54 protein-coding genes and 2 pseudogenes (2 of these 56 only partly in view) are annotated in these 55,133 nt (G+C 63.0%); 26 read left to right on the top strand and 30 right to left on the bottom strand.

Features of this window, described 5'->3' with window-relative positions:
* Positions 1 to 473, bottom strand: partial view of a trehalose-phosphatase gene (gene otsB / locus CO664_RS14405; protein ID WP_097539137.1) — the 5' portion only. It extends 316 nt beyond the left edge of the window; 473 of the gene's 789 nt are visible here — the first part of the coding sequence; the start codon lies at positions 471 to 473; the stop codon falls past the left edge of the window.
* Positions 474 to 725: 252 nt separating this feature from the next.
* Here otsB and CO664_RS31700 point away from each other — a divergent pair.
* Positions 726 to 848: pseudogene (locus CO664_RS31700) on the top strand (LysE family translocator); the annotation flags it as partial.
* Here CO664_RS31700 and CO664_RS31695 read toward each other — a convergent pair.
* On the bottom strand, positions 849 to 1,265 hold the full coding sequence (locus CO664_RS31695) for a hypothetical protein (protein WP_348627794.1): 417 nt from the start codon (positions 1,263 to 1,265) through the stop codon (positions 849 to 851). It abuts the pseudogene before it with no gap.
* A 74-nt stretch (positions 1,266 to 1,339) separates the two neighbouring features.
* Between CO664_RS31695 and CO664_RS31205 the strand changes: the two genes are divergently transcribed.
* Complete coding sequence (locus CO664_RS31205) at positions 1,340 to 1,633, top strand: hypothetical protein (RefSeq protein ID WP_234820256.1); 294 nt, start codon at positions 1,340 to 1,342, stop codon at positions 1,631 to 1,633.
* Between the two features lie 75 nt (positions 1,634 to 1,708).
* Here the strand turns inward: CO664_RS31205 and kdgD are convergent, their stop codons facing one another.
* Positions 1,709 to 2,614, bottom strand: coding sequence for a 5-dehydro-4-deoxyglucarate dehydratase (kdgD, locus tag CO664_RS14390; RefSeq protein ID WP_097539136.1), 906 nt, complete (start codon positions 2,612 to 2,614; stop codon positions 1,709 to 1,711).
* A 324-nt stretch (positions 2,615 to 2,938) separates the two neighbouring features.
* On the opposite strand from kdgD, the gene CO664_RS14385 reads away from it, so the two are divergent.
* Complete coding sequence (locus CO664_RS14385; RefSeq protein ID WP_176536580.1) at positions 2,939 to 5,059, top strand: hypothetical protein; 2,121 nt, start codon at positions 2,939 to 2,941, stop codon at positions 5,057 to 5,059.
* Between the two features lie 233 nt (positions 5,060 to 5,292).
* Entirely contained in the window at positions 5,293 to 5,649 is a 357-nt protein-coding gene (locus CO664_RS14380) for a hypothetical protein (RefSeq protein WP_083854014.1), read from the top strand.
* Between the two features lie 99 nt (positions 5,650 to 5,748).
* On the opposite strand, the gene CO664_RS30700 is transcribed toward CO664_RS14380, so the two are convergent.
* A complete protein-coding gene (locus tag CO664_RS30700; RefSeq protein WP_162109105.1) occupies positions 5,749 to 6,036 on the bottom strand; it encodes a hypothetical protein in 288 nt (95 codons plus the stop codon).
* Positions 6,037 to 6,265: 229 nt separating this feature from the next.
* Here CO664_RS30700 and CO664_RS14370 point away from each other — a divergent pair, with 229 nt between their 5' ends.
* On the top strand, positions 6,266 to 7,339 hold the full coding sequence (locus CO664_RS14370; RefSeq protein ID WP_097539135.1) for a diguanylate cyclase: 1,074 nt from the start codon (positions 6,266 to 6,268) through the stop codon (positions 7,337 to 7,339).
* Positions 7,340 to 7,571: 232 nt separating this feature from the next.
* Entirely contained in the window at positions 7,572 to 7,880 is a 309-nt protein-coding gene (locus tag CO664_RS14365; protein ID WP_037418722.1) for a PilZ domain-containing protein, read from the top strand.
* 134 nt (positions 7,881 to 8,014) lie between these two features.
* On the opposite strand, the gene CO664_RS14360 is transcribed toward CO664_RS14365, so the two are convergent.
* Positions 8,015 to 8,641 (bottom strand): TetR/AcrR family transcriptional regulator, encoded by a 627-nt coding sequence (locus tag CO664_RS14360; RefSeq protein WP_103451142.1) that lies wholly within the window; start codon positions 8,639 to 8,641, stop codon positions 8,015 to 8,017.
* 117 nt (positions 8,642 to 8,758) lie between these two features.
* Here CO664_RS14360 and CO664_RS14355 point away from each other — a divergent pair, with 117 nt between their 5' ends.
* The 3 genes from CO664_RS14355 (at position 8,759) to CO664_RS14345 (ending at position 12,383) form a co-directional block, all read left to right on the top strand.
* Positions 8,759 to 9,982, top strand: coding sequence for an MFS transporter (locus tag CO664_RS14355; RefSeq protein WP_097539134.1), 1,224 nt, complete (start codon positions 8,759 to 8,761; stop codon positions 9,980 to 9,982).
* Between the two features lie 151 nt (positions 9,983 to 10,133).
* Positions 10,134 to 10,568 (top strand): OsmC family protein, encoded by a 435-nt coding sequence (locus CO664_RS14350; RefSeq protein WP_097525731.1) that lies wholly within the window; start codon positions 10,134 to 10,136, stop codon positions 10,566 to 10,568.
* Positions 10,569 to 10,901: 333 nt separating this feature from the next.
* Positions 10,902 to 12,383: a trypsin-like peptidase domain-containing protein gene (locus CO664_RS14345; protein ID WP_097539133.1), complete on the top strand. Its 1,482-nt coding sequence runs from the start codon at positions 10,902 to 10,904 to the stop codon at positions 12,381 to 12,383.
* An 82-nt stretch (positions 12,384 to 12,465) separates the two neighbouring features.
* Here the strand turns inward: CO664_RS14345 and CO664_RS14340 are convergent, their stop codons facing one another.
* The 10 genes and pseudogenes from CO664_RS14340 to CO664_RS14295 all read right to left on the bottom strand — a co-directional run bounded on the left by CO664_RS14340 (position 12,466) and on the right by CO664_RS14295 (position 21,528).
* Complete coding sequence (locus CO664_RS14340; protein ID WP_037418747.1) at positions 12,466 to 12,726, bottom strand: hypothetical protein; 261 nt, start codon at positions 12,724 to 12,726, stop codon at positions 12,466 to 12,468.
* 59 nt (positions 12,727 to 12,785) lie between these two features.
* Positions 12,786 to 12,968, bottom strand: coding sequence for a hypothetical protein (locus CO664_RS14335; protein ID WP_097539132.1), 183 nt, complete (start codon positions 12,966 to 12,968; stop codon positions 12,786 to 12,788).
* Positions 12,969 to 13,069: 101 nt separating this feature from the next.
* Positions 13,070 to 13,326, bottom strand: a pseudogene (locus tag CO664_RS14330) (type II toxin-antitoxin system ParD family antitoxin).
* 79 nt (positions 13,327 to 13,405) lie between these two features.
* Positions 13,406 to 14,197 (bottom strand): ATP-dependent Clp protease proteolytic subunit, encoded by a 792-nt coding sequence (locus CO664_RS14325; protein ID WP_097539130.1) that lies wholly within the window; start codon positions 14,195 to 14,197, stop codon positions 13,406 to 13,408.
* The gene (locus tag CO664_RS14320; RefSeq protein ID WP_097539129.1) at positions 14,184 to 15,491 is read right to left on the bottom strand and encodes a hypothetical protein; all 1,308 of its coding nucleotides are present in this window, start codon (positions 15,489 to 15,491) and stop codon (positions 14,184 to 14,186) included. The genes CO664_RS14325 and CO664_RS14320 overlap by 14 nt, the downstream gene beginning before the upstream one ends.
* 102 nt (positions 15,492 to 15,593) lie before the next feature.
* Positions 15,594 to 15,857, bottom strand: a complete 264-nt coding sequence (locus CO664_RS14315) for a hypothetical protein (RefSeq protein WP_037418762.1) — start codon at positions 15,855 to 15,857, stop codon at positions 15,594 to 15,596.
* Positions 15,854 to 17,413, bottom strand: coding sequence for a S8 family serine peptidase (locus CO664_RS14310; RefSeq protein ID WP_097539128.1), 1,560 nt, complete (start codon positions 17,411 to 17,413; stop codon positions 15,854 to 15,856). The genes CO664_RS14315 and CO664_RS14310 overlap by 4 nt, the downstream gene beginning before the upstream one ends.
* A gap of 132 nt (positions 17,414 to 17,545) precedes the next feature.
* Complete coding sequence (locus CO664_RS14305; RefSeq protein ID WP_097539127.1) at positions 17,546 to 18,619, bottom strand: alcohol dehydrogenase family protein; 1,074 nt, start codon at positions 18,617 to 18,619, stop codon at positions 17,546 to 17,548.
* A gap of 12 nt (positions 18,620 to 18,631) precedes the next feature.
* Entirely contained in the window at positions 18,632 to 20,008 is a 1,377-nt protein-coding gene (locus CO664_RS14300) for an aspartate aminotransferase family protein (protein WP_097539126.1), read from the bottom strand.
* Positions 20,009 to 20,031: 23 nt separating this feature from the next.
* Positions 20,032 to 21,528, bottom strand: coding sequence for an NAD-dependent succinate-semialdehyde dehydrogenase (locus CO664_RS14295; protein WP_097539125.1), 1,497 nt, complete (start codon positions 21,526 to 21,528; stop codon positions 20,032 to 20,034).
* A gap of 511 nt (positions 21,529 to 22,039) precedes the next feature.
* Between CO664_RS14295 and CO664_RS14290 the strand changes: the two genes are divergently transcribed.
* The 5 genes from CO664_RS14290 to CO664_RS14270 all read left to right on the top strand — a co-directional run bounded on the left by CO664_RS14290 (position 22,040) and on the right by CO664_RS14270 (position 25,680).
* Positions 22,040 to 22,795 (top strand): GntR family transcriptional regulator, encoded by a 756-nt coding sequence (locus CO664_RS14290; protein WP_037418773.1) that lies wholly within the window; start codon positions 22,040 to 22,042, stop codon positions 22,793 to 22,795.
* 4 nt (positions 22,796 to 22,799) lie between these two features.
* Positions 22,800 to 23,585 carry a transporter substrate-binding domain-containing protein gene (locus CO664_RS14285; protein ID WP_097539124.1) on the top strand — a complete coding sequence of 262 codons (786 nt, stop codon included), beginning with the start codon at positions 22,800 to 22,802 and terminating at the stop codon, positions 23,583 to 23,585.
* Positions 23,586 to 23,649: 64 nt separating this feature from the next.
* On the top strand, positions 23,650 to 24,321 hold the full coding sequence (locus CO664_RS14280; protein ID WP_037418780.1) for an amino acid ABC transporter permease: 672 nt from the start codon (positions 23,650 to 23,652) through the stop codon (positions 24,319 to 24,321).
* Entirely contained in the window at positions 24,318 to 24,977 is a 660-nt protein-coding gene (locus CO664_RS14275; RefSeq protein WP_037418782.1) for an amino acid ABC transporter permease, read from the top strand. Before CO664_RS14280 ends, CO664_RS14275 begins: the two co-directional genes overlap by 4 nt.
* Entirely contained in the window at positions 24,955 to 25,680 is a 726-nt protein-coding gene (locus CO664_RS14270) for an amino acid ABC transporter ATP-binding protein (RefSeq protein WP_037418785.1), read from the top strand. The genes CO664_RS14275 and CO664_RS14270 overlap by 23 nt, the downstream gene beginning before the upstream one ends.
* 14 nt (positions 25,681 to 25,694) lie before the next feature.
* On the opposite strand, the gene CO664_RS14265 is transcribed toward CO664_RS14270, so the two are convergent.
* The 3 genes from CO664_RS14265 to CO664_RS14255 all read right to left on the bottom strand — a co-directional run bounded on the left by CO664_RS14265 (position 25,695) and on the right by CO664_RS14255 (position 27,293).
* Positions 25,695 to 26,012 (bottom strand): cupredoxin family copper-binding protein, encoded by a 318-nt coding sequence (locus CO664_RS14265; RefSeq protein ID WP_037418789.1) that lies wholly within the window; start codon positions 26,010 to 26,012, stop codon positions 25,695 to 25,697.
* Positions 26,009 to 26,533 carry a DUF4142 domain-containing protein gene (locus CO664_RS14260; RefSeq protein WP_097525746.1) on the bottom strand — a complete coding sequence of 175 codons (525 nt, stop codon included), beginning with the start codon at positions 26,531 to 26,533 and terminating at the stop codon, positions 26,009 to 26,011. Before CO664_RS14260 ends, CO664_RS14265 begins: the two co-directional genes overlap by 4 nt.
* A gap of 79 nt (positions 26,534 to 26,612) precedes the next feature.
* On the bottom strand, positions 26,613 to 27,293 hold the full coding sequence (locus tag CO664_RS14255; protein WP_097539214.1) for an RNA polymerase sigma factor: 681 nt from the start codon (positions 27,291 to 27,293) through the stop codon (positions 26,613 to 26,615).
* Positions 27,294 to 27,753: 460 nt separating this feature from the next.
* On the opposite strand from CO664_RS14255, the gene CO664_RS14245 reads away from it, so the two are divergent.
* Positions 27,754 to 28,038, top strand: coding sequence for an acylphosphatase (locus CO664_RS14245; protein ID WP_037418795.1), 285 nt, complete (start codon positions 27,754 to 27,756; stop codon positions 28,036 to 28,038).
* A 236-nt stretch (positions 28,039 to 28,274) separates the two neighbouring features.
* Here CO664_RS14245 and pcaF read toward each other — a convergent pair whose 3' ends face one another.
* From pcaF to CO664_RS14230, 3 genes are read right to left on the bottom strand one after another with little or no spacing between them, the layout of a single operon-like run.
* The gene (pcaF, locus tag CO664_RS14240; protein WP_097539123.1) at positions 28,275 to 29,477 is read right to left on the bottom strand and encodes a 3-oxoadipyl-CoA thiolase; all 1,203 of its coding nucleotides are present in this window, start codon (positions 29,475 to 29,477) and stop codon (positions 28,275 to 28,277) included.
* Positions 29,477 to 30,268 carry a CoA-transferase subunit beta gene (locus tag CO664_RS14235; protein ID WP_097539122.1) on the bottom strand — a complete coding sequence of 264 codons (792 nt, stop codon included), beginning with the start codon at positions 30,266 to 30,268 and terminating at the stop codon, positions 29,477 to 29,479. The genes pcaF and CO664_RS14235 overlap by 1 nt, the downstream gene beginning before the upstream one ends.
* 10 nt (positions 30,269 to 30,278) lie before the next feature.
* Positions 30,279 to 31,139, bottom strand: a complete 861-nt coding sequence (locus tag CO664_RS14230) for a CoA transferase subunit A (RefSeq protein ID WP_097539121.1) — start codon at positions 31,137 to 31,139, stop codon at positions 30,279 to 30,281.
* Positions 31,140 to 31,319: 180 nt separating this feature from the next.
* Between CO664_RS14230 and CO664_RS14225 the strand changes: the two genes are divergently transcribed.
* Positions 31,320 to 32,075 carry an IclR family transcriptional regulator gene (locus tag CO664_RS14225; protein ID WP_097539120.1) on the top strand — a complete coding sequence of 252 codons (756 nt, stop codon included), beginning with the start codon at positions 31,320 to 31,322 and terminating at the stop codon, positions 32,073 to 32,075.
* A gap of 67 nt (positions 32,076 to 32,142) precedes the next feature.
* On the opposite strand, the gene CO664_RS14220 is transcribed toward CO664_RS14225, so the two are convergent.
* Positions 32,143 to 32,376 (bottom strand): hypothetical protein, encoded by a 234-nt coding sequence (locus tag CO664_RS14220; RefSeq protein WP_141471713.1) that lies wholly within the window; start codon positions 32,374 to 32,376, stop codon positions 32,143 to 32,145.
* Between the two features lie 346 nt (positions 32,377 to 32,722).
* Between CO664_RS14220 and CO664_RS14215 the strand changes: the two genes are divergently transcribed.
* Complete coding sequence (locus CO664_RS14215) at positions 32,723 to 34,066, top strand: polysaccharide pyruvyl transferase family protein (protein WP_097539118.1); 1,344 nt, start codon at positions 32,723 to 32,725, stop codon at positions 34,064 to 34,066.
* Here CO664_RS14215 and CO664_RS14210 read toward each other — a convergent pair.
* Genes CO664_RS14210 through CO664_RS14200 form a run of 3 tightly spaced genes read right to left on the bottom strand, consistent with a single transcriptional unit; the run spans position 34,001 to position 37,739 of the window.
* Complete coding sequence (locus CO664_RS14210) at positions 34,001 to 35,464, bottom strand: lipopolysaccharide biosynthesis protein (RefSeq protein ID WP_097525752.1); 1,464 nt, start codon at positions 35,462 to 35,464, stop codon at positions 34,001 to 34,003. The genes CO664_RS14215 and CO664_RS14210 overlap by 66 nt on opposite strands.
* On the bottom strand, positions 35,461 to 36,642 hold the full coding sequence (locus CO664_RS14205; protein ID WP_097539117.1) for a glycosyltransferase: 1,182 nt from the start codon (positions 36,640 to 36,642) through the stop codon (positions 35,461 to 35,463). The genes CO664_RS14210 and CO664_RS14205 overlap by 4 nt, the downstream gene beginning before the upstream one ends.
* A gap of 11 nt (positions 36,643 to 36,653) precedes the next feature.
* The gene (locus CO664_RS14200) at positions 36,654 to 37,739 is read right to left on the bottom strand and encodes a glycosyltransferase (RefSeq protein ID WP_097539116.1); all 1,086 of its coding nucleotides are present in this window, start codon (positions 37,737 to 37,739) and stop codon (positions 36,654 to 36,656) included.
* A gap of 432 nt (positions 37,740 to 38,171) precedes the next feature.
* Here CO664_RS14200 and CO664_RS14195 point away from each other — a divergent pair, with 432 nt between their 5' ends.
* Together CO664_RS14195 and ggt are read left to right on the top strand one after the other, a co-directional pair.
* Entirely contained in the window at positions 38,172 to 38,834 is a 663-nt protein-coding gene (locus CO664_RS14195) for a sulfite oxidase-like oxidoreductase (protein ID WP_037418822.1), read from the top strand.
* Between the two features lie 82 nt (positions 38,835 to 38,916).
* The gene (gene ggt, locus CO664_RS14190; protein WP_097539115.1) at positions 38,917 to 40,659 is read left to right on the top strand and encodes a gamma-glutamyltransferase; all 1,743 of its coding nucleotides are present in this window, start codon (positions 38,917 to 38,919) and stop codon (positions 40,657 to 40,659) included.
* Between the two features lie 441 nt (positions 40,660 to 41,100).
* Here the strand turns inward: ggt and pcaQ are convergent, their stop codons facing one another.
* Complete coding sequence (gene pcaQ, locus CO664_RS14185; protein ID WP_037418829.1) at positions 41,101 to 42,027, bottom strand: pca operon transcription factor PcaQ; 927 nt, start codon at positions 42,025 to 42,027, stop codon at positions 41,101 to 41,103.
* A gap of 91 nt (positions 42,028 to 42,118) precedes the next feature.
* Between pcaQ and pcaD the strand changes: the two genes are divergently transcribed.
* From pcaD to CO664_RS14160, 5 genes are all read left to right on the top strand, one after another.
* On the top strand, positions 42,119 to 42,910 hold the full coding sequence (pcaD, locus tag CO664_RS14180) for a 3-oxoadipate enol-lactonase (protein ID WP_097539114.1): 792 nt from the start codon (positions 42,119 to 42,121) through the stop codon (positions 42,908 to 42,910).
* A gap of 23 nt (positions 42,911 to 42,933) precedes the next feature.
* Positions 42,934 to 43,341: a 4-carboxymuconolactone decarboxylase gene (pcaC, locus tag CO664_RS14175; protein ID WP_097539113.1), complete on the top strand. Its 408-nt coding sequence runs from the start codon at positions 42,934 to 42,936 to the stop codon at positions 43,339 to 43,341.
* Between the two features lie 2 nt (positions 43,342 to 43,343).
* Positions 43,344 to 44,093: a protocatechuate 3,4-dioxygenase subunit beta gene (pcaH, locus tag CO664_RS14170; RefSeq protein WP_097525758.1), complete on the top strand. Its 750-nt coding sequence runs from the start codon at positions 43,344 to 43,346 to the stop codon at positions 44,091 to 44,093.
* Between the two features lie 11 nt (positions 44,094 to 44,104).
* The gene (pcaG, locus tag CO664_RS14165) at positions 44,105 to 44,719 is read left to right on the top strand and encodes a protocatechuate 3,4-dioxygenase subunit alpha (RefSeq protein ID WP_037418840.1); all 615 of its coding nucleotides are present in this window, start codon (positions 44,105 to 44,107) and stop codon (positions 44,717 to 44,719) included.
* A gap of 79 nt (positions 44,720 to 44,798) precedes the next feature.
* The gene (locus tag CO664_RS14160; protein WP_037418843.1) at positions 44,799 to 45,854 is read left to right on the top strand and encodes a 3-carboxy-cis,cis-muconate cycloisomerase; all 1,056 of its coding nucleotides are present in this window, start codon (positions 44,799 to 44,801) and stop codon (positions 45,852 to 45,854) included.
* A 74-nt stretch (positions 45,855 to 45,928) separates the two neighbouring features.
* Here CO664_RS14160 and CO664_RS14155 read toward each other — a convergent pair whose 3' ends face one another.
* The 3 genes from CO664_RS14155 to CO664_RS14145 all read right to left on the bottom strand — a co-directional run bounded on the left by CO664_RS14155 (position 45,929) and on the right by CO664_RS14145 (position 52,708).
* Positions 45,929 to 46,375 (bottom strand): hypothetical protein, encoded by a 447-nt coding sequence (locus CO664_RS14155; RefSeq protein ID WP_097539112.1) that lies wholly within the window; start codon positions 46,373 to 46,375, stop codon positions 45,929 to 45,931.
* 724 nt (positions 46,376 to 47,099) lie between these two features.
* Positions 47,100 to 49,091, bottom strand: a complete 1,992-nt coding sequence (locus CO664_RS14150; protein ID WP_097539111.1) for a CHASE2 domain-containing protein — start codon at positions 49,089 to 49,091, stop codon at positions 47,100 to 47,102.
* Positions 49,091 to 52,708, bottom strand: a complete 3,618-nt coding sequence (locus CO664_RS14145; RefSeq protein ID WP_097539110.1) for a FecR domain-containing protein — start codon at positions 52,706 to 52,708, stop codon at positions 49,091 to 49,093. Before CO664_RS14145 ends, CO664_RS14150 begins: the two co-directional genes overlap by 1 nt.
* Before the next feature lie 130 nt (positions 52,709 to 52,838).
* Between CO664_RS14145 and CO664_RS14140 the strand changes: the two genes are divergently transcribed.
* Complete coding sequence (locus CO664_RS14140) at positions 52,839 to 53,384, top strand: Pycsar system effector family protein (protein ID WP_097525764.1); 546 nt, start codon at positions 52,839 to 52,841, stop codon at positions 53,382 to 53,384.
* A 62-nt stretch (positions 53,385 to 53,446) separates the two neighbouring features.
* Here the strand turns inward: CO664_RS14140 and CO664_RS14135 are convergent, their stop codons facing one another.
* On the bottom strand, positions 53,447 to 54,133 hold the full coding sequence (locus CO664_RS14135; protein ID WP_097525765.1) for a GntR family transcriptional regulator: 687 nt from the start codon (positions 54,131 to 54,133) through the stop codon (positions 53,447 to 53,449).
* Positions 54,134 to 54,335: 202 nt separating this feature from the next.
* Between CO664_RS14135 and CO664_RS14130 the strand changes: the two genes are divergently transcribed.
* Positions 54,336 to 55,133, top strand: partial view of a 4-hydroxythreonine-4-phosphate dehydrogenase PdxA gene (locus CO664_RS14130; protein ID WP_097539213.1) — the 5' portion only. Its footprint extends 249 nt past the window's final position; only the first 798 of its 1,047 coding nucleotides appear in the window; it begins with the start codon at positions 54,336 to 54,338; its stop codon lies beyond the right edge, outside the window.

The following is a 55,133-nucleotide window of genomic DNA, read 5'->3' as shown; positions in this document are numbered from 1 at the left end:
TCAACTTCGAGTTTTCTGGCCGGCGCCAGCCGGTAATGGGCCGCGACTGCCGCTCCCTTGTCCTCGATTAGAACTCCCGCCCAGTTGGCAGTCCCGGCGACAAGATCGGCCTTCAGCCGCTCGAACTCCGCCGTCGCTGCGGCCTTATGTACGAAGCCGTCCGGATCGCGACGCTCGGCACCGTGAAGCCCGGCGACGGGAAAATGGGACAGTGAGAAAAGCTGGTCGACATAATCAAGAGCGCGACCGGTCACGAGCGCCAAGGCACCGCCGAGTTTTCTTGACAAGGCATCCAGATTCGCTGGCAGCGAAGGCGGAACGATCACGGCATCCGGCGTTGCGGCGAGGTCCAGCAAAGTGCCATCGATATCGAGGAACAGAGCCCAGTTGTCCAGATCCGTCGAGAGAGCGGAGAGAAAGTCCTCCCCTAAGGCGGCCTCCGAGGCGCTGAGAAGCTGCGTCTGGCATGACATGACGCTATGTCTACCTCAGATCGCTATTGCCGGCCAACCCCAACTTTCATCAATGACCGGCGATACTTGCGACTGCCGGCGAGCTCGTTTTCCTTGTCTTTGGCGCAATCGCCCAATTTGACCGACGACTGACCTCGAAGGACGGCATTGTCGCTGCAAGCGCACAAGGGCTCTGCCGTCAGCCTCTAGACCTGAAGAAGGTCGAGGCTGTGTTAGCAGTCATTGCGCTCCGGATATCGCCTGGCCGGCTGGATGACGGCCCGCATGGTGATAGGCGACATCATCTATCTGGCAGCGGCGCTCGCTGGCCTTGCTTGCATCGCTGAAACGTTTACGACCCTATTGATCGTTATCAAGTGGGCCGGGGTTGCCTACCTAAGCTGGCTTGCCGTGCAGTTCTGGCGCGCCAATCCCACGACAAAGCGGCCGGAGCGCGTTCATGTCCGGCATTCTCATTACGCTGGGCAATCCAAAGTCCGTCCTATTTATGTGTCCATTTTGCCCACGGTGATCGATGTTTTCGACGGTGAACATGGCGGACGCCTTGCTGCTTTTAGCTGTCACCTGAATAATCTTGTCGGTGCGCAATACCCCTTCGCGATGGCCGGTGCGCGGGCCCGGCACGCGCTGAGCTCTCCGCGCGGTGAAGTTGATGAACCGCGTATTCGATATAGCCGCTCTTGCCTCTCCGCCGCTGGTCGTCGCCTTCGCGCGCGCCGGTACGGTGAAGCTCGATATTCTGTCCGATCCGATCGGAACGACCGCCGACGGCCGGAAGATCACCCTCTCCATGCTTTGGCCGACCGGCGCCGAGATCGACGAGCCCTGGCGCAGGCTTCAAGTCCGCGCGACTCAACCTGATCGGCATGGGCATCCTGCCGTTGCGATTGCCCGCGGAGTTCTGTCCCGACCGGCTGAAGCTTCAGCTGGGAGACGTTGTCGAAGTTGCGGCGGATCCGGCGACGATTTCTCCGCGCTGCCCGGTGCCGGTGACGATCTTGAGGAAAGACGGCAGCAGTTTCTCGTTCGGGGCAGACGCGGCGGTAGAAACCAATGTCGAACTCCGGACGCTCAAGGCCGGCGGTCTCCTGCCTTTCATCCTCGATGAAGTGCTGAGATCGTCCGGTAACGCAAAGTCTGCGAAAACTTCGCTTCAGTGACGGTTGCCCACCCGAACGAAGTCGGGCGGGACACGCCGGCGGTGCATGTCGCCGGCTACGGAGGACCCGTGGCTTCTACGCTGTAGCCCTTTCGATCAGCGTCCAGAGCAGTTCCTTTTCCTTCGGCTTCAGATCGGTCAGCGGCGGACGCACCGGGCCCGGTGTCCGGCCGATGAGTTCGACGCCCGCCTTGATGATCGATACCGGATAGCCCTGCTCGCGGTCGCGCAAGGCCGCGAAGGGGAAGAAGAAGCTGTGCAGGATCTCTTCCATCGTCGCGCGATCGCCGGCACGCATGGCCTTGCAGAAGCGCTGTGCCAGTTTGGGCACGAAGTTGAAAACGGCCGAGGAATAGGTCGTCACCCCGACGCCGTTGAAGCCTTCGGCAAAGAGCTCGTGCGTCGGCATGCCGCCGATATAGCAGAGCCGATTGCCGAGCTTGGCGGTAACGTGGCGGACGAGATCGACCTTGCCGGTGCCGTCCTTAAAGCCGATGAGATTGGGGCATGCCTCGGCGAGACGGGCGACGGTTTCGGCATTGGCCACCGAGTTCGCCCGGTTGTAGATGATCACCCCCAGCCCGGTCGATTCGCAGACCGCCTTCACATGCCGGTAGATACCCTCCTGCGGCGCTTCCATGAGATAGTGGGGCAGCAGCAGAAGGCCGTCGGCTCCCGCCGCTTCGGCACGGCGGGCCGTCTCCCTGGCAAGCGCCGTGCCGTAGCCGCAGCCGGTAATGATCGGCACGTTTCCCGAGGCCTCCTTCGCCGCGCGTGTGACATCGCCGACCTCTTCCGGCGAGAGGGAAAAGAACTCGCCGGTGCCGCCGGCGGCGAAGAGGGCCGCCGCGCCGAAGCCGGCAAGCCACTCGACGTGGCCGCGATAGCTTTCGAGATTGAGGCTGAAGTCTTCTCGGAAGTGGGTGACTGGAAACGACAATAGCCCCGAAGCGATGCGAGACTTGATCTCATCTGGCGACAAAGGACCTTCTCCATGAATTGATATTATGTCATTTGCAGTCATATGATGACATCGAGAGGGAGTCAACCGCCCAACCCTAACCGTCGATCGGCGCCCCGCCCGTACCCGACGGCGCAGGATAGCGTCGAATCCAGAGCGGCGGTCTTTCATATCGGTCGCTGAAGGGACTTTTTGCGAAAGTCATAATATGTATTTCCGGGGGCGCGAAATGCTGCAGCCGATAGAAGAAACTGGTGAATATAACTACCGCAAAACTTGCGAAGCCATCGCCGGCTGTCTACTCAGCGGAGTCGATCAGATTGCGTCGGGAAAGGACGAAGAACCGTGGAGCAGGCAGGGAAGGAAGCCGGCCGCCGGAGGGCGCTTTGGGCGGCGGTTGCGATTGTCGCAATCGTTGCGGCGGGTGCAATCGGCGGCAAGATCGCGCTCGAGAGGAAGGTCAACGAACTGGTCGCAGCGCGCGGCGGCACGGCGGCCTCCGTCGATGTGGATCTCCTGGGACGCATTCATCTGCGCGACGTGACGCTGCCGCTCACCAACGGCGTGAATGTCCGTGTCACGGCGATCGACGGACGACCCAAGATCCTCTTCCTGAACGGGATGCTCGAGGTAAGCGACCTCAGCGTCCAGTCGTCAACGGGCAAGATCTCCGTGCCGCATGCAAGCGTCGAGGACGCCAATCTCGATCCTGGATTGCTGGCCGAACTCGTCAGCGGGAAAAGCACTGCCCCGCTGTCGAGGCGCATCGAAGGCCTTGCGGTGAGACGCGTTTCGGCGCCCGAGGTCACCGTCAGCCAGGCGATTGCCGGCAGCGAGCAGAAGACGGTCTACAGGAACGTGGCCCTCGCCGACATCGCAAATGGCCGGGTCGCGCGCTACTTAGCCGACGGCGCCAGCTTTGAATTTGCCATGGAAATCCCCGACGGGCTTGGAGGTACGAAGCAGGAGCGCATGACCGGTTCGATCGGTGCAATGGCGGGACAGGACTTCGACGCGGCCTATATGGCGCGCCTCTATACGGAAAAGGCGGGGCCAGAGGACAAGGAGGCAAAGCCGCTCTACGGTCCCCTTTCGGTCAAGGCCATCGCCTTCTCGAACAGCCAGACGCGTTTCGCCTATGACGAAATGCGCAGCAACGGGTTCAGCATGCGCATGCCGGCCGAGCCGCTTCTTGAATTGCTGGAGAAGTTGTCATCGGTCTCAAAGCCCGATGAGGTTGCTCCGGAGGAGCGGCGAGCCTTCTTTGCCCGGCTCCTGTCGCTGGCCGACGTGGTCGGCAAGGGCGACATGGAGATGCTTGGACTCAAGATCGACGCGCCGGAAGAGAACGCCGAAACCAAGGGCGAGAGAATCAAGCTTGCAATCGATCGCCTGGCAGTCCGGCTCGACGGCCGGACGTTCGATGCGGCGCTTAACGGCCTGTCGATGGGCGAGGGCGGCGACTACGTCAAGTTCTCCGAAGCGAGCATTACCGGCTTTTCGTGGGATTCGACGCTCAAAGCGCTGCAGAAGATGGCTGCGCTGGACGAGCAACAGCTCAGTACCTTCCCCTTCACCACGCTCTTGCCGGAGTTCGGCACGTTCCGCGTCGCAGGAATTGACGTCGACCTGCCCAACCCCGAGACGAGCACGGACAACGCCGATGCGGAAGGCTACGCCGAAACCGATGACCCGGACGCGCTTGCCGAAGAGGGGCTCGTGCCTGATACGGAGCAGGCCGACGTGGCGGATCAGCAGACGAATAAGCCTGCCGCCGCCGTTCTCGAACGCATCCGCTTCACGCTGAAGAATTATGAGCTAGCGCTCACCAAGCCCTATAACGGCATTCCGACCAATGTCCGCGTCAGCTACGAGGATCTGAGCGTGCCGCTCTCGGAGGCCGCGAAGGACGAGACCTTAGCGGAACTCCGCAAATTGGGTTTCGAAGAACTGGTCCTCTCCTCGAACATACAAGCGGCCTGGGATGAGCCCAATCAGGCGCTGGTGATCGAAGACATTTCGGTCAGCGGCAAGGATGTGGGCAGCCTCTCCCTTTCCGGCCTGATGGGGGGCTTCACCAAGGACTTCTTCTCTGGCAATCCGGCCATGGCCCAGGTGGCGCTCTTCGGCCTCACGGCGCGGGAAGTGAAGCTCAAGCTCGAGGACAAGGGCGGCATGGCCAAAGGCATCAAATTTTATGCCGGGCAAAACGGCATGACAGAGGACCAGGCGCGCGGCATGTTCACGATGATGGCAGCGGCGGTGTTGCAGCAGTTCGCTGCCGACCAGCCGAAGCTCAAGGGCACCGTCGACGCGCTGTCGCGCTTCATCGCCAAGCCCGGGATCTTCAGCCTGACGGTCAGGTCCAAGGCCGAAAACGGCGTTGGCGCGTTCGATCTCGTCGCGGCTTCCGAGAACCCGCTGCTTCTTCTCGACAAGGTCGAGCTCGAGGCGGCCGCGCAATAGGCCGCCTCTCCGGGCCCCGCCGCCGCGCAGGGCCCGCAGGTCAAGGCGCATAGTTCCCGATAAGAAGCGCCGCTCCTCGGGCCGCAGTGCCCTGGAGCCCCACTTGGAGAGCGTGCTCGGAAATGCATGGCTGCCTAAAGGCTGAAAGAGTGGTAAATTAGGCATTGCTTATGGAAATTCCTGCCCATGCTCGCCGCTGTAGGCCGAGCAGCTTCGTGGAAGGGGCGGCGTCGATGCCTTTCACGTCAGTATCAGTGCCGGTCATCGCCATTGCTCTTTTATCGGTGGTTCTTGTCTTGCCGAGCGACGCCCATCAGGCGGGCGGCGGCTGGGCCTATCCTCCGGCCTGTTGCAAGGCCAACGATCTCGGAGGAGACTGCGCCGCCATACCGGCTTCCGATGTAAGCAAGGGCAGACGCGGATTCTCCGTCACGCTCCGTCCTGGAGACCACCCCCTCGCCACCAGAAGCCACTGGTTCTTCATCCCCTATGGAGATGAAATCCCGTCAGGAGACGGCGACTATCACATCTGTCTTCATCCGACCGAAGACGACTTAAACTGCTTCTTCGCGCCACCGGACACCGTTTGACGAGGTCCTGCATCAGCTGCACCAGAGCCAAGAACTGGACTGGCTGAAATTAAATCAGCGTTCAACTTTCGGAGTTATTCGTGCGGGTATTGTCGATTTCTACCCGAGTTGATTTTGATGAGCGAATTTCAAAACAAAGCTGTTCGGCTGATGGCTGCCTTTGGAGAAGACTCGCTGAGTGATCTCGAAGAGCGCCAGAGAATACTCCTGCTTACGTCCCTGGAACTCTACCGCGCCCTCGGCGGGTCCTTTGATCAGCTCGAGGCGCTCATCATGGGCGATGAGCAGGAAACGCCTCGGCGCGTCGATTTGGTCATAGGCGATCTGATGGGCGAACTCGCGGCCATCGGTCACCTGTATGACCTGGACATCATGCAAGCCGCCCATAACACGCTCGACAGGAGACTCCGAGAGGGGCTGTCTTTCACTGATTCTTAATCGGCTAATATTACTCTGAGTTGTCCGACCGGGTGCACTGGCGCCAAATACAACCGCATGCATGCGAGGTCGGACACGACAATTCTGCCGCCGCAAATTCTAAGGTCCTGACCTCACGCCTCACTATTCGACGTCGTCACGGGCGCATCGCCTGCGACGTTTCTTTGAAAGGCGCTGCATGATGGCAATTGTGAGTTCGTCCAAACAGCTTGCACTACAAAATCGCAAGGAACTTTTCTACAATGTATTTGCGACCCTGAACCGCCTGGGGATCGACGCATCTCCGGTGAACTACGAGCTCATGTACGAGATCGTCAGCGGCAACAACCCGGAACTTCGCGAAAAATTTGCGCGGCTTGCAAAGCCGATCTCAGAAGAGGAGCTCGATGCGCTGGCACGGACCTACCTGCCGCATCACTTCGGCACGTCGATCCATGACCAGTCCGCAAATCGCCTGCAGGGCGAATTGACGACGCTGAAGGAGTCGCTGCTGTCTGGTCAGAACTCGCTGTCCAACTACACCAGCATGCTTGGCCAGGCGACCGGCAAGATATCCTCGGCCGATCCGCGCGACATGAACACGATCCGGTCGCAGCTTCGGGCGATCCGCCAGATGACGGAAGTGCAGCACTCGGCGAGCACGCAGATTCTCGAGCGCGTATCGGACCAGTTATCGTCCGTCGCGGCGATTACCGGCGACGTGGAGGCGTTCGAGCGGACAAAGTTCACGCACCTCGTCACCAATCTCGCCAACCGGCGCGGCTTCAACAAGAGGCTGGCTGAACTCTATGGCGTCGAAACCTGTCCTGATGGCGTGTCGCTTCTTCTCTGTAACCTACTGGTCCTCGACCCGTTCGAAGCCAAGGAACTCATCAAGATCAAGGAAGCCATTCTGGAGCGCCTCGGCCTTGCCGTAACGCGGGCCGTCCAGGCGACCGACTTTGCCGCCTGGCTGGAGCGGCCGCAGATCGGCATGCTCGTTTGGACGACGGCGGAGGCGGAGATCCAGAAGATGGCTGACCAGCTTCGAAAGAGCTGCCTTGCGACCTTCGACAGCCGCCAGGCGAAGATGCCTGCCGTCGTCGCCCGGTTCGGCTGCAGCAACACCTATGATGCAAGCACGGCCGCGGAACTTGTGGGGCAGGCGGAAAAAGCGCTGCAGGCTGCCACAGACACGACAGGCGAGAAGGTCGTTTTCTTTTCAACGGGCGGCACCAGCGCCCGCAAGGATTGGATGCTCTATCGCCGCTGACCAGCAGGCTATGTTGCCGCTATATTGAAAAAGCGCCGAGGGCGAGAGGATTGGCGAGGGTAGAGGGACGTCTCCGAGCCAGGAGTGGACGTAGACGGAAGTATATACTGACAAATTCCTGGTGTTGTATAGAATGATGCTATCCAACGTATACAGTACCTTGCTGTAATTATAAGTTGATTCATATTTTTCAGGTACAGATAAACAGTAAAGACAACGTCGCGAGGAAGCTATGCCGTACAAGGACAGTGTTCAGCGTGTTTCTGCGAGAACGCAGACCCAGATAACCGGAAACGTCAGCTGCAAGACAGGATCGAGCAACGGGGTCGTCAAGGATCTTTCCGAAGAGGGGATATGCTTTCAGCTCTTTTTCGACATCGGCGCGCGCACCGGACAGGAGGTTACGATCCGCAGCCAAGAGCTTGGTCTCCTGACCGGCATTGTCCGGTGGAGCCGGGGAGACCGCATCGGCATCAAGCTCAAGCTCTCATCCAACACGGCCGCCCAGATCGCCTCATACTACAAGTTCTTCCAGGGCTGAGCGCCTGCCAGTGCCGCCGGCTTACGGACCCGCAAAAAGCGGCGTAGCACTGCCGCATGGTCCGCTCATTGCCTGCTGCATGTTTCCTCAACCGTAGTCGATTTGCGGGCAAAAACATGCAGCGGTTCAATGTGCTACAGCGTCCTTTGTGCGTCTGATAAGACGCACGGCGCTGCAGTCACCCGTAGCCCCTCGAGCAGCGCCCGGAAGCCGTCCACCGCTCTTTGAGATGTTTCCTCGGGCGCATCGGAATTGGCGATCCACAGGGCCGCATGGCTGCTGGCGCCATTGATCAGGCGTGCCGCCACCTCCTCGTCGATGTTGATGATGGCGCCCTCTGCCTTGAGTTGGCGCAGGCTTTCGCTGAGAGCGGCGATGCAGCCGTTGTTGCTTGGCCATTGCGAGATGTCTCCGAGGACCGCCGGTCCGTCGCGGAACATGATGCGTTGGATTTCCGGCTCGAGCGCCATCTGGATATACGCAACACACTCGTCCATGAACCCCTGCCAGCGGCTCGGCGCGGCAGCCGAGATGCTATTCAGCCGGGCGGTCATCTCGGCGTCGATTTCCTCGATGACGGCTTGCAGCAGCCCCTTCTTGTCGCCGAAATGGTGATAGAGGGCGCCTCGCGTCAGCCCCGCCCCGGCGGTGAAATCGTCCATGGAGGCCTCGGCATATCCGACCGTCCCAAAGGCCTGTCGGGCGGCCGCAATCAGCTTCGCCCGGGTTTCGGCAATCATGTCGTGGCGCGGTCTGCGCATGCGCTCTCCCATTTACATACGTCTCGTATTTTATTTGACATACGATGCGTATGCAACTAACTAAGGACGTACGCCACGTATGTAAGTGGTGAACCGGGTCCTTACAAGGAACGTCTCATGTCCAATCCTTATGCAGAGATATTCAGAGCGCCGGGAGCCAAAGGCTTTTCAGCCGCCGGCTTCCTCGCCCGCCTGCCGATCGCCATGGCGCCGATCGGCATCGTCGCGATGCTGTCGCAGACGCACGGAGAATACTGGTTGGCGGGCGCGGTGTCGGCGACTTTCGCGCTGACCAACGCGCTGATCTCTCCCCATATTTCCCGGATGGTGGATCGCTACGGCCAGACAGCCGTCGTCATCCCGACCACGACGATTTCGATCTTTGCCTTCCTCGCCCTCATTGCGGCGGCCAATCAGAATTGGCCCGATTGGGCGCTCTTCGTCTCGGCCTTCCTGGCCGCTGCCATGCCCAGTATGCCGGCATTGCTGCGCGCCCGTTGGACCGAGATCTTCCGTGACCGGCCCGAGTTGAACACCGCTTTTGCCTTTGAATCATCGGCAGACGAGCTCGTCTATATCGCCGGAGCGTCGCTCTCGGTCGGATTGGGGGTCGCTCTCTTCCCCGAGGCGGGCATGCTGGCGAGCACGATTTTCCTCGCTCTCGGAACGCTGGCATTCATCATGCAGCGCTCGACCGAACCGAGGCTGCGCCGTACGGATGTCGAAGCATCGCAAGGCTCGGCGATCCGCCTGCGTGCCGTTCAGATCATCACGCTCGCCCTCGTATTCGTAGGCTCCACCTTCGCGACGGCGGAAGTGAGCGCCGTTGCAATCACCAAGGAACTCGGCCAGCCGAATTGGGCAACCGTCGTCATCGGCGTCTATGCAATCGGGTCCTTCGTGCTCGGCCTGATCCTCGGCGCCCTCAACCCAACGATGCCGTTGCACCGACAGCTCCTGATCGCCGTGAGCGCCCTTGCCTTCACCTCCTGGCCTCTGCTGATGGCCGGCACTGTCCCCCTCCTGGCGCTCGCCGTCTTTGTCAGCGGCATCGCCATTTCGCCGACCTTCATCACGGCCTTCGGCCTGATCGAGCGCCGCGTACCCGCCTCGATGCTGACGGAAGGGGTGACGTGGGTGACGACCGGCATCGGTATCGGCATGGCGCTCGGTGCCTTCGTCGCAGGCTGGGTGGTCGACAGTTTCGGGGCTGAGAACGGCTTCTGGGTGTCCGTTGTCGCAAGCGCGGCGACCGTGGCTATCATCGGTCTCGGTCAGCGGAGTTTGGCCGGAACCACGGCGGAATGCGCCGTAGGTCCGCTTGCCCAACCGGCCGAGTAGCCAGGGCGCAGGCGTAGCACGCCATACTGCTCCGTAGGATGGCGAATTTGGTGGGAACATGCCTCGCTCTCCTCGGCGCGGCATGTTCTTGTGCGATCATTCAGGTTATCAACGTCGGACGAAGAGCGACATATTGCGACGGGAGGCGATCATGAAGGCGCGCATCAAATGGGTCGAAGGGCGGACCTTCGTCGGCCAGTCCGGCAGCGGCCACAATGTCGTGCTCGGCACGGCTTTTGGGCAGGAAGGGAGCACGCCCGGGCCGAGCCCGATGGAACTGGTGCTGATCGGCACCGGCGGATGCTCGGCCTTCGACGTCGTCCATATTCTCGAAAAGGGCCGCCAGCCGGTCGAGGATTGTATCGTCGAGCTCAGCGCCGAGCGGGCGGACCAGGATCCGCGCGTGTTTACCCGCATCCACATGCATTTCGTGGTCAAGGGGCGCGGGCTTGCGGAAAACAAGGTCGAACGCGCCATTGCGCTGTCGATCGAGAAATACTGCTCCGCATCGGCAATGCTTGCCAAGACGGCCACGATCACCCACGACTTCGAGATCGTCGATACTGCTGCCGCCTCGCCGGAGTGATGTGCAGGGCCTGGCCGGTCGGGTCCGAGCCCTGCAGCCCGGACCGGAGTCCCCAGGACCATTTCCTAAAATCTCCAGAGATATTCTTCGGGAACAACTGATTATCTCAGCTACGACTTGGCATTTGCCATTCGCGTGCAGATGAACATAATTTCATGAATGAAATTTAATCTGAAGAATGAGGCGAATATCACATTTTGACTGTTGTCGTGGCGCTATCTGGTGGCGACGGCGCGGTGGATCGGCCGGAAGACCAGTATTTGTTCTGGGAAAGCTGATGTAAATCCACCGTCGCCGCGTATCAAACCTCCGGATTTTAGAAGGAGACACGCCATGGCCAACTCTTCAGAACAAAAGGGCTCGCGCGCGGGCCGCTTGACCGCCGTGCTGGCGGCTCTGTCCTCCGTTTCCGCGCTCAGCCTCGCCGCTCTCGTCGCGGAACCTGTTGCCATGCACGCAACGCACAACCAGAGCTCGACCGTGCGGGCGGCTCCGAATGCCGTGCAGCGGCCATCGGCGGCGGAGCCCGGCGACTTTGCCGACATCGTCGCCCAGGTGAAGCCGGCGGTCATCTCGGTGCGCGTCGAGATCGACGCGGCGCAGCAACAGGCCGCAGCCCAGGATGACGATGGCACTGCCGATCCCGATGACGGGCAGGGTCCCCTCATGGGTGAGGGCTCGGGCTTCTTCATCTCCGCTGACGGCTATGCAGTGACCAACAATCACGTCGTCGACCATGCCCATTCCCTCGAGGTGATGACCAGCGACGGCCGGAGCTACGAGGCGAAAGTCGTCGGCACCGATCCGAAGACCGACCTTGCCTTGATCAAGGTCGACGGCCGCGATCTCCCGCATGTGCGCTTTGCCGATCAGCGGCCGCGTGTCGGCAACTGGGTGATCGCGATCGGCAATCCCTATGGCCTCGGCGGCACGGTTACCGCCGGGATCGTTTCGGCCGAAGGCCGCGACATCGGCGCCGGTCCCTATGACGACTTCATCCAGATCGATGCGCCGATCAATCGGGGCAATTCCGGCGGGCCGGCCTTCGACGTCAACGGCGATGTGATCGGCGTCAACACGGCGATCTTCTCGCCCTCCGGCGGCTCAGTCGGCATCGGCTTCGACATCCCGGCCGACACGGCAAAAGCCGTCATCGCCGAGTTGAAGGACAAGGGCCATGTGACGCGCGGCTGGCTCGGCATCAAGGAGCAGCAGGTCACTCCCGATATCGCCGAAGGCCTCGGCCTGAAGGAGGCTAAGGGCGCGCTCGTCGACGAGGCGGATCCGGCCGGTCCGGCCGGCAGGGCTGGTATCCGGTCCGGCGATCTCATCATGGCGGTCGGTGGGGCGACGATCAATGACCCGCGTGAACTGGCTCAGAAAGTGGGCGCGATGGCTCCGGGCACCTCCGTCACGGTGAGCATCCTTCGCGATGGCGCGGCAAAGGACGTCACCTTGACACTCGCCACAATGCCGGAGGACCGCCCGGCGCCGGTGGAGGCGGCAAGCGGCGGCGGTGCTGCCCCTAGCAGCGAGCAGGACTTCGGGCTGCTGCTTGCGCCGGCAAGCAAGGTGGTCAGTGCCTCGGAAACAGGCATGGTCGTCGTCGCCATCGATCCGAAGGGAGCGGCGGCGCAACATGGGCTTGAGGCGGGCGACGTCATTCTCGACGTCGGCGGCAAGGCGGTTTCGAACGCAAGCGACTTCCGCCGCGGTCTCGTGTCGCTCCGCAAGGAAGGCAAAGTCGCCGCGCTGCTCCGCATCCAGTCGGGCGGCGTGACGCGCTTCGTCGCCTTGCCGCTCGGCCACGCATGACGAAGCAGGTGGCGAAGGCTTTGCCGGATAGGATCGGGAGTGGGGAGACGAGCATACTCGTCTCTCACGTCAACGGGTTAGGTTAGCTTATCAATGTGCCCCAGCTGGGATCCCATTGAACGTCCTCGACAAGCTCCACATAGATCGGCGCCTCACCCTCGCTATGGGTCCTTGCAAGCCGGAAGGCGGCTTCCGGCTCCATTTCCTCGCCTGGGAAGATGACGTCGTCCTCCGACGGGTCGACGGCCTGACGTACATAACCCCTGATCTCGTCGCGGTAGCGGTAGAGCTTGACGATGATTGCGCCCGGCACCGGCTTTTCAGGCAACCGTCGGATCAGCATGCGGATCTCTCCTCTCAAGGAGGCATCTATATTTCCCGCAACCGGATCGGCGGCATCGGCTAGGCCATTCCGGCCGGGTCGCCGATCGGCAGAAGCGCCGGGTCGGTCGGGTCTTTGGTGTCCTCCGGCTTCTTGACCGGCGGATCGGGGGACTTCTCAAGGCCGCGATCCGGCCGGCCGGGGATTCCTTGCGGCTCTCTCGGCGTTTCGCCAGGTGCGGGTATAGGATCTTGCTTCGGCATGGCGGTCTCCTTTCGAAGAGACAACGACCATGGGAGACGATGGTTCCTGACCTTGCTTTCCTCGAATGACACGGGAAACACTGGTCGGCGACCAAGCGAAATTACTGAGGGTCGCGCGGAATTTCAGCCCGCGCTAGCGCCGCCGAGAAAAGCTCGTCCTGTGTGAGCAATTTCCTGCGCCGCTTTTCAGCCCGTCATCGACTAAGCGCTGCATGGTGGCAATCTTGTCATTCCGCTCTTGATCCCTACGGATGAGATCGCGCACATCGTCACTGGCGTTCGCATAGCGGCCAGTCCGCGTTTGTACTTCCACCCAGTCCTTCATGGCGTCGGGCAAAGATACGTTCATCGTGGCCATGTCAGTCTCCATACTACGGCCAGGATGACGCTCTTTGGCAAAACTTTGTCAAATCCGAATTCCCTCGGGAAAAGGCAGGTTATCCTGCCCCGTCTTTCTTCCTGGCGGTGGCGAGCGGCTGCGATGTCAGCTTGAACTTGGCCATTTCCGCGGATGTCAGATAGTAGAGCCGGTCCGGCGGGGTTTCGAGCGCGGTGATCCAAAGGCCGGCGCCGATCCCCATCGTGTCGAGATGGCGGGTCACCCGGGCCGTGGTGGATTGTGCCGCAGACATCGCTTCATCCGCCGTTTGCCGGCCGCTGCCGCCATTGAAGACCTGGTGCACGCCGACGATGGCATCCTTGTCGGCGATGCGGCTGACGCCGCCAGCAAAGATGATGGGACAGGAGGAGGCGCAGAGCGCTCTCGACGCCACCCTGGTCCCAAGCTTCCTTTCGCGGATCAGGCTCGAAATCGCCAAGGCGTCGTCCACCGAACCGCCGGGAGAATTGAGCGCTACCGTCTTTACATATTCGCCGCGCACCGCAATCTCCTCGGCGAAACGTCCGCTTGCGCCGGGATCAATCGTGCCCTCGGCGAGCAGGACGCCGCCGGATGCGAGTTCGAATGTCATCGGTCGTCGCAGCACGTCCTCCGGGCTTGCGGGCTGTACGTGCGGAGTCGGCCCGCCTTCGGTCAGCGCCGGCGGCAGGATGGGCCGGTTCTCATGGAACGGATCGAAGGCCGGCAGCTCGACATTCATCGCCGTAAGGTCGCGCACGTCGATCAGCAGAAAGATTGCCGCAGCCGAGAGCAGTGCGTAGAAAGCGCCGCGCATCAGCACGCCGTCGTCGAGGCGCATCAGCGCCTTGAAAGTGTCATCGATCCTCATGCGACCGATCCTTTGTACGCGTTCTCTGGTCGAGATTGGTGATGTTGTTCAGCTCCTCCGCTTTCCCTTCGAGCTCCGCTTGCGTGACCATCTCCCCGAGATTGGCGCCGTTCGCGGTTACCGCTCGCTGCACGTCCAGCGCCTGCAGAAGTTCGGCCGCCGTGATGCGCTCGGCAAAGGGCAGCTTCTCCTCCTGTTTGCGGATCGCCCCGTGCACGGCAGCGAGAATGAACACCAGCACGCCCGGCAGGAGGTCGATGGAAATCGCTCCGGCCCAGGCCGGAATGAAATCGGCCGCATAGCGCAACACGGCTTCGGCGGAGGAGAGCGGGACGAAGCGCCGCTCGGCCACCGGCGCCCGGGCGAGGATTTCGTCGGCCGCCTCGGAGAGCACCTTGGACTGCGCCGCCACCGAAGCCCGCACCGTCTCCATCACCTGGTCCTGACGGTTGACGAGATCGGCGTCGCCGCCATCGGCCACCGGGGCGATGAAGCCGAGCGACAGGTCGTCAGCCGCGCGGCGGATCGACGGCGCGATCGAGGTCTGGCCCAGCGAGGCTATGACGCCTGTGAGTGCCACCACTTCCGAGGAGAACTGGTCGGCACGCGGTTCGATCGCGCCCGGCGCGGAGACCAGCGTGCGCATCGTCTCGAGCCGCTTCTGCCCCTCGTTGAACAGCGTCGTCACCTGTTCGCGCGAGGCGTTGATGCCGTTTTCGAGTTCCTTCATCTGCGCCGACATTTGCGACAGAAGCTGCACGACGCTTCCCGAGCCCGTCGTGCCGGTGAGCGCGCCCGTCTGCCGCTCCGAGGCGGCAAGCTGGGCGAAGCGTTCGGAGGCACGCTGGATGTCGGGCAGCAGGCTCTGGGCGGCAAGGGCGTTCTGGTGCGCCTGGTCGAGGTCGGCCGTATAGTCCTCCACCGTTTGCGCCAGATGCTGTTCGAGCGCGGCCGATCCGGCCAGTGCCGCCGCATTGAGCCAGCTCGACATGGCGATGATCATGGCCGCGCCCAAAGCCATGACGCCAAGCATCGCGGCCCGGCCCGTATGGGTGATCACATGCGGATAGAAGCGGGCCATATAGGTCCAGAAGGCGTAGATTCCGACGGACACCGAAGCCGAATAGATCATCGCCGCGAAGAAGACAGCGGTCGCCGAGCCGTCGAGAATGCTGCGCACGCCGAGATAGGTATAGACGCCGGAGGCGAGCGCCAGCACCGCAAGCGCAAAGCGCGTCATGGTTTCGACAGCCACGACGCCGTCGTGCAAACGTTGGGATGCGCCGACTGCCATGGGCAAGATCTCCGCGAAGGAATGTATTCCTTAACAGAGAATTAAGAAGCGGGCGGAATAAAGGCCGCCGCCTACCACCAATGGCGTAACGGGAGCGGGACCTTACGCTCCGTTGGCGCCACCTCGCCGGGCGGGTATGCTCGCGTCCTCCACCTCCGGCATGTCTCGGATGGCCGACAAGCAGTCGGTCGCTTCGGAATGTCTTCTCAAACGAGCGAAATGAATCCGCCGCAAGGCCTCGCTGCGGCTGTCTCGTTTGACGGGGGCCGCCAGCTCGACACCCGGAATGGCTTGAATCCTGATCAACAGGCGTTCGCGCTCTTCGACGCTAACGCCGGCGCGGATCGTGAACATGATGTCAGTCATTGCCCGAAATCCCTGGTGCCTATGCTGCCAATGAGCTGCTCCAAGTTCAGACGACCATAGCCGAAATCGGGCGTGAAGTCTTGGCCGCTCATGGCCGGCACCTTGTCGGCGCTCGAAGCCAGGGCGCCGCGGATCACTGCGGGATCCCTCGCGCCGCCGTTCGCGATAAAGAGCGCCGCGGCGGCAGCAACATGCGGAGACGCCATCGATGTTCCGGGCCATGCATCATAGTCCGTCTCGCGTATGTCCGGCTTTCCCTGCCTCCAGCGCCCGTCGGGTCCTCGCTCCGCTCTCCAACGCATTTGGCCGGGATAGGTCGGCAGCGTCGACCAGATCGCGTCGCCGGGGGCCGTGATCGTTATGTGGTTGCCGCGATTGGAAAAGCTGGTGATCCGGTCCTGAAGATTTGTTGCGCCCACGGCGATGACGCCCGGTATCGCCGCAGGATAGGAGATCGGACTACCGTCGCGCCGTTCGTTCCCCATCGCAGCAACGACGGTCGTGCCATTGGCAAGCAGCGCCTCGAAGGCTGCACTCTCCGTCGGGTCGGGCGCGCCGCCGCCGCCGATCGAGAGGTTGACGACGTCAATGCCGGCATCGGCGCAGTCGAGCAGCGCCCGCAGATACATCACCGGGTCGACGAAATAGGCGAACTCCGCCGTGCCGTCAGGATAGGTCAGCAGGTCGGGGCGATCGTCGAAAATCTTCCAGGCGTGGATCTGGGCTCGCGATATTCCGTTGATCCCGAGATCGTTGTTGATGGTTGCCGCGATCGTCCCTGCCACATGCGTGCCGTGGCCGACCAGATCCTGGGCCGAGCTCGCCGCCGGAAGATCGGGGTGCTCGTATACATATCCACCAATCTGGTCTTTAAGGTCCGGGTGATCCGCGTCGATTCCGGTATCGAGCACTGCGACCTTGATCCTGCTTGCGTCGTCGAAGCCGCTTAGATTGCGGGCCTCGTCCCATCGGACTTTGCGGAGATTCCACATCGTATGGGCAGGCGGCGGTTCCGTCGCAATGTGCCCGCGAGCCCCGGGTTGAGCTGCCTTGGAGGCGCGCCGAGCGGGTTTTCGCGGCGATTTTGCCACCAGATAGCGCAGCGGCACCCGCGCCACGGATGCAACGGTCGGATCTCCCGCGAGCGCCAACTGAAGTTGCCGCAAGTCGACGTCACTCACCAACTCGACCAGGCTGGCGGCCCCGCCCGGTGTTCGCAAATCGATGGCGGCGTTCAGGTTCAGGGCAGGTGCCGACCACCCGTCCCCCTCGTTTTCGGGTACCCCGAGCAGTTCCGGCTTGGCGCTGCCGTCACGGCTTGGCCGCACCAGCATCCGGCTGGCGTAATGGGGAGACTCCCGTGATACGGGCGTAACGCGTTTCACCAGTCCCGCTCGCTCGTAAAAGGACAAGGCCTGAAGCCCGCTGCCGAATGATGCGCGTGCCGCCTCGAAGGTCGCTTCGAAGCTTGGCTGGCGCGGCTGAGGCTTCATGCGGACGAACAGCATTGCTTCATGGTAGGCCGGGAGCCCGGCGTTCCTGAACAATGGTCCCATCATTGCCTCGCACTTACTTAGGATGGCGCCGCCTATTTTTGACGCAATGCAGGGTGGATTTCAACGGCACCGGAAGTGTGGCGCGGGACCTGACAGGCAATATCTGGGCGTGGGTCGACCGGCAGGTGTCCGTCAATCCGGAACGACCACCAGCTTGCCGACGAATTTCTTCGCCATGAAGTCCGTCTGCGCCCGATGAAATTCCGACAGCGGATAGACGCCGCCGACAAGAGGGCGGATCTTCTTCTCTTCTATGTAGCCGACCAGCCTCCGGAAATCGGCGCGGCTGCCCTGGCTCGAACCGTGCAGCTCCAGTTGCTTCAGATACATGGTTCTCAGATCAAGCTGGACGACCGGACCGGCGATCGCGCCCGCCGTCGTGTAGCGGCCCTCCGGACGCAGGATTTTCAACAGATCGTTGAAGAGGGGACCGCCGACGAGATCCGCGACGACGTCGATCGGCGCGCCGTGCACGGCTTCGTTGACGGCTTCGAAGAGATCGCCCCTGCCGCGGGTGACGACCGCCTCGGCGCCAATGTCGAGCATGGCGGCTTCCTTGCCCGGACCGGCAACCGCGATCGGAACGGCGCCGCGGGCGCGGGCGAGCTGGATGATCGCCGAGCCGACGCCGCCGGAGGCGCCGGTGACCAGGACGCGTTCGCCGGCCGCAAGCCGCGCCCGTTCCAGCATGCGTTCGCCGGTCAGATAGGCGCAGCAGAAGGTGGCGAGTTCGACATCCGTCAGGTCGGTTGCCACCACATGAGCGTTCTCGGCCGGCAGCGCCATGTACTCGGCATAGCCGCCGTCACTGCCGTGGCCCATATAGTCGATGTCGGCCAGACTATCGTCGTCGCGGTTGTAGATCGAGAAATCGACCATGACGCGTTGGCCAATGCGGACCTTGTCGACGCCCTCGCCGACGGCGACGATATGCCCGACCGTGTCGGTGCCCTGGATGCGCGGGAAGGTGAGCGTGTTGCCGTGCCGCCTCCAGGTGGAGACGGCGCCGGGATCGTCCTCGGTGCCATAGGCGCCCTCGCGCACCCAGACGTCGGTGTTGTTCATGCCGCAGGCCCTGACCTTGATCAGCACCTCTCCAGGAGCTGGAGCCGGGACTGGGACGTCCCGGCTATAAACGAGCTTGTCCAACCCGCCGTGGCCGGTGAGCAGCACTGCCGCCATGGTCTTCGGAACGGAATGCATCATGGGCCTTCTCCTTCAGCGGCCGAGCACGGACTGGATCGCGTCGGCCGCCGCCTTGACGACGATGTCGGCCTCCTCGCGCGTCAGGCAGAGCGGCGGGGCAAAGCCGAGAATGTCGCCCTGTGGCATGGCGCGGCCGATGACGCCACGCTCGAGGAGCGCTGCCGCGACTTGCGGGCCGATCTTGCGGGCCGGATCGAAGAACTTGCGGTCGTCGCGGTCCTCCACAAATTCGATCGCCGCCATCAACCCATCGCCGCGCACCTCACCGACATGGCGATGGTCGCCGACCGCCTTCTGCAGCTCGGCGCGGAAATAGGCGCCCGTCGAGCCGGCATTTTCGACGATGCCGAGCTCGTCGATCAGTTCAAGATTGGCGATGCCGGCGGCCGCGCAAATCGGATGCGCCGAATAGGTCCAGCCATGGCCGATGGCGCCGAGCTCGTCCGAGCCCTTCACCAGCACCTGCCAGACCTTGTCGGAGACGATCGTGCCGGAAAGCGGCGCATAGGCGGAGGTCAGGCCCTTGGCGATGGTGATCAGGTCCGGCTTGATGCCGTAATGGTCGGAGCCGAACATGGTGCCGAGACGGCCGAAACCGGTCACGACCTCGTCGGCAACGAGCAGGATGTCGTATTTCTCAAGCACCGCCTGAATCTTCTGCCAATAGCCCTTCGGCGGCGGCACGATGCCGCCGGTGCCGAGAATCGGTTCGCCGATGAAGGCAGCAACGGTGTCGGGCCCTTCGGCGAGGATCATCTCCTCCAGCTTCTCTGCGCAATAGTCCGAGAACTGTTCCTCGCTCATGGAGCGGTCGGGGCGGCGGAAGTAGTAGGGCGCCTCGGTGTGCAGGATCGGCGCACGCGGCAGGTCGAAGGCATTGTGGAAGAGATGCAGACCGGTCAGAGAGCCGGTCATCACACCCGAGCCGTGATAGCCGCGCCAGCGCGAGATGATCTTCTTCTTCTCCGTCCGGCCGAGAATGTTGTTGTAGTACCAGATTAGTTTGATGTTGGTTTCGTTGGCATCCGAACCCGAGAGGCCAAAATAGACGCGGCTCATGCCTTCCGGCGCGCGATCGATGATCATCTTCGAAAGCCTTATCGACGCTTCCGTGCCGTGGCCGACATAGGCGTGGTAATAGGCCAGGTTCTTTGCTTGGCTCGCGATCGCCTTGGCGATCTTCTGGCGGCCGTAGCCGACATTGACGCAATAAAGTCCGGCGAAGGCATCGAGGCTGCGCTTGCCGCCGATATCGGTGATGTAAACTCCTTCGCCGCCGCCGATGACGCGCGTCGGGCTCTCGCCGCGCGCATGCGTTCCCATGTGGGTCGAGGGATGGAAGAAGTGGTCGCGGTCCCAGGCGCTGAGTTCGTTGCTTCTTTCGAGCATGGTCGTTCCTTTCGTCAATCCGATCAGGCGGCGGTGTCGATGCAGAGATATTTGAGCTCGGTGAAGGCCTCCATCCCGTGGCGAGAGCCCTCGCGGCCAAGACCGGACTGTTTCCAGCCGCCGAAGGGGATCGGCCCGCCGGTGATCTTCACTCGGTTGATCGCCACCATGCCGTATTCGAGCGCGCGGGCGAGCCGCATCTGGCGGGCGCCGTTTTCGGTGGCGACATAGGCGACGAGGCCGTATTCCGTGTCGTTCGCCCGGGCGATCACCTCGTCCTCGCTATCGAAGGCGGTGACGGCGGCGACCGGGCCGAAGGTTTCCTCGCGCATGATCAGCGCCTCGTCCGGCACATTGGTGAGCAGCGTCGGTTCGAAGAACAGCGGCCCCGCCGGGTGGCGCTTGCCGCCGGCGGCAAGCCCGGCGCCGCGTCTTAGCGCGTCGGCGACCTGCTCCTCGACCTTGGCGACGGCGCGCTCATGCATCAGCGGGCCGATCTCGGCGCCCGGCTCGAGCCCGGCTCCAACCTTCAGGCGCGCCATGCGGGCGGCGAAAGCCTCCTGGAAGGCTTTGAGGATCGGCCGCTCGACATAGAGGCGGTTGGCGGCAAGGCAGTCCTGTCCTGAGGTCGCGAACTTCGCGGCGATGGCGATATCCGCCGCCTTCTCCACATTCGCATCGGCAAAGACGATCAGCGGCGCATGACCGCCGAGCTCCATCACCAGTCGCTTCATCGTCGGCGCGCATTGGCCCGCGATCAGCCGGCCGATCTCGGTCGAGCCGGTGAAGCTCACGGCACGGACGCGTGCGTCTTCGCACAGGCGCCCGACAACCGTCGCCGCATTGCCGGTGACGACGTTGAAGACACCGGCGGGCAGGCCGGCGCGTTCGCCGAGTTCGGCGAGGGCAAGAGCGGAAAGCGGGGTCTCGGAAGAGGGATGCGCCACGACGGTGCAGCCGGCCGCGAGCGCTGCAGCCGCCTTGCGGGTGATCATGGCGGAAGGAAAGTTCCAGGGCGTGACGATGCCGACGACACCGAGTGCCTCACGGCGGACGATCATCTCGGCGCCGGCGAGATGGCTCGTCACGCTTTCGGCATTGAGACGCTTGCCCTCCTCGGCATACCACTCGAGGAAGGAAGCGGCGTAGTCGATCTCGCCGCGCGACTCGGCAAGCGGCTTGCCCTGCTCGAGCGTCATCAACAGGGCCAGGTCTTCGCGGGCCGCGAGCATCAGTTCGTGCCACCTGCGCAGGATCGTGGCGCGTTGCTGCGGGAGCATGTCGCGCCACGACTTGGACGCCTTCTCCGCCGCATCGACCGCTTCGGAGGCCTGCGTCGCATCCAAGGAAGCGACGAAGGCGAGAGCGGCACCACTCGCGGGATCGCTCACTTCGAGGCACTTGCCGTTGCGCGCGGCCACCCAGCGCCCGCCGACATAGGCGAGCTCCCGCAGCAACTGCCGGTCGCTCAGGTGTTTCAAGGCTTCGTGGAAGGCGGTGCGCGCAAAAATAGCGGTCATGTGCAAATCTCCTCGTCGGTACGAAGAGATTGACACCGTTAGCGCGAGAGATTGTCCATTCCCCCGCTCTCCGGTAGAGACTTTGGCCAAAGGAGCGTCCCCCGCGAGAGAAACTGTCTAACCCCAGCGATCGAGGCACCCCCTCTGCCCTGCCGGACATCTTCCTCATAAGGGGGAGATTGGGCTCCGCATCAACTGCTAAACTTGTGGCTTCGGCGTTCGCAAGTTGCCTTTTGGGGCAGGTCCATCCTCCAGCCGAAATCTCCCTAGGGTTTGGCTGCGGGGGAGACGACTCGCGGTAGCCGCTCCTTTCATGAAGCTGACCCAGTCGGAACTCCCATAGGCACCGAACGCGCCGCTAGCTTTCGCGGCACTATCGAGAACACCAAAGCTTTGATGAAAAAATGAGCACGTGGCGATTTTGATCGCCATTGAGACCAGCGGCAGCTACGCAAGCCATTGATAAAGAACACGTGACGCTCTTGGCACAAGGCTTGCAAGCCTGTCTTGTATGCAAGATTTGTCGCCACAACAGAACGATCAAAACGAGATAGGCGAAGCCATCGTCTCCGGTATTCTTTCGGCCCGCATTCGCCCCGGAACGCGGCTCGGTGAGAGCGAGGTCGCGAGCCTTTTCAGTGTTTCCCGCACCAGGGTGCGCGAAGCGATGATGCGGCTCGAGCAGCGCGGCATCGTCAAGGTCAGCCCGCGGCGCGGCTGGTTCGTCGTCGAACCCTCGGCCGAGGAGGCGATGATGGTCTATGCGGCGCGGCGGGTCATCGAGGCGGGGCTGCTGCGCAGCATGGAGGCGCTGACGCAAAGCGGCCGCGACAAGCTTCGTGCGCATCTGGCCGAGGAAAAGCTGGCAATTGCCGCCGGCGACCGGCAGCGTCTCACCTGCCTGATGGGCGACTTCCACATCCGCATCGCCGAACTTGCCGGCAATACTATCCTTGTCGAGATCCTACGGGACCTGACGGCGCGCACCATCCTGATCTCCTTGCTCTATCAATCCGATTTCCACGCCATGCAGTCGCATCTCGGCCATTGCCGCATCGTCGCGGCGATGGAGGAGGGGAATTTTTCCAAGGCGGCGGAGCTCTCCGTCGAGCATCTGGACGAGGTGGAAACGGGGCTCGACCTCACTCGTCGCCCCGATCCGCTCGCCGATCTTCGGCACTCCCTTTCGCTGCCGCCGCAGAATGCGGCCGCGTCGTCAAATGCACACCCCGAAAAGCCAAATCATGACATCAACAGAGGAGAATGACCCAATGCTTTCAAGAAGAGTTTTCGTCGCCATGGCGGCAATGGTCGCCGCGATCGGCTTCGGCTCCATGGCGCAGGCCGATGCACTCGGCGACATCACCGCCCGCGGCACGATCCGCGTCGCCGTGCCGCAGGATTTTCCGCCCTTCGGCAGCGTCGGCCCGGACATGGCGCCGGTCGGCTACGATATCGACATGGCCAATCTGATTGCCGAGAAACTCGGCGTGAAGGTCGAGCTGGTGCCGGTGACCAGCGCCAACCGCATCCCCTATCTGCAGACCAACAAGGTCGATCTCGTCATTTCGAGCCTCGGCAAGAACCCGGACCGCGAAAAGGTCATCGACTTCACGGCGGCGTACGCGCCTTTCTATAACGGCGTCTTCGCCCCGGCCGATTTTGCCGCCACGAAGCCAGAAGAGCTTGCCGGCAAGACCATCGGCGTCACCCGCGGCGCCGTCGAGGATCTGGAACTGACCAAGGTCGCGCCGTCCGATACCGTCATCAAGCGTTACGAGGACAATAACGGCACGATTTCGGCCTTCCTTTCGGGCCAGGTCGAGGCTGTCGCGACCGGCAACGTCGTCGCCGCGGCGATCCTTGCCAAGAACCCGCCGAAGCGCCCGGAACTCAAATTTCTGATCAAGAACTCGCCTTGCTATATCGGCCTTTCCAAGGAACAGCCGGCGCTGCTCGAAAAGGTCAACGGCATCATCGCCGCCGCCAAGACCGACGGCAGCCTGAACGCCATTGCGCAGAAGTGGCTCGGCGCCGACCTGCCGGCCGAACTCTGATTACCCCCAAGCCACTCCGCGCGAGCGGGGTGGCGTCACCGCCGTTTGCAAACAGGGGTGCGCCTTGAACTATCACTTCGAATTCGGCTGGCTCTTCGAATACTACCCGCAGATCGTAAAGGGGATCGCAATCACGATCCAACTGATCGCCGTCGGCGCCGTCGCGGGCATTTCGCTCGGCATCGTCTGCGCCTGGGTGCGGGCGCTCGGACCCCTGTGGCTGAAGCCGGTGGTCGCCGCCTATGTGGAGCTGATCCGCAACACGCCGTTCCTGATCCAGCTCTTCTTCATCTTCTTCGGCCTGCCGTCACTGGGGCTGCAGCTCAGCGAACTGCTGGCGGCAAATATCGCCATGGTCGTCAATCTCGGCGCCTATAGCTCAGAAATCATTCGGGCCGGCATCCAGGCGACGCCGAAGGGCCAGTTCGAGGCGGGCGCCAGCCTTGCCATGACCCCCTTCGAGACCTTCCGGCATGTGGTGCTCATCCCGTCGCTTCAGCGCATCTGGCCGGCGCTGTCGTCGCAGGTCGTGATCGTCATGCTCGGCTCCGCCGTCGTCTCGCAAATCGCCGCCGAGGACCTGACCTTCGCCGCCAACTTCATCCAGTCGCGCACCTTCCGCGCTTTCGAGGCCTATTTCGTCTCGACCGCCGTCTACCTGCTGCTAGCCATCCTGCTCCGCCAGGTCCTCGGCATGGTCGGCCGGCTCATCTTCCCGAGGAGGGCGGCCAGATGATCGAGTTCACCATCTGGGACATCCTGCGCAACCTGTTGCTTGCCACCCGCTGGACGCTCCTGCTCTCGCTCGTCTCCTTCGTCGGCGGCGGCATGGTCGGGCTGTTGCTGCTCTTCCTGCGGATCAGCCGGCGCAAGTGGGCGCGGGCGGTGGCGAAATACTATATCGAGCTGTTCCAGGGGACGCCGCTCCTGATGCAGCTCTTCATCGCCTTCTTCGGGCTCGGCCTGTTCGGTATCGACGTGCCGGCCTGGCTGGCGGCGGGCGTCGCGCTGATCCTCTGGAGCGCCGCTTTCCTCGGCGAGATCTGGCGCGGCTGCGTCGAGGCGATCGCCAAGGGACAATGGGAGGCCTCGGCCAGCCTCGGCATGGGCCGGCTGCAGCAGATGCGCTACGTCATCCTGCCGCAGGCGATGCGGATCGCCGTGCCGCCGACCGTCGGATTCTCGGTGCAGGTGATCAAGGGAACGGCCCTGACCTCAATCATCGGCTTCGTCGAACTGTCGAAGGCCGGCACCGTCGTCACCAATGCCACCTTCCAGCCCTTCACCGTCTACGGTCTCGTGGCGCTCATTTATTTCGCGCTCTGCTGGCCCCTGTCCAAGAGCAGCCAGATCCTCGAAAGGAAGCTCAATGTCGCTCATCGAAATCACTGACGTCCGCAAGAGCTTCGGTGACAACGAGGTGCTGAGGGGCATTGATCTCGATGTCGCGCCGGGCGAGGTGATCGCCATCATTGGCAAGAGCGGCTCGGGCAAGTCGACGCTGTTGCGCTGCATCAACGGGCTCGAGACGATCAGCGACGGATCGATCTCGGTCGGCGGCACCCAGCTTCTCGACGACGAGGCGCATCTGAAGGCGCTGCGGCTGAAGGTCGGGATGATTTTCCAGCAGTTTAACCTCTTTCCGCATCTGACGGTCGGCGGCAATGTCATGCTGTCGCAGATGGTCGTGAAAAAGACGCCGAAGCCGGAGGCGGAGGCGATGGCTCGCAAGATGTTGGACCGGGTCGGCCTCAGCCAGAAATTCGACGCCTATCCGGACGAGCTCTCCGGCGGCCAGCAGCAGCGTGTTGCGATCGCTCGCGCGCTTGCGATGCAGCCGATCGCATTGCTCTGCGACGAGATCACCTCGGCGCTCGATCCGGAATTGGTGGCGGAGGTGCTGGCGGTGGTGCGCGAGCTTGCCGCCGAAGGCATGACGCTGCTGATGGTCACCCACGAGATGAAGTTCGCCCGCGACGTCTGTTCGCGGGTCGTCTTCATGCATCAGGGCCGCGTCCACGAGATCGGTCGGCCGGAGGAGGTTTTTGCCAATCCGCGGACGCCGGAGTTAAAGCAGTTCCTCGGGGCCCACTGAGGAGCCGCCGCGGATCAGGGCCGCACGGTGATGCGGCCCTTCATGTTCGGGTGGTAGCGGCAGATATAGTCGAAACTGCCTGACTCCTTTAGCAGGAGCCGGCCCGATCGCTTTGCCGGAATGAGCACGTCGGCGCCGCCCTTCACCGTGGCGGTGTGGACGAGCGCATCCTTGTTGATCCACTCGATCTCGTCGCCAGGCTTCGCCTCGATTTCCGTCGGCACGTAGACGAGACGGTCGATCATCACCTTTATGGTTTCTGCCTGCGAAGGAGCGGCGGTCGCTCCCAGCAACAGAGTTAAAAGGGCCGCTCGCACTCGCACCGCACTCATTTCAGCTCCGTCGCGACATGTTCGGCGTGCTGCTGATGACCCTGGAAGAGCTTCAGCCCGGTTTCGAGCAGGCTCTTGAGCTCGCCGTTCTGGGCCGCCGGAATCAGCATTGTTTCGAGCGCGCCATTGACCTGCTTGTGGTAGGCGACCTCGTGCTCGACATAGGCCTTGTCGAACTCGGCGCCCGTCAGCTTTGCCAGTTCCTGGCGCTTCGCTTCGGCCGCCTGCGACAGTGCCTTGCTGGTGTCGTTGTCTTCCGGCGTGACGTTCAATTTCTTGACGAGGTCGAGGGCTTGGCTGTTCACCGCCTCGTGGTCGCGCACCATCGTCTCGGCGAATTCGACGACGGCCTTGTTCTTGGAGGTGGCGATCGCCTGTTTCGCCGCTTCGATGTCGAGCACGCCGGCCGTATAGGCGATATGGGCGATCTGCGGATCGGTCGGCTTGTCGGCGCCGAGCGCGCCGTTGGCGGCGAAGATGAGCGCGATTGCCGCTGCCGCGGTCGTCAGTCGGATGGTCATGGGATGTTCCTTTCCTCGAAGATCAAAAGGCGTTTTCGTTGACGCGCTTTGGATGCTTCGGCGGGCGAAACGTTCCCGCTTATTCGTCGGCTTCTATCGTTTGGCCGGAGATGCGGGCGAGGACGGCCTCGGTCAGGCGCTCGCAGCGTTTCCCGGCGAAGGGGAAGGCATCGAGCAGGACTGGGCCAATCTGCTTTTCTAGTTGCTGCTTCAGCAGCTGGCGCGCCCGATGCAGCCGCGTGCGGACGGTCTCGGGGCGGAGCCCGAGCAGGGCGGCAGTTTCCTCGTTGTTGAGGCCTTCGATGACGCGCAGCACGAAAACGGTCCGGTAGGCGTCCGGAAGGTGATCCGTCAGCCGTTCAACAAGGTCGAGAATCTCTCGCTGGGCCATGGTCTTTTCCGGGTCGCTCGTGTTTGTGTTCAGCGGGAAGGCGATGATCTCCGCCTGATGCGATTGCCGCATGCTCTCGACGAGCGCCATCTGGCGCCGGCTCTTGCGCAGGCGGCCGAGCGCCTCGTTGATGACGATGCGGGCAAGCCAGGTCGTGATTGCGGCGTCGCCGCGGAATTCGGCAAAATGCGTGAAGGCGCGTACATAGGCCTCCTGCAGCACGTCTTCCGCGTCATTGTTGTTGCGAACGATGCTCCGCGCGATCCGATAGAGCTTGCGGTTATGCGCCTGCATGACGGCGCGAAAGCTTTCGATATCCTCCGCACTGGGCGGGCTTTTCAGGCGATGGCGGATATCAACGCTGGGCATGATCGGCTCCCCATGGTCATGTTGTTGCGCATTGGATGCCGCATCGCGCGAAACGTTCCCAAATCCGATGGCGGCATCACCGAATATAGCGCGGCGATGCCCCAATTCGAGCATCGCCGCGCGGGCCGTCTTCGAACATGCTGTGTGGAAAGGGCGATCAAAAAGAGAAAGCCCGGCGCGGGAGGAGGTGCGCCGGGCTTTCGATCCTGATCGGCAACTGGGAGGAGGAGGGTCGCCGATCCCTCAATAGAGCTGGGAGGAGGAATGCTCTATCGATAAGTCATACAATAATGTTGCATCGCAGCAATTGCAAGCCCTAAATGCAAATTATTTTGTCTGACCGGTAAAAAATGATCTGTAACTGCGACGCCGATAGGGCAAGCGGCAGGCGATCCGTTTCAGCAGCTTGCCTTCGGGGCAAGCTGCGCCAGATTCGGACAGAACGAACGAGGAGGCGGCCATGGCGGACGAACGCAAGGCGGCTTTGGTGCGGATCACCGGCAGGGTGCAAGGGGTGTGCTTCCGTGTCTGGACGCGCGACGAGGCCGAACGCCTCGGACTTGCCGGCTGGGTGCGCAACGAAAGCGACGGTTCGGTGACCGCCCTGATCGCTGGTACTGGTCCGGCGGTCGACACGATGCTCGGTCGGTTCTGGAAGGGACCCCCGGGTGCCGCCGTCGCCAGCGTTGCGAGCGAGGATGCATCTTCCACTGAAGCGCCGGCGGGGTTTCGCATTACCCGCTAGCTGCGATGACCTTGGGTTGGGGCAGAGGGAGGCCGTGGGCAAGTCCCCTCCCCACAGGTGGGAGGGGCTTACCGCGGCGCGCCCGCTCCGCCTATCTCGACCTTTGCCCCAGAAGCTGTCAGTTCAGTCTATCGAGCCTTGCACTGACTGGGAAAAGTGGCGCGACATTGCGGCCAGAAAAGCCCCCCCTTTGTGGGGAGGGGTTGGGGAGGGTGAAAGCGGAGGGCGCTAAAGTGCTAAACCCGTTCCAGCGCTACCGCGATGCCCTGGCCGACGCCGATGCACATGGTGGAGAGCGAATAGCGTCCGCCCGTTTCGGCGAGCTCCAGCGCCGCGGTGCCGGTGATGCGGGCGCCCGACATGCCGAGGGGGTGGCCGAGCGCGATCGCGCCGCCGTTGCGGTTGACGCGCGGGTCGTCGTCGGCGATTCCGAGTTCACGCAGCACGGCAAGCCCCTGGCTGGCGAAGGCCTCGTTGAGTTCGATGACGTCGAACTGGTCCTGCGTCATGCCGAGCCGCGCCATCAGCTTCTGCGAGGCGGGCAAAGGACCGATGCCCATGATGCGTGGCGGCACGCCGGCCGTGGCGCTGCCGAGAATGCGGGCGATGGGCTTCAGGCCGTGTTTTCTTGCCGCCGCCTCTGAGGCGATGATCAGTGCCGCCGCGCCGTCATTGACGCCGGAGGCATTGCCGGCGGTGACGGAGCCGCCGGCGCGGAACGGCGCCTTCAGCTTGGCAAGCGTTTCGATCGTCGTGGCGCGCGGATGCTCGTCCCTGTCGACGACGAGCGGCTCGCCCTTCTTCTGAGGTATGGTGACGGCGACGATCTCCCGGGTGAGCCGGCCGTTCGCCTGGGCGGCCGCAGCCTTTGCCTGGCTGCGCACGGCAAAGGCGTCCTGGTCCTCGCGCGAGATTTTAAAATCTTCGGCAACGTTCTCGCCGGTCTCCGGCATCGAATCGACGCCGTATTGCGCCTTCATCAGCGGGTTGACGAAGCGCCAGCCGATGGTCGTGTCGTGGATTTCGGCGTGACGCGAAAATGCGCTGTCGGCCTTTGGCAGGACGAACGGCGCCCGCGACATGGATTCGACGCCGCCGGCGATCATCAGTTCGGCCTCGCCGGCCTTGATGGCGCGGGCGGCTGCGATCACCGCATCCATGCCGGAGCCGCAGAGCCGGTTGATCGTCGTGCCGGGGACGGCGACCGGCAGTCCGGCGAGAAGCGACGACATGCGCGCGACATTGCGGTTGTCTTCGCCCGCCTGGTTGGCGCAGCCGAAGATCACGTCATCGACCGCCTCCCAGTCGACCGAAGCATTGCGCTCGGCAAGCGCCTTCAGCGGGATGGCGCCGAGGTCGTCGGGGCGCACAGAGGAGAGCGAACCGCCGAAGCGGCCGATCGGGGTGCGAATGTAATCGCAGATATAAGTGTCGCGCATCAGGCGGCCTCCTTGCCCGGCCCGGTGCCCTCATGGGCCTTCTTGGTGCGGGCGTTGATGTCGCGCAGCACCGAGAGCTCCGTCTCGGTCGGCGCAGGGGTTTCGATAACGGTCTCGGCGAATTTAATCGGCCAGGCGCAATTCTCGACGATCCGCTCGCGGCTGACGCCCGGATGGATCGAGACGACGGTCAGTTCCTTCGTCTCCGAATCCGGCTCGAGGATGCACAGATCAGTGATGACGCGCGTTGGCCCCTTGGTCTTCAGGCCGAGTTTTTCGCGGGTGTTGCCGCCCTCGCCATGGCCCATCGAGGTGACGAAGGGGAGCTTCTCGACGAAGCCGCGCTTCGAAAGCGCCATGGTGATGAAGATGCGGCCGCAATTGGAGGCGATCTCCGGCGCGCCGCCGCCGCCCGGCAGGCGGACCTTTGGGTGGTCGTAGGGGCCGACGACGGTGGTGTTGAGATTGGCGAAGCGGTCGATCTGCGCACCGCCGAGGAAGCCGGTCGTGATGCGGCCACCCTGTAGCCAATAGCGGAACATTTCCGGAACCGAGACGGTGAAGAGCGCGGTATCGCAGAGCTCGCCGTCGCCGATCGACAGCGGCAGCACGTCCGGCTTTGTGCCGACGGTGCCGCTCTCGTAGATCAGCGTGATGCCCGGCGCATGCGTCAGCCGGGCGACGTTGCAGGCGGCCGAAGGCGCCCCGATGCCGACGAAGCAGACGTCGTCGTTGGAAAGTTCGCGCGCCGCGGCGATGGTCATCATTTCAGTGGGGCTGAAATCCGTCATCCTTGCCTCCTCAAGCGACCTTGGCCGCAGTCTTCGCGGCATGGCGGGCGTAGTCTTCGGGCCGAGCGTCGAGCACGTTTTCCTTAATCCAGGCCGTGAACGTCTCCCGGTCTCGTGCGATCTCGTCCCAGCGTATGTAAAAGGCATTCGACCGCGGATAGTAGCCATGCGCGTAGGAGGGGAAGGCGCCGCCCGGCACATGGGTGACGGCCGTCACCGCCCAGGTCGGCAGTACGACGGAATTGGGAGAGGGCGGCGAGAGTTCGTCGACGATCTCCTCGACGGTGACGATCGAGCGCCTGGCGGCAAGCACCGCCTCCTTCTGGACGCCGACGATGCCTTCGAGCAGGACGTTGCCTTTGCGGTCCGCGCGCTGCGCGTGGATGATCGTCACGTCCGGCCGGATCGCCGGCACTGCAGCCAGAACTTCGCCGGTGAAGGGGCAGGTCACGCTTTTGATGTTCGGGTTCACCTTCGGCAGGTCGGCGCCGATATAGCCGCGCAGCATGGCGAAGGGCAGGTTTGCGGCGCCCGCCTCATAGGCGTTCGCCATCGCCGCATGCGAGTGCTCCTCGATCTCGAGTGGCCGCGGCCATTGGTTCTCGACCGCATCGCGGAATCGGTGCAGCGAGCCGACGCCCGGATTGCCGCCCCAGGAGAACTTCATGCCCCGCGCGGCACCGACACCGATGAGCTGGTCATAAAGAATGTCCGGCGTCATGCGGACGAGGAACAGATCCTTACTACCCTGGCGGATCACCTCGTGCCCGGCGGCATAGGGGATCAAGTGTGTGAATCCCTCCATGGCGACGGTATCACCGTCGCGGACATTCTCCGCCACCGCCTCGGCGAGCGACATTATGCGAGCCATGCAACTCCTCCTCTCTTAGCCGGCCGGCAATACCTTGCGAGTGGCAAGCTCCGTTGCCCGGCAGCGGCGACTGCCGGGGAATAAGCGCCTCTTTCCGCCAACCGTCAAATATTTTGTGCGATATTTGACATTTGTTCGCATATCGCACAAGCTACAGCTGATCTGAATGAGGGAAGAATTATGCGGGAAACGGATTTCGTCAGCGGTTTTGCGCGCGGCTTGAAGGTGATCGAGGCCTTCGGCGAGACGCAGCCGCGACTGTCGATCGCCGAGGCATCGAAGCTCACCGGCCTCGACCGCGCCACGGTCCGGCGCTCGCTGCTGACGCTATCGGAACTCGGCTATGCGGATTACGACGGCAAATTCTTTAGTCTCACGCCGAGGGTCCTAAGGCTCGGCCACGCCTATCTCTCGGCGACGCCGCTGCCGGCGATCGTCCAGCCTCATCTCGACCAGCTCGCGGAAAAGGCGGGGCAGAGCGCCTCGGCCTCCGTCCTCGACGGCACCGAGGTGGTCTACATCGCCCGCGCCTCGCAGCGCCGGGTAATGTCGATCAACCTGATGCCCGGCTCACGTCTGCCCGCCTATTGCGCCTCGATGGGAAGGGTGCTGCTTGCTGCCCTCCCTGAGAGCGAGGCACGCGAAATCCTGGCGCGCACGGAACTCAAAGCCAACACGCCGCGCACGAAGACTGATCCGGAGGAATTGATGGCGGAGCTCCGCAGGGTTCGCGAGCAGGGCTATGCGATCATCGATCAGGAATTGGAGCTCGGGCTGTGTTCGATCGCGGTTCCGCTGATGAACGCGCGTGGGCAGGTGGCCGCCGCGCTCAATATCGGCGCGCCTGCCGCCCATGTGGCGGTGGCTGAACTCGCGGAACGGTATTTGCCTCTGCTCAAGGAGACGCAGTCGGCACTCCGGCCGCTGGTGCAATAGATCGCATCGCGTCGCATCCATTTAGTGGGACCGGTATGCCTACCGTTTGGCCAGAGGCGAGCGGCCATCATCGACGGCGTTGCTTTCTAAGTCTTTCCATTCTTTTCGGCGGGTCGACGAATAACACCAGCACAACCGCCGCTGCTACCAGGATGTAGGGCGGAACACCGGTCGTTGCGCTGACAAAGGCAGCAATCAGCATGGCGGCCGCAATATAGATCCCGATCGAGAGAGGACTGGATAGCACGTTCCAAGTGGAATCGGACATACGATCTTTCCAACTGCCGTCGAACGCTGCCATGACTGAAGATCCCCATCGAATGGACTGCCGCTATACGTGTGGAACGAACCACACGGCAAACGACGTCGCAGCGGATCAGACCTTGGCGGCGGAAGCGCCTCCCGGAGCCGGACCAAAGTCCCTGTATTGCCGGCGAAATGTGCGCTCCGATGCCGCCTCATCGTCAATCATTTGCGTCGATGCTGCAGTGCGGCAAAAATCCCCCGCGCGGCCATGAATTCACCAAAACTTCGCGACAGAACGCTATTGCGGGTTGTCCGTGGGATGCGGACGACACCTCTTGCAAGCGGCAAGTCGGCGACATTTCTCCCATGTCTGCCGGCTTTACACACGGGGATGACGGACCATGAAAGTTGTAGTCGAGAATACCGTCTGCTTGAACACCGGCGACGCGGCCATTCTTCTGGCGATCAGGCACATCCTGAAATCGGTGTCGGACGAGGACCTGGAATTCCTGGTGTTCGACAGCCAGCCGGAAGTCGCGGCGCGGCTTTATCCGAAGGAGCAATATCCAGACATCGAGCTCAGGAAGCTGCCGTCGGAATCGATCTTCAAGTACAAATACGACGACAACACCGTCAAGAATGCCTTGAAGCAGGTCTATAACCAGGCGGTGTTTCAGGCGCTGCGCCATCTCGGCAGCGGCAACTATCTCGACCGGCGTTTCTTCAGCGATGCGGACCGCAAGAGCCTCGCGCTCTACAAGGATGCCGATATGGTGATCACCACCGGCGGCACCTATCTCGTCGAAAACTATTCGCTCGAACGGCGCATCAACCAGTTCAAGCTTGCCGAGATGCTCGGCAAGAAGACGATCTTCTTCACCCAGTCGCTCGGCCCCTTTTCCAAGCCCTATAACCGCCGCAACCTGCCGCCGGTTTTCAACCGCAGCCCGCTGATCCTGTTGCGCGACGTCCGTTCGCGCGATCACATCCTCGATCTCGTCGACGATCCGTCGAAGTGCCATGTGGTGGCCGATTCCGTCTTTGCGCTCGCCGACGTGGAGCGGATCAAGGCGCTCTTGACGATCGGCCGACCGGCACCGACCGGCCGCGTCGGCATATCCGTGCGGCACTGGCACTACGTGCAGGGCGGTGGCGGCGGCATGAACCGCTATATCCAGTCGATCCGCGAGATCGCGACGAGGCTCGTGCGCGACCACGGCAAGCAAGTCACTTTCATTTCGACCTGCCAGGGCGTGCCGGAATATGCCCATGACGATTCGAAGACGGCGAAGCTGATCGTCTCCGGCCTCGCGCCCGAGATTGCCGAGCACGTCACGGTCGACGCGGCGTTCCACACGCCGGAACAGCTGATGGCGACCGCCAGGGAGTTCGATTTCGTCGTGGCGACGCGCATGCACATGATGATCATGTCGCTTTGCGTCGGCACCCCGGTGCTGCCGATCGCCTACGAGTTCAAGACCAAGGAAGTCGCCAAGCGGATTGGCGTCGAGGATGTCCTGCTCGATATCGACACGGTGACCCCGGAGGAGGCACTCGGCAAGCTCGACCGCTTCGCCGGCGACCTCGACCGCTATCGCGCGGTCAGCCTCAAGGCAGTACTCGAGGAGAACGCCTCGGCGATGTCGGCGGCGGACCTCATCCGCCCGCTGGTGGCAGGTTCATCGGCGAACGGCGTTCAGGCCCTTCGCCAGGATCTCGAAGAGGACTTGGCGCGGCGCGCGTAGGGCAAGCGCGAAGAGCAGCGCCAGCCCGTAGTTGAGGCAGATCGCCAGAGCCAGCGCGACGACGTTCGAGGAACCGGTCAGGGCTGTCGGCAGCAGCCGGTAGCCGAACCAGGCGATAAGCGCCGAAAGAACGAAGAGGCCCTGGACGTAAAGGAAATCCCGCGCCGAGACAGGCCCGACCCGCTGCAAGAGCCAGGCAAGCACCGGGACCCGCAGAAGGTAGCCGCTGATCGCATAGGCGGCTGCCACCCCGATCGCACCCCATTGCAGACCGACGACGAAAGAAAGCACCGTCGTCAGCGACGAATAGATCCCCCAGCGGAACATCGTCTTCGTCTCGCCCTGGCAGATGAAGATCCAGCCGGTGGTGCTCGAAACCGGCTGCATCAGGCTGGCGACCCCGAGCCAGGCGAAGATCGGCGCGACCGGCAGCCATTGCGCACCGAAGAGGAGGCTGACGGTCGGCTCGGCGGCGCAGGTCAGCGCCGCAATGCCCGGCATGGTCACTGCCGCCAGCAGCCAGTTGGTCCGCATATAGATGTCGCGGAACTGCGGCTTGTCCTCCTGGATACGGCTCATCAGCGGGATCATCACCCGCGACAGGGGCTGGGTGATGTTTTGCAGCGGAAAGAGCAGAAGCTTGTAGGCGCGGTCGTAATAGCCGAGCTCGACCGGTCCGGAGAACTTGCCGATCAGGATGTTGTCGAGATTGCGCGAGAAGAAATTGACGAGGTTGAAGCCGGTGAGATTGGCGCCGAAGGAGATGATCTCACGGTCGATCCGGAAGGCCGGCCGGGCGGGCATCCATCGTGTCGCCCCCCACGCGGCGAGAAGTGCCACGGCGGCCGAGGCCGCCGGGCCGATCACCAGCGACCAGTAGCCCATGCCGAAATAGGCCGCAGCGGCGGTGACGAGGAGGCCGACGACCGCCGCGTAGACATCGTTGAGCGCCAGTTGCCCGAACTTCAAATGCCGGTTCATCAAGGCGAGCGGCAGGGCCGCGAGGCTGCCGAGCAGCAGCGGCAGCGCCGCGGCAATCGCGATCGCCGTCATCCGCTGGTCGCCATAAAAGGCGGCAATGGCGGGGGAAAGGGCAACGACCACAAGGGTGCAGAGAAGGCCGACTAGGGTGCTGATCCAGAAGACCTGGTTGAGCTCTTTCTCGCCGATCTCCTTGCGCTGGATGACGGCCTGCTGCAGGCCGAGATTCTGGAACAGCCCGACGAAGGCGACAATCGGGCTCACGGAAGCGACGAGACCGAAATCCTCCGGCGCCAGCAGCCGGGCGAGCACCACGACTGAGACGAACTGGATGACCATGCGCAGAATTTGAGCGCCGCCCGTCACCAACCCGCCGCGAAGGGCGACGCGGCCGACCTGAAGGTTTTCCTTGTTCAAGCGACAAGCCTCGTTTGGGGGAACCGGCTGAGAATCCGCGCAAAATCATCGTCGAGCGCCTGCATGTCGAACTCGGCTTCGACCTTCCTGCGGGCGTCCCGGGCAATGATCTCGCATTCGTCCGGGTGCTCGGCGATGAAGCGCAGCCGGTCCGCCAGCGTCTCGACATCCCTTTCGGCGGCGAGAAAGCCGGTCTTCCCGTCCTCGATCAGTTCGGGGATACCCGAATGGGTGGAGCTGACCACCGTCAGCCCGGCCGCCATCGCCTCCATCAGTGCCACCGGTATCCCCTCGACATCGCCGTTTTCGGCGGTGACGCTCGGCAGCACGAAGGCATGCGATCGCCGCAGCCATTGCTTGACGTCCTGATGGGGGAGACTGCCGAGGAAGGAAATCTGGCTGGCAATTCCGAGTTCGGCGGCGAGCGCCTCGAGTTCCGGCCGCAGCGGACCATCGCCGATGATCGTATAGCGCCAGTTGAGTGCGGGGGCGGTGCTGCGCAGCCTGCCGAGCGCCCGGAGCGCGAATTCGATGCCCTTCTTCTCGGCCAGCCGGCAGACCGAAATCAATTGCACCGTCGCGCCGCACCAGGATTTCCATTCATAGGGGATCTTCTTGAGGTCGATGCCCATATGGTGGACGGCGACCTTGGCCTCCGGCGCCCCCGCCTCGATCAGCACGCGGCGAAAATAGTCGTTTACCGTCAGGTTGAGCGCGCCGTGCTGAAACAGGTCGTCATAGCGGCCGAGGCCCCGCTCCTTGAGAGGAACGCCGACGTCATAACCGTGGAAAATCGTCACGATCGGCGGCGTTAGCCGCTTCCATTTCTTAAGCCGCGCGGCGCGGGCGCCGTTGTGGCCGAAATGGGCGACGATCACGTCGCATGCGTTCAATCGGGCGACCGAGGACATGTCGAGCGCGGTGGAGGCCTTGTCGCGGAGCTTCGGCGGCAGTCGCCCGATGGCCGGACGGAGGCGCGACGCCGCACCCCACCAGTCGCGCGTGCGAGCCAAGAGCGTCGCAAGCGGCTCCTGCCGGCGATCCGCAAAATTGTAATCCGAAATACCGTTGCAGACGACCTCGACCTGAAAGCCGCGCCGCAACAGGCCGGCCATTTGGCCGATGACAAACGTTTCCGAAAGCATCGGAAACTGACCGACGACGAATCCGACGCGCATGCCGGGCGGTCTCAGGAGGCCTTGAGCTGGGCAGGGCGGCTCGCGGCGGCGCGTTCGAGCAGTTCCAGGAAGGCCGCGAATTGCCTGTCTGGCTGCATCAGCGGCCGCTTGGCGAAGGCGGATGCTGCCTGCGACAGGCGCTGATATTCTTTGTCGTCGCTCCAGAGCCTGCGGATGGCGCCGGTCCAATCCTCGAGCGGCGCGTCATAGTCGAGCACGATGCCGCCTTCGCCGATCGCCTCCGGCAAGCCGCCGCGCCGCGATCCGACCACCGGAATGCCGCTGCAATGGGCCTCGGACGCAACCCGTCCCCAGGCCTCTTCCCACTTGCTCGGCGCAAGCAGGATTTTCGTCCGGCCATAGACGGTCTTCATGTCGCTGGTGCGGCTTTCTAGCCGGACATTCTTCAGGGGCGCGATGATCTTCTCGATTTCCGCCCGATGATCATCGGAAAGCTTCCAGCTTTCGACGAACAGGAAGGGAATGTCCGGGCAGTGCTCGGCGATTCGGACCGTCAGCTCGAAGCCCTTCTCCTTATAGGGATTGATGAAGGTCACATATTCGCCGGTCGTGCGGGTCGTGTAGGTTTCGGGATTGATCGTCGGCGGAATAACCACCGAATCGATGCCGAATTTCTGCTTATAGGCCCGGGCGGTGAATTCCGAATTGGCGATGTAATAGGCGGAGGTCAGTTCGCGCAGATCGCCGGCGAGCTCGTGGAACTCGACGTTTCTAAGATAGATCACCAGCGGCACGTTGTGCGCCTGCAGCGCCTTGCCGATGGGCACGGATTTGTGGCACTGCACAACGGCGACGTCGGGCTGCAGCTTCTTCACCGCAAAGGCCGCCGCTTCCCAGGGGTGCCAGGCACGCACGACCGGATAGCCGGGAAAGCTGTCCATGACGCCGCGTTCGCCGGACAACTTAAGCTTGACGCGCTGCTTGAAGCCAAACATGCCGTCGCCGAACAAGGCGGCGAGCACGCCGGCCTCATGGCCGCGCTCGCGCAATTGCTGAACCAGGTGGTGGGTGCTCGACTGAACGCCGCCGCTGAATTCGGGATAGTAACCGTTTCCGCCGGCAAACAGAACCTTCATACGCTGTTCTCCTTCATAGAGACGTTTCGTCGTGACCGATTGGCGCGTCACCCGATCGGGTGAGGGTGAACGCATCAACTCCAGAATGACGGCAATTGTTGGGTCGGCCGTCCATGGGCCGGCGCAACCTGCGATTTAGAGCGCATGAGGCTGGCCCAAGCGGCTGGGCAGACCGGAAGAGGCAGCCCGAATCCGTGTTCATCCAGCCGCAAGAGCGTGATCCTCCACCGAGCAGGGTGACCGTGTGAAAGCGCGCAGCATTGCTGCACTGCAACAAAGACTGTCATGGCGCGTTCTGATAGTCAACTGAGCCTCATACTTCTGGGCTAGTCCGAAAGACGTACGCCCTGTTTTGGTCGGATCCGCTCGCTTGACGCGCCGGCTGTCCGGGCCTCAAATCAGTTTCCAAGACCAAAACGAGACGGGTGAATCATGGTGGACGACGAACCGGTACCGGAGACGAAGTTGACATCCACCAAGCGGCGCTGGGCGGCGGACGGCAAGTTCCTGACTGGCCGGATTGCTCGACCCGGGGCCGATCGCCTCCCGCCCGGTCAGCATCTCGTCAAGGAATGGCCCGTCCTGGACCTTGGGCAGCAGCCGCATATCGCGCTGGAAAACTGGCGACTCGACGTGACGGGTGCGGTGGAAAATCCGGTTTCGCTCGACTGGGCGGACTTCCAGTCGATGCCTCAAAGCGAGAGTCTCTCCGACATCCATTGCGTGACGACGTGGTCGCGCTACGACAATCGCTGGCAGGGTGTCGCGACGCGCGACCTGTTAGACCGGGTGATGCCCAAGCCGGAGGCGGAGTATGTAATGCTGACGAGCTTCGACGGCTATTCAACCAACCTGCCGCTCGCCGATTTCGCCGCCGAAGATGCTATTCTTGCGACGACCTGGCAAGGCGCGCCGATCACGCGCCCGCATGGCGGGCCGATGCGTCTCGTCGTTCCCCATCTCTATCTCTGGAAAAGCGCCAAATGGCTGTCGCGCATCGATTTTCGCAGCCGCGACACAGCCGGCTTCTGGGAGAAGAACGGCTATCACATGCGCGGCGACCCATGGCGCGAGGAGCGCTATTCCGGCGATTGAGGCGAGAATCCCCGACTATCCGTCTTTATCCTTGATGCTACAGTCCACGGTTCGAGAAGCGAATTCCGCCCAGGAGGAGAGCATGCGCAATTCCGCCTTGACGAGCCTGTCCTTCGCCTTGTTCATCGCATGCAGTACGGCCTTGCCGCAGATGGCTGGCGCCGCCTCGCCCGAGCCCGTCAAGGCCGAGCACGGCATGGTAGTGACCGCCCAGCATCTTGCCTCCGACATCGGCGTCGAGGTCCTGAAGAAGGGCGGCAATGCCGTCGATGCGGCGGTCGCCGTCGGCTATGCGCTCGCCGTCGTCTATCCGACCGCCGGCAATATCGGCGGCGGCGGCTTCATGACCATCCGCTTCAAGGACGGCAGGACGACGTTTCTGGATTTCCGCGAGCGCGCGCCGCTCGCCGCCACCAAGACCATGTACCAGGATGACAAGGGCGAGCTTGTCAAAGGCCTGAGCACCGACGGCTATCTTGCCGTCGGCGTGCCGGGTCCGGTGGCCGGCTTCGAATTCGCCCGCAGCCGCTACGGCACGCGGCCGCTGAAGGAGCTGATCGAGCCGGCGATTACGCTGGCGCGCGAAGGTTTTCAGCTCGAGCAGGGCGATGTCGATACTTTCGACGGCAGGACCGAAAGGCTGGCCAAGGATCCGGCAGCCGCGGCGATCTTTCTGAAAGCGGGAAAACCGTTCGAGGTGGGCGACAAGCTCATCCAGGCTGATCTTGCTACTTCGCTTACAAGCATTGCCGAGAAAGGGCCGGACGCCTTCTACAAGGGTGCGATCGCCGACGCGATCGTCAAGGCGAGCGCGGAAAAGGGCGGCATCCTCGCCAAGAAGGATTTCGAGCAATATCAGGTGCGCGAGCTCGAGCCGGTGAAGTGCAACTACCGCGGCTACGACATCGTCTCCTCGCCGCCGCCATCCTCGGGCGGCGTGATCATCTGCGAAATCCTCAACATCCTCGAAGGCTATCCGCTCTCCTATCTCGGCTACGGCTCGGCCGAGACGGTGCATGCGATGATCGAGGCGATGCGCCATGCCTATGTCGATCGCAACACCGCGCTCGGTGATCCGGACTTCGTCGAAAACCCGGTCGCCAAGCTGACCGACAAGGCCTATGCGAAGGAAATCCGCGACAAGATCGATCCGTTCAAGGCCGGTACCTCAGAGGCGTTGATGCCCGAGGGCTTCGGCGAGAGCAAGGAGACGACCCACTATTCGATCATCGACGTCGAGGGCAATGCGGTTGCCGTCACCTATACGCTGAACGGCTCGTTCGGCGCAGGCGTCGTCGCGCCCGGAACCGGTATCCTGCTCAACAACGAGATGGACGATTTCACCGCCAAGCCCGGCGCGCCCAATCTCTACGGTCTTGTGCAGGGCGAGGCGAATGCGATCGCGCCCGGCAAGACGCCGCTCTCCTCGATGAGCCCGACGATCATCTCCAAGGACGGCAAGCCCTTCATGGTGATCGGCAGCCCCGGCGGCGCACGCATCATCACCATCACGCTGGAAGCGATCCTCAACGTCATCGACCACGGCATGAACATCCAGGAGGCAGTCGACGCGCCGCGTCTCCACCACCAATGGCTGCCTGACAAGGTGTTCATGGAGCCCTACGCGCTTTCGCCCGACACGCTGAAGCTGCTCTCGGCGATGGGCCATGACGTCGAGATCGACAAGAATTGGACCATCTGGGGCCAGGCGACCGGCATACTCGTCGGCGGCGAGAGTCTCGCCGAGATCGCCGCTGGCGGCGGCGCGCGCTACAACGGCGCCGCCGACAGCCGCATCGGCGCCGGCGCGGCGAGGGGGTATTAGGGCCTGCTCTCATTGGGGCCGAACCCCTCTGGCCGCCATGCTCGCCACAACGGGAAGACGACCCGCGGCTCCCTCCGTGTTTCGCGGGAACGCTTCGCCACGAGAGAAATCATGAGTGACCAAAAGATTCGAGGAACAAGGGCGCCACCTCGCGATAACGGCTTGTTCCTAAGCGCGATTGACAAGATGGATCCTGGCGAGAACAACAAGTTCAAATGCAAGGCATTCCGCTTTTCCAAGCGCAATCGAACCGCCGCGGCAGGCGCGGTGCAAAAGTCGCGGTTTATCGTATGACGGAAGACGAGGATCCCGCGATTGAGGCCCGACTAAGTGCAGTAGACGAGAGGCCAAACGTCCGACGCACCAAATCACCAGACATTTCTCTGAGTGAGGGACTGGAGATTGCGAGAAGCACCGTTGATTGTGGTGCCCCATAGTGCGTTACATCCTCGGGGCCACCGCCTCGGCGGCCTCGCGGATCGTCTGCATCAGGATCGACAGCGGCAGCGACGGGATCGCGTCGGTGCGCATGGTGAGGCCCACCGGTCCCTTCGTCTCGCTGGTGTCGATCGGCAGCGCCGTCAGCAGCCCGTCGTCGATGTCGGTGGCGACGACGCCGTTCGAGATGATCCAGATCGCGTCGCTCGAACGCACGAAGGCACGGCCGAAGGAATCGGAGACGGTTTCGATCTGGTTCGGCAGGCCGGCAATGCCATTGGCGATCAGGAAGCGCTCGACGAACGGCCGGATGATCGAGGCGCGGGTCGGCATTAGCACTGGATAGTCGCCGAGATGCGCGAAGAGGGACTGCTTGCCAGACAGCAGCGGATGGCCGGCGCGCACGGCGAAGACCACCTGCTCGGAATAAAGATGCTCGAAGGAGAAGCCGGTCATCCGGTCGGGTGCGGCGAGCCGGCCGACGACGAGGTCGAGATCGCCGACGCGGAGCTGCTCCAGGAGCACGGCATTCTCGCCGGTGACGATCTTGAGCCGGGCGTTGGTCTTCTCTTCGAGGAAGAGCGCGATCGCTCGCGGCATGATGCGCGTCGACACCGTCGGCAGCGCCCCGACGCGGATCGGCGGTCCGTCGCCGGAGCGCTCCTGCGAAACGGAATCGAGGCCCTGCCGAAGCGCTGTCAGAGCCGCGCCGGCGTGGCGCAGGAATACCTCGCCGTAACGGGTGATCTTGATGCCGCGTCCGTCGCGCTCGAAGACCGAGACGCCGAGCACCTCCTCCAGCTCGCGGATCGTCTTGGTGACCGCCGGCTGCGTGACGTTCAAGAGATCGGCGGCCTTCACGACGCTCTTCTGGCGCGCGACCTCGACAAAAGTCTGCAGATGACGAAACTTGATGCGCGCGTCGATCATTGAAACATAACCCAGGAGTTAATGGTTCGGCGCAAAATATCATTTTACCTAACCAGATGAAATCGCCAATTTGGTGGGGAGGAGACTTATCGTGCAATTCACCCGGATTAACGACATTGCCATCCACTATCGGTTGATTGGCGCGGTTGCCGAGAAGCCGGTGCTTGTCTTCGTCAATTCGCTCGGCACGGATTTTCGCATCTGGGACGACCTCGTGCCGCGCCTCTTCGATGCGTTTGCCATCGTCCTCTACGACAAGCGCGGCCATGGTCTCTCGGATATCGGCCAGGGGCCCTATGCGATCGAGGATCATGCGAGCGACCTTGCCGGCCTGCTCGATCGCCTCCAAGTCAAGCGCGCCATCATCTGCGGACTCTCGGTCGGCGGCCTGATCGCGCAATCGCTCTACCAGCGCCGGCCGAATTTGGTGCGCGCGCTCGTGCTTGCCGATACGGCGCACAAGATCGGCACGGCCGAGATGTGGGACGCCCGCATCGCGGCGATCGAGGCGCATGGCATCGAGGCGGTCGCCGACGCGGTGCTCGAGCGCTGGTTCACGCCGGCCTTCTGCCGGCGTGAGAACGTCGCCTTCGCTTGTTACCGCAACATGCTGATCCGCCAGCCGGTGCCGGGATACGTCGGCACCTGCGCGGCAATCCGCAATGCCGACTACACCGAAGCGGCCGGAAAGATTTCCGTGCCCGTGCTCTGCGTCGTCGGCGACCAGGACGGTTCGACGCCGCCCGATCTGGTGCGCTCGACGGCCGGGCTCATCCCCGGGGCGCGTTTCGAGGTGATCGGCGATGCCGGGCATATACCATGCATCGAGCAGCCCGAGGCGCTGGCCGCGACCCTCCGTGAATTTTTCATCTCCCTGCCATGAGACAAACCGATGAGTAAAGCCCGATGACCGACAGCTCCGCCTCCGACCGTTATCGCCAGGGCATGGTGACGCGTCGCGCCGTTCTCGGCGACAACCACGTCGACCGCGCCCAGTCGGCGGCGACGGAATTCGACCAGCCGTTCCAGGAACTGATCACCGAGGCGGCCTGGGGTCATGTCTGGTCGCGGCCGGCCCTGACCAAGCGCGAGCGGTCGATCGTCACCATCGCGCTGCTCGCCGCGCTCGGCCAGGACGAGGAGGTGGCGATGCATGTCCGCGCCACGGCCAATACCGGGGCGACCCGCGAGGACATCCGCGAGGCGCTGCTGCATGTGGCGATCTATGCGGGCGTCCCGGCCGCCAACCATGCCATCAAGATCGCCAAGCGGGTGTTCGCCGAGATGGATGCCGCAAGGCCGAAGGGGGAGTGACGATGTCCGAGACAGAAAACCGCAGGCCGGAAACCGGCGCTTTCTTCCAGCGCGACCGGGATTGGCACCCGCCGGCCTTCGCCCCCGGCTACAAAACCTCGGTGCTGCGGTCGCCGCGCAAGCCACTGCTTTCGCTGGACAATACGATCTCCGAGATCACGGGTCCGGTCTTCGGCCATTCGATGCTCGGGGAACTCGACAACGACCTGATCCACAACTTCGCCAAACCCGGCGAAAGCGCCATCGGCGAACGGATCATCGTGCATGGGCGGGTGCTGGACGAGCGCGGCCGGGCGGTTCCCGGCGCGCTGCTCGAATTCTGGCAGGCCAATGCCGGCGGGCGCTACCGGCACAAGAAGGAAAGCTATCTTGCGCCCCTCGACCCGAATTTCGGCGGCTGCGGCCGGGCGATCACCGACGAGAACGGCTATTATTGCTTCCGCACAATCAGGCCGGGAGCCTATCCCTGGCCGAACGGCGTCAACGACTGGCGTCCGGCCCATATCCATTTTTCGGTCTTCGGCCACGGCTTTGCCCAGCGGCTGATCACTCAGATGTACTTTGAAGGTGATCCGATGATCTGGAAATGTCCGATAGTCGGCACAATCCCCGACCGGCGGGCGATCGAGCAATTGATCGCGCCGCTCGATTGGGCGAATACCATCCCGATGGATGCACGGGCCTATAAATTCGACATCGTGCTGCGCGGTCGCCGCTCGACGTTCTTCGAGAACCGGCCGGAAGGCAATTGAGGGAGGGAACGATGGTTCAGAATCTGGGCTACCTGAAGGAAACCGCCTCGCAAACGGCCGGGCCTTACGTCCACATCGGCCTCACGCCCAATTTCGGCGGCATTTCCGGTGTGTTCGAAAGCGACCTTGGATCGGTAATGGTCAATGACAAGACGCTTGGGCAACGCATCGCCGTGACCGGGCGGGTAATCGACGGCGCCGGCGCGCCGCTCAAGGACGCGCTGATCGAAATCTGGCAGGCGGATGCTGCGGGGCTCTACAATTCGCCTTCGGAAACGCGCGGCGCCGCCGACCCGAATTTCACCGGCTGGGGCCGCTCTCCGACGAGCGCCGAGGACGGCACCTTCCTTTTCGAGACCGTCAAGCCCGGCCGCGTCCCGTTCAGGGACGGCCGCCTGATGGCGCCGCACATGAGCGTCTGGATCGTGGCGCGCGGCATCAATATCGGGCTGCACACGCGGATGTATTTCCCGGACGAGGCGGCGGCGAACGCCGAGGATCCGCTGCTTCAGCGGATCGAGCATCGCCATCGCGCTGAAACGCTTGTCGCCGGCGGCCAGGCGCCTAATTATGTTTTCGACATTCATCTCCAGGGGGAGAAGGAGACGGTCTTCCTGGATATCTGATCATTGGCGACTCATCCCGCGTTGCCGCGCGCTTGTCGGCTCCCCTGGTTCAGGGGAAGCCAGATCCAGGAGACGTGGAATGACCTACTCGGCCTTTGATCACCCATATCTGTCCGGCCTGCTTGGTGACGAAGCGGTAGCGGCTGAGTTTTCCGCGGCCGCGGATATCCGCGCCATGCTCGCCTTCGAGGCGGCTCTGGCGCGGGCCGAAGCGCAGCACGGTGTGATCCCGCATGCGGCCGCCGACCGGATAACCGAGGCATGCCGCGCCTTCTCCCCGGATGTTGCGGCCTTGCGGCGCGGAATGGCTACCGACGGCGTCGCCGTGCCGGAGCTGGTCCGTCAATTGCGGCGCGCCGTCGGCGAAGAGACAGCGGAATATGTGCACTATGGCGCCACCAGCCAGGATGTCGTCGACACCAGCCTGATGCTACGCCTGAAGGCGATCGGCGAGCTCTTCTCCGGCCGTCTCGGCGAGATTGTCACGATACTGGAGGAGGGCGTCCAGCAATGGGGCGAGCGTCCGCTGATGGGCCGCACCCGCATGCAGGCGGCCATTCCAATCACCGTAACGGACCGGATGCGGAGCTGGATCGAGCCCCTGCTCGACCACCAGGACCGGCTCGACGCGATGGATATCGACCTGTTCGCCGTGCAATTCGGCGGTGCCGCCGGCACGCTCGACAAACTCAAGGACAAGGCGGATGCGGTCCGCGCGACGCTGGCGGAGGAACTGGCGCTGATCGACTGTCCGCAATGGCACAGCCAGCGCGCTGCGATCGCCGATTTCGCCCACCTTCTTTCGCTGATCACCGGCAGTCTCGGCAAGTTCGGCCAGGACATCGCCCTGATGGCGCAAACGGGCGACGAGATCGTGCTGGCCGGCGGCGGCTCGTCCTCTGCCATGTCGCACAAGCAGAACCCGGTCGCCGCCGAAGTGCTGGTGACGCTGGCGCGCTTCAATGCCACGCAAATCTCGGGCATCCACCAGGCGATGGTGCATGAGCAGGAGCGTTCCGGTTCCGCCTGGACGCTCGAATGGCTGCTCCTGCCGCAGATCGTCGGGGCGACCGCGGCGGCACTGAGGCTTGCTGCGGAACTTGCCGGCAATATCAAGCGCCTCGGTGCCGCTTGACTGACGAAAAGTCCGGGCCGCTTCCTGCGAAGCGGCCCGGCAATCAGTGGCGAGACTTGAGCGGTGTCGGACAGTCACGCCGACCGGGCAATTTGCCAGTCGAGCCGGCGTACGTCCCTCTGCAATTGGGCATAGGACGGGCCCGGAATCCTGCCGTTATGCATCGCCGCTACGTGCGTTGCGTCGGCGCGGATGTTTCCCTCCTCGCGACGCAACCTGTGGAAGGCGACGGAACTCAGCTTGCCGGAGGCGCGCTCCGCATCCATGCGATGATTGGCGGCGCGAAGTTCGTGGAGGATCGCGGCAAGCCGCGGCTGCTGAACGACGATGGCGGAGGTCATCGGCCGGGCGTCCGAGGCGGGCGGGGCTACGTCGTCGTTGCCGAATATGCCCCGGTAATAGTCGCCGTTCTCGGGACCGGTTGAGTTTGGACCTTCCTGCCGCCCGGCAGCGAAGGCGCCGCCTATGGCGAGCGAGAGAGTGAGGGCAGCGATTGCGGATGTCTTGATGAGCGAGCGCATCTTTGCGTCTCCTTGAACTTGAGGAAGCGGAGCGCTTCCGACCGGGGCTGTCTCATACCGTCGTGTCGCGACCCTTTCGATCGCCGGCAGTATTCAGCCTCGAGTAAAGGAATAGGCCAGGAGACGGCGTAAGTCACATTAACAATAAATAAAGTTCTGCTAGCATTCTTGACATAGTTTTGTCCAATTTCGGACGGGTGCAGCGTAAAATGGGGAGAAACTATTAAGGGAATAAATGTTTTTTGGGTCGATATCCCCCCCAGTAACTATGGTGCCGACCGGCGTTCATGAACTATCTGTAATATTTCAGGCGTGCCGTCCGTTCAAGGCGTTGCCCGCCGGCCAAAATTCTTAGAGCAAACGCCGATCCGGTTGAATCGTTGCTGCGGTCGCAGACACCCCCTCTGCCCTCCCCGGCATCTCCCCACAAGGGGGAGATTGGCTGGAAACGGCGTTCTGCCCCACGCCATCCTACGTTTGCCGAAATCAAGGCACCTGCAAATTTCCATGCATGGATATTCGATGGGCGGGACATTCGTTTTGGCCGATCTCCCCCCTTGTGGGGGGCCCGGCAGGGCAGAGCGGGGTATCACGCCGTTCCAATCGGATTGAATTCCGCCTCTAGAGCGCCGCGCGTTCATTCGAACGCGCAAAGGACGCTCTAGCACTTTGAATCTAGAGCATCTTTTCTGCTTTCGGTGGTTCCACTTGAAAGCAGGATGCTCTAGGCGGAGCGGAGCCGCTCGCGTTCGCGTTCGTAATAGCGCTCGAGCGAGGGCAGCGCCGATTTGAGCTCGTCGAACTCAGCCGCGTCGATGCCGCCGGGGTCGCGGTACTTCGCTTCGATATAGGCGAGATGTCGGCCGAGTGCTGCCTCGGAGGCACCCTCGGCCAGCGTGGAGACCGGCGAGACCGTGTTCCGTCCCTTAACGGTGATGCGGTCGATCTCGACCACCGGGAAGCTGGCGGCGGCGAGTGCAGCCGTCCGTTCGCCAAGCAGAAGCGGGATGCCGTAGTCCTTCGAGGCACCTTCGAGGCGCGAGGCGAGGTTGACCGCATCGCCCAGCGCCGAATAGTCGAAGCGGCGGGCGGAGCCCATGTTGCCGACGACGCATTCGCCGGTATTGATGCCGATGCCGATGCGCAGCGTCTTCGGCTGCCGCCCGGCCGCGACCGCCTCGGCATCGAGCTCGGCATTGATGCGGGCGAGCGCAGCGAGCATGTCGCGGGCCGCGGCGACGGCGTGAAGGGCGTGGTCGGGATCGTCGAGCGGCGCGTTCCAGAAGGCCATCAGGCAGTCGCCGATATATTTGTCGATCGTGCCGCCCTGATTCAGCACCGCCTCGGAGAGCGGCGTCAGCAGCCGATTGACGAGCGTCGTCAGCCCCTCCGGGTCGTCCTTCATGTCTTCCGCGATCGTCGTGAAGCCGCGGACGTCGCAAAAAAGGATCGTCAGCGTGCGCCGCTCGCCGCCGAGTTTCAGTTGCGATGGGTCCTGCGCCAGCCGTTCGACGAGCGCCGGCGAGAGATATTGCGAGAAGGCGCGGGTGATCTCGCGGCGGCGGCGGCGTTCCTCGGCATAGTCGATGCCCGCCTGGCCGACCGCGACGCCGAGGAAGGCAAGGCCAGGTCCGAGCGGCGAGACGAAGACATGGCCGAAACGCATCAGGCCGTAGCTTGCGAGAAGGATCAGCGCGAGTGCGAAGGCGCCGTAGCCGAAGGTCCTCCAACTCGTCGATTTTAGCACGACAAGCGCTGCGGCTAGCGCGGCCAGCAGGATTGCCGGCGTGGAAGCAGGCGCACCCGCTAACTTGATGGCGAGCCGGTGAACGAGATTGTCATAAATGGTCGCCTGGATCTCCGCGCCGGCGACGAGGCCGCGCGAAAAGACGGTGTCGGAGGTGGCGAAGGCATCGGCGCCGCCGTCGGCGATCGACGGGGCGTTCTGCAGGCTCAGGCCGACGATGACGACGCGGTCGCGGAACGTACCTTCCGGCAGGAAATTTATGGGATCGAGCGCCTGGTAATAGGAAACGGTCGGATAGGTGCGCGCCGGGCCGAAGGTCTGGATGAGCCTCTGCGCCTGCGGCTGCTCCGGGTCCGCTCCGGCGACTGTCGCGAGCGTCACGGCGAACCCGTCCGGATAGGACGGGATTTGCCGGAGCGTACCGTCGCCGCTGAGATTGACCGAGGCGATGCCGACCTTGGCGCCTCTCTCCGTGAAGAGGGCGAGGGGTTCGGTGCGGACGAATTGTTCGGCCTGCGGCGTCTGGATCAGCGTCTGGTCGCCGGCGAGCACCACGTCCGGCCTGAGGACTGCGGCGAGCGCCGCGTCGTTTCGCGGATCGGCGGCCGGCTCGGCAAAGATGACGTCAAGCGCGATCGCCCGCGCGCCGGCCTTTCTCAGCGCCTCGATCAGCCTGGCATGCAGCGCGCGAGGCCATGGCCATTGGCTGCCGACCTCGGCCATCGACGGCTCGTCGATCGCGACAATGATGGGGCTGTCCTCCGGAAGCGCGGGGCGGCCGATGATCGAGAGGTAGTCATAGGCTCTGAGATCTGCGAGCGACCAGGACCCGGTCAGCGAGGCGAGCGAGACGAGGGCAGCGACGAAGGCGGTCAAGATGGCAAGCTTTGCTCGCCGCGGGGAAAGGCGAATGCGATCGATTGCCGAGGACACGCGCTGACGGGTGGGCGCTGGACGCGGGGCGTTCATCAGAACCGCACTTTCACCGTACCCTTGACCGTGGGGCCCCAGCCGGGCAGGCCGTCGCTGAGCTCGAACTCCTCGTCGAGCAGGTTGAAGCCGGCGAGTTCGACCTCGATCCGCTTGTCGAAAGGCTCCCATAAGAGAGATGTGTCGAGGGTCCAGAAGTCGTCGAGGGTCGCGCCAAGGTCTGTCGTACGCTCGCCGACATAATTGGCAGCCACGGTCGTCTTAACGTTGGCGGTGTTGACCCAGGTCAGCGCCACCTGGCCGGAATTTTCAGGCAGCAAGGGCAGATCGCCGCTGCTGCCAGCCGACAGATTCTCGCTTTCGATGCGGGCCGCGGTCGCCGAGAGACCGAGCCCGTGGCCAAGCGCCACATTGGCGGTCAACGCAACGCGGTCCACTCTGCCCTTGTCGAAATTAAAGTCGAACGGGCCGCCGACAGTGGTGAACGGGAAAGCAATGGACCCGTTGCGGATTTCCTGGTGCTGGTAGTCGACTGCCGTGAAGAGCCAGTCGTTCCATTCGGCGTCCCATCGGAGGGCCAGCGTGTCGGCATAGCCGGAAGTGCCAATCAGGAACTGATTGGGTTGCAGCGCGACAATGCCAACGGGGGCCAGCGTGGCTGCGCCGAAATTGTAACCTTCACGCTGAACGGCTGCGCGCAACCAATGACCTTCGCCCGGCGCCCAGGCGATGCCGAGTTTCGGTTCGATCCGGATGTCGTTGTCGTTGACGTCCTCGATATAGCGAGCGAACAGCGCACCTTCGACCTTGAGATCGGGGGTGATCTCGTACAGGCCGTCGACATAGGCTTTGGCCACTGTTTGCACGGACGATTCATAGTCGGTTATTGTTGCTGAAGGAAACGGCGGCGACGCGGTGAAGCTGAAATGCGTCCGGCTGTCAGACCGCACTTTCCCACCCTCTGCGCCGTAGCGCCACGTCAGGTCTCCTTCCCCGTAGGTGTGACTCAAGGCAGCAATATAACTTCGCTCTTTGGTGTCCAGATCGAGATTCGTTTCGGTGCCTGTGGCATCCACAGCAGTCAGGCTATCACCGGTTCGAACTTCTTTGAAAAACAGAGCAGCGTTCCCGACATTGCGGTAGCCGAATGTGTGACTCCAGGCGAGACCGGAAATAAGCGCGGAAGAGTCGTCTCCGAAACCTAGGTCCGGCGGTGTAGGCAGAACTTCCCGGGATTCATCGACATCCGCGTAGTTTGCGAAGGCGACAAAACGGTCGTCGGGAGTTGGGCTGGCCGTGAGATAGCCGCTGCCGCCGATGATCCGCCGTTTGCGATCGATGGGCAGTCCTGCAGATTCGATCGTGTCCCGCGGCTCTTCCCACTCGAATGTACCGAAGACGGTGATCGGGAATGGAGACGCCGTAAATCCGCGGACAGCCGCTTCTCCCACCCGCCCGGTGTGATCCTTGTTGGCGATGAATCCGCCGCCGAGTTCTGCTTCAAAGAAAGGCGAGCGCAGCAAGTTGACGGTTCGCTCGCGGCTAGCGAGCATGTGCGGCTCGATCAGCAGCCCCTGCAAGAGAGCGGAGAAGCTGGTGGTGTTGGTCGTGTTGGTGATTGCGTTGGCGGCGAAGTCGTAGTTGTTGAAGAATGGATTGACGCTGCCGCGCACCGCCTGGTCGACGTAGCTCGCGCCGGTGAACGGGTCGAACACGGCATCGCCGTAATATTGGCCCCAGGCGTCGAGGCCTTGCAGGCGGAAGGCGTCGTTGAGCGTCGAGCCGGCCTCCTGGTTGGCGCCGAGCGCCGCTGTGTCGCCGCCGCGCGCCCGGGTGCGGCGCATCGCTTCCTGGGCGTTGCGGATGGCGGCGTCTGCGTCATAGGCGTCGATGGCGATAGCTGTTCGGACCGTCGCCACGACGGGATCGTTCGGATCCAGCCTATCGGCATTGTCAAGCGCCTGTCCGGCCGGAACCCGGTCGTGCTTTTCATAATGGGCGGCCGCAAGCAGGAGCTGGGCGTTGGAATAGGCGGGATTGGCCGTCGAGCCGGCGAGCAGGTCTTCGACCGCCTTATCGACCTCGCCGTTCTGCAGGTGATAGCGCCCGCGCGCTACAAGCGCCACGTCGAACGAGGGGTCCACGGAGAGCGCAGTGTCGATTTCGCGTTTCGCTTCGGCCATCCGCATCTCATCCATGTATTGGATGGCGAGGTTTGCATGAGCGACGGGATCGAGAGGGTCCAGCGCGATCGCTTCCTTTAATGCGACCTCGGCGGCGCGGTTGTCGCCGCGCTCACCCTGGAGGAGCCCCAACGAATTCCAGATGGAGGATGAACCCGGGGCCGTCTTCAATGCCTTGTTGAGATCGGCAAATGCGCCTTCGAGATCGTTTTCGATGTGGTAGCGGTAATGGGCGCGGGCCTCGAGCGCGGTCGGATCGCCCGGATCGATCGAAAGTGCGCGTTCGACGCCATCGCGAAGTTCGTCTCTATCGTCGAGCAAGAGGGCGAGCTGGGCGCGGGCCGCCGGCAAGGTCGGGTCGTCGGGGTATCTCCGCTCGGCCTTCTTGATCACCGCGATGGCTGCGGGGATGTCTTCCCGGAAACCAGCGGTCCAGGCCTGCGCCATTCCAGCATAACGGCCCGCCGCGGCGCGTGGGGGTGTCTCTACACGATCGGGGTCCGCAAGACCGCGGGCAAAATATCCCCCGTAGGCTGCTATGGTCCGGCGGCTCGGGTCGAGCCCCCGTTCGGCTTCAGCGAATAGCCGTGCTGCCTCCCGATATTGATTTGCGGAGCCGGCGATCAGCGCCCGGATGAGTTTGGCGCGCGCGAGCTGAGAGCCGGTCAGGCCATGCCTCTCTGCCTCCGAGAGTACCGCCTGAGCCTTCTGACGGCCGTTGAGGGCTAGATAAATCTCGGCAAGGCCGAGCCAATCCTCGGCGGATCGGGAGGCATTGGGCTGCGTCTCGATCCGCGCGCGTTCCCGACGCATCTCCGGAACACTGAGCGGTGTCGCGGGCATCCAGGCGAAGGCATTGCGAAGCGACAGATGGAACAGCATCTGCTCGCGGTCCTTCGGCGTGACGATGACGATCTTGGCGGGCGCGCTGCCGATTGCGGCGACGGCACCTTCGCCCTGCTTCACCCTCACGCTGCCATAGGCGTTCTTGAGCTCGACGACACCTTCGAGGACGGTGAGCGACGTCTTGCCGTCGCCGCCGACGGTCATCGTCCAGTCGGTGCCGCGGATTGCGGCGGCAGCCGCCGGCGTGTCGATCACCAGCCCTTCGCCGCCGCGTTCGGCGCGGGCCCAGATCGAGCCCGATTCGAGTTCGAGGTTCGTGTCGCCCCCGCCGATCTGCTTTACGCGCAAGGCGGTGTTACGCCCGAGCCGAATTTGCGTGTGGTCCCGGAAGAGTACGGCCAGTGAACCGGTGGCGTTGGTGCGCAGCACGTCGCCGGCAATCAGGTCCTGGGCGAGGTCGACGAACCGCCAATTAGATACATCGACGAAGCGCACCTCCTCGCCGGACTTGCGGGCAATAACCGATCCTGCCGCGGGCTGATGCCGCGGCACCGGCTCGGCAAACGCGAGCCATGGCGCAAAGAGCGCCATTGCGATCAGCAATGCCCCCGTTCTTCTTCGCCGCATTCCTGCAACTGCCCCTCGTTACACGGAATCCAGTGGATTTTCGGGCTGGAAAAGTCAAGCGCCCAGTTTTGGGCATATATTGTTACCGGCCCGGTGTAATAAAGAGGAGACACGGAGCAAGGGGACACACATGGATCTCGGGGGAAATCTGTACAAGCTCGAAGCCTCAAGTGAAGGAGAGGGCCGGGAGATCGCGCCGGCCGCCTATTACGATCACATCCAGAAGATCAATGATGTCTTCTCCGATCAGATCAAGATGTCCGATCAGAAGGCGGCCTATATCTTTACCTTCATGTTTGCCTTCTTGGTCTCGTCCGAAGAAGGGCGGAGCGTGTTTACTTGGCAGCGATATACGGAAGGGGAGATGCTGCCGATGATACTCTCGGCTGCCATGGCGCTGGCCTCGATATTCTCGTTGCTTGCCGCCATTCTCGTTGTCCTGCCGAGAAAGGGCGCCACGTCCACGACGCTCTTCTGGGGTGCGTGGCGCGCCCACCGCGACGAGTTCATTGATGCGGCAGGCCGTGGTGATTCGACCTATCTGTTTCGGCAGTATGTGGACAACGCCGACGTGCTTTCGGCGATTGCCTGCAGCAAATATCGCTTCGTCATCGCCGCTTTCCGCGGCCTGCTGATCACGGTACTCGCCTATGTGTGCCTGCTGGCAATCCCCTGAACCTGGCTGAGCCGTCACTGACTTCCGCCACGGAGAAAGCGGCAGGCGCTACCTCGCCGCGCCTACACCGAGTCGCGCACCCGCTCCCAGGCCTTCGTTAGGTGCCGCCCCAGCACCTCCGATAGCTTGCCCTTGTCGCGGGCCTCGAGCGTCGCGATCATCTCCTCGTGCTCGGCGACGGCGGCAGCCCATTTTTCCGGGCCTTCGTGGCCGATGAAGCGGATGCGCTTCAGCCGCGTCTGCAGCATGGCGTGCATGTCGGCGAGCGCCGCGTTGCCGGAAAGCTGAGCGATCGCCGTGTGGATCTGCTGGTTGAGCTTGTAATATTGCAGCCGGTCGCCTGCCTTGTAGCGGGCGACCATTTCGTCGTGCAGCGCCCTGATTTCCGCAATCTCCGCGTCGCTTGCGGCTTCGCAGGCAAGTCGGCCGGCAAGCTCCTCGAGCGACTGCAAGACGGTCAGCATGTCCTTGACGTCCTTGGCGCTGAAGCGCTTGACGACGGCGCCGCGGCTCGGCACGAGCTCGACCAGGCCCTCGCTCGCCAGATATTTGATCGCTTCGCGCAGCGGCGTGCGCGACACGCCGAGTTGTTCGCCGAGCTGACCTTCGTGCAGCCGGGTGCCGGGCGGCAGATCCCCCTCGATGATCATGTCGCGAAGATGGCTGACCAGCGTGTCGTGCAGCGCAGTGCGCCGGATCGGCCCCGGGCCGCCTTCGGGCCGCCGCTCCAATGATGTGATTTCGTTCATTTTCCCGTTCTGCGCTGCGACCGGTGACCGGTCGTAAGTTCTCTTGGTCGCCCCGATTGTATCAGCTGCGCCTCATTCAAAGCATGGAGACAGGCCCCGCCATCGTCAACAAAAAATGCTGCATACAGAATACAAAAGACTTGATGCAGAATATTGGAAGACGTATGACGGGGGCCAAGGCGTGAAAACGGAGGAGCATCGAATGACGAGCAACGGAGCGGCCGAAGCGGTGGATAGCCGGCCTGTCATCGCCCTTGCCATGGGCGACCCGGCAGGGATCAGTCCGGAACTCACGGCGCGGCTGCTGGCGCTCGGGGATGTCCGAGAAGCGGCGCATGTCATTGCCATCGGTGATCGCCGCATTCTTGACGAAGGCGTCAAGGTGGCCGGCGTAACGCTCGATCTCGAAGCGGCCTCGCTCGAGACGCTCGACCGGGCCGGCACCGCGCGTCACGTCTTCGTCGATCTCAGGCATCTCGATCCGGCCGATGTGGTGCGCGGCCAGGCGACGCTTGCCGGCGGCACCTTCGCCACCCGGAATTTTCGCGCGGCGCTGGAGCTGGCGCATGCCGGCAAGGCCGACGCGGTCTGCTTCACGCCCTTCAACAAGAAGGCAATGCGCTTTGCCTATCCGGGCTATGACGACGAGATACGCTTCGTCGCCGACGTGCTTTCCTTCACCGGCAAGGTCCGCGAGTTCAATGTGCTTGAAAAAGTATGGAACGCCCGCGTCACCTCGCACATTCCGCTCAAGGACGTGGCGCGAAGCCTTTCGGTGGAAGGAATTGTTGCCGAACTCGAGCTCACCCGGGCCTGCCTCACGAACGCCGGCCATGACGAGGCGCGGATCGCGGTCGCGGGGCTGAACCCGCATGCCGGCGACGGCGGCAGCTTCGGCATGGAGGAGATCGACATCATCGAGCCGGCCGTCGCGAAGGCGAAGGCGCTCGGCTTCAACGTCGAGGGGCCGTTTCCGGCCGACACGGTGTTCGTGCGGGCG

This window comes from Sinorhizobium sp. NG07B (assembly GCF_002532005.1).
GTDB lineage: Bacteria > Pseudomonadota > Alphaproteobacteria > Rhizobiales > Rhizobiaceae > Sinorhizobium > Sinorhizobium fredii_C.
Note: the sequence above shows the minus strand (reverse complement) of the source record. Positions and strands in the feature narration are given on the sequence as shown.

What these genes read in the sequence shown, in the direction of transcription:
- CO664_RS31695 (WP_348627794.1), bottom strand. Translation starts at nt 1,265, where the DNA reads ATGGAGAGGGTGATCTTCCGGCCGTCGGCGGTCGTTCCGATCGGATCG.
- CO664_RS31205 (WP_234820256.1), top strand. Translation starts at nt 1,340, where the DNA reads ATGGGCATCCTGCCGTTGCGATTGCCCGCGGAGTTCTGTCCCGACCGG.
- CO664_RS14380 (WP_083854014.1), top strand. Translation starts at nt 5,293, where the DNA reads ATGCCTTTCACGTCAGTATCAGTGCCGGTCATCGCCATTGCTCTTTTA.
- CO664_RS30700 (WP_162109105.1), bottom strand. Translation starts at nt 6,036, where the DNA reads ATGGGCGGCTTGCATGATGTCCAGGTCATACAGGTGACCGATGGCCGC.
- CO664_RS14370 (WP_097539135.1), top strand. Translation starts at nt 6,266, where the DNA reads ATGATGGCAATTGTGAGTTCGTCCAAACAGCTTGCACTACAAAATCGC.
- CO664_RS14365 (WP_037418722.1), top strand. Translation starts at nt 7,572, where the DNA reads ATGCCGTACAAGGACAGTGTTCAGCGTGTTTCTGCGAGAACGCAGACC.
- CO664_RS14360 (WP_103451142.1), bottom strand. Translation starts at nt 8,641, where the DNA reads ATGCGCAGACCGCGCCACGACATGATTGCCGAAACCCGGGCGAAGCTG.
- CO664_RS14355 (WP_097539134.1), top strand. Translation starts at nt 8,759, where the DNA reads ATGTCCAATCCTTATGCAGAGATATTCAGAGCGCCGGGAGCCAAAGGC.
- CO664_RS14350 (WP_097525731.1), top strand. Translation starts at nt 10,134, where the DNA reads ATGAAGGCGCGCATCAAATGGGTCGAAGGGCGGACCTTCGTCGGCCAG.
- CO664_RS14345 (WP_097539133.1), top strand. Translation starts at nt 10,902, where the DNA reads ATGGCCAACTCTTCAGAACAAAAGGGCTCGCGCGCGGGCCGCTTGACC.
- CO664_RS14340 (WP_037418747.1), bottom strand. Translation starts at nt 12,726, where the DNA reads ATGCTGATCCGACGGTTGCCTGAAAAGCCGGTGCCGGGCGCAATCATC.
- CO664_RS14335 (WP_097539132.1), bottom strand. Translation starts at nt 12,968, where the DNA reads ATGCCGAAGCAAGATCCTATACCCGCACCTGGCGAAACGCCGAGAGAG.
- CO664_RS14325 (WP_097539130.1), bottom strand. Translation starts at nt 14,197, where the DNA reads ATGAGGATCGATGACACTTTCAAGGCGCTGATGCGCCTCGACGACGGC.
- CO664_RS14320 (WP_097539129.1), bottom strand. Translation starts at nt 15,491, where the DNA reads ATGGCAGTCGGCGCATCCCAACGTTTGCACGACGGCGTCGTGGCTGTC.
- CO664_RS14315 (WP_037418762.1), bottom strand. Translation starts at nt 15,857, where the DNA reads ATGACTGACATCATGTTCACGATCCGCGCCGGCGTTAGCGTCGAAGAG.
- CO664_RS14310 (WP_097539128.1), bottom strand. Translation starts at nt 17,413, where the DNA reads ATGGGACCATTGTTCAGGAACGCCGGGCTCCCGGCCTACCATGAAGCA.
- CO664_RS14305 (WP_097539127.1), bottom strand. Translation starts at nt 18,619, where the DNA reads ATGATGCATTCCGTTCCGAAGACCATGGCGGCAGTGCTGCTCACCGGC.
- CO664_RS14300 (WP_097539126.1), bottom strand. Translation starts at nt 20,008, where the DNA reads ATGCTCGAAAGAAGCAACGAACTCAGCGCCTGGGACCGCGACCACTTC.
- CO664_RS14295 (WP_097539125.1), bottom strand. Translation starts at nt 21,528, where the DNA reads ATGACCGCTATTTTTGCGCGCACCGCCTTCCACGAAGCCTTGAAACAC.
- CO664_RS14290 (WP_037418773.1), top strand. Translation starts at nt 22,040, where the DNA reads ATGCAAGATTTGTCGCCACAACAGAACGATCAAAACGAGATAGGCGAA.
- CO664_RS14285 (WP_097539124.1), top strand. Translation starts at nt 22,800, where the DNA reads ATGCTTTCAAGAAGAGTTTTCGTCGCCATGGCGGCAATGGTCGCCGCG.
- CO664_RS14275 (WP_037418782.1), top strand. Translation starts at nt 24,318, where the DNA reads ATGATCGAGTTCACCATCTGGGACATCCTGCGCAACCTGTTGCTTGCC.
- CO664_RS14270 (WP_037418785.1), top strand. Translation starts at nt 24,955, where the DNA reads ATGTCGCTCATCGAAATCACTGACGTCCGCAAGAGCTTCGGTGACAAC.
- CO664_RS14265 (WP_037418789.1), bottom strand. Translation starts at nt 26,012, where the DNA reads ATGAGTGCGGTGCGAGTGCGAGCGGCCCTTTTAACTCTGTTGCTGGGA.
- CO664_RS14260 (WP_097525746.1), bottom strand. Translation starts at nt 26,533, where the DNA reads ATGACCATCCGACTGACGACCGCGGCAGCGGCAATCGCGCTCATCTTC.
- CO664_RS14255 (WP_097539214.1), bottom strand. Translation starts at nt 27,293, where the DNA reads ATGCCCAGCGTTGATATCCGCCATCGCCTGAAAAGCCCGCCCAGTGCG.
- CO664_RS14245 (WP_037418795.1), top strand. Translation starts at nt 27,754, where the DNA reads ATGGCGGACGAACGCAAGGCGGCTTTGGTGCGGATCACCGGCAGGGTG.
- pcaF (WP_097539123.1), bottom strand. Translation starts at nt 29,477, where the DNA reads ATGCGCGACACTTATATCTGCGATTACATTCGCACCCCGATCGGCCGC.
- CO664_RS14235 (WP_097539122.1), bottom strand. Translation starts at nt 30,268, where the DNA reads ATGACGGATTTCAGCCCCACTGAAATGATGACCATCGCCGCGGCGCGC.
- CO664_RS14230 (WP_097539121.1), bottom strand. Translation starts at nt 31,139, where the DNA reads ATGGCTCGCATAATGTCGCTCGCCGAGGCGGTGGCGGAGAATGTCCGC.
- CO664_RS14225 (WP_097539120.1), top strand. Translation starts at nt 31,320, where the DNA reads ATGCGGGAAACGGATTTCGTCAGCGGTTTTGCGCGCGGCTTGAAGGTG.
- CO664_RS14220 (WP_141471713.1), bottom strand. Translation starts at nt 32,376, where the DNA reads ATGGCAGCGTTCGACGGCAGTTGGAAAGATCGTATGTCCGATTCCACT.
- CO664_RS14215 (WP_097539118.1), top strand. Translation starts at nt 32,723, where the DNA reads ATGAAAGTTGTAGTCGAGAATACCGTCTGCTTGAACACCGGCGACGCG.
- CO664_RS14205 (WP_097539117.1), bottom strand. Translation starts at nt 36,642, where the DNA reads ATGCGCGTCGGATTCGTCGTCGGTCAGTTTCCGATGCTTTCGGAAACG.
- CO664_RS14200 (WP_097539116.1), bottom strand. Translation starts at nt 37,739, where the DNA reads ATGAAGGTTCTGTTTGCCGGCGGAAACGGTTACTATCCCGAATTCAGC.
- CO664_RS14195 (WP_037418822.1), top strand. Translation starts at nt 38,172, where the DNA reads ATGGTGGACGACGAACCGGTACCGGAGACGAAGTTGACATCCACCAAG.
- ggt (WP_097539115.1), top strand. Translation starts at nt 38,917, where the DNA reads ATGCGCAATTCCGCCTTGACGAGCCTGTCCTTCGCCTTGTTCATCGCA.
- pcaQ (WP_037418829.1), bottom strand. Translation starts at nt 42,027, where the DNA reads ATGATCGACGCGCGCATCAAGTTTCGTCATCTGCAGACTTTTGTCGAG.
- pcaC (WP_097539113.1), top strand. Translation starts at nt 42,934, where the DNA reads ATGACCGACAGCTCCGCCTCCGACCGTTATCGCCAGGGCATGGTGACG.
- pcaH (WP_097525758.1), top strand. Translation starts at nt 43,344, where the DNA reads ATGTCCGAGACAGAAAACCGCAGGCCGGAAACCGGCGCTTTCTTCCAG.
- pcaG (WP_037418840.1), top strand. Translation starts at nt 44,105, where the DNA reads ATGGTTCAGAATCTGGGCTACCTGAAGGAAACCGCCTCGCAAACGGCC.
- CO664_RS14160 (WP_037418843.1), top strand. Translation starts at nt 44,799, where the DNA reads ATGACCTACTCGGCCTTTGATCACCCATATCTGTCCGGCCTGCTTGGT.
- CO664_RS14155 (WP_097539112.1), bottom strand. Translation starts at nt 46,375, where the DNA reads ATGCGCTCGCTCATCAAGACATCCGCAATCGCTGCCCTCACTCTCTCG.
- CO664_RS14150 (WP_097539111.1), bottom strand. Translation starts at nt 49,091, where the DNA reads ATGAACGCCCCGCGTCCAGCGCCCACCCGTCAGCGCGTGTCCTCGGCA.
- CO664_RS14145 (WP_097539110.1), bottom strand. Translation starts at nt 52,708, where the DNA reads ATGCGGCGAAGAAGAACGGGGGCATTGCTGATCGCAATGGCGCTCTTT.
- CO664_RS14140 (WP_097525764.1), top strand. Translation starts at nt 52,839, where the DNA reads ATGGATCTCGGGGGAAATCTGTACAAGCTCGAAGCCTCAAGTGAAGGA.
- CO664_RS14135 (WP_097525765.1), bottom strand. Translation starts at nt 54,133, where the DNA reads ATGAACGAAATCACATCATTGGAGCGGCGGCCCGAAGGCGGCCCGGGG.